52 protein-coding genes and 1 riboswitch (1 of these 53 running past the window's edge) are annotated in these 57,671 nt (G+C 54.1%); of the genes, 26 read left to right on the forward strand and 26 right to left on the reverse strand.

What is annotated here, in order from left to right; genetic code table 11:
- Positions 1 to 168: 168 nt before the first annotated feature.
- Entirely contained in the window at positions 169 to 1,020 is an 852-nt protein-coding gene (gene murI, locus BN2591_RS18055) for a glutamate racemase (RefSeq protein WP_086873277.1), read from the reverse strand.
- Positions 965 to 2,815, reverse strand: coding sequence for a TonB-dependent vitamin B12 receptor BtuB (btuB, locus tag BN2591_RS18060; RefSeq protein WP_086873278.1), 1,851 nt, complete (start codon positions 2,813 to 2,815; stop codon positions 965 to 967). The genes murI and btuB overlap by 56 nt, the downstream gene beginning before the upstream one ends.
- A 66-nt stretch (positions 2,816 to 2,881) precedes the next feature.
- Positions 2,882 to 3,053: riboswitch (cobalamin riboswitch) on the reverse strand.
- A gap of 117 nt (positions 3,054 to 3,170) precedes the next feature.
- Here btuB and trmA point away from each other — a divergent pair.
- On the forward strand, positions 3,171 to 4,277 hold the full coding sequence (gene trmA / locus BN2591_RS18065) for a tRNA (uridine(54)-C5)-methyltransferase TrmA (protein ID WP_086873279.1): 1,107 nt from the start codon (positions 3,171 to 3,173) through the stop codon (positions 4,275 to 4,277).
- A gap of 276 nt (positions 4,278 to 4,553) precedes the next feature.
- Here trmA and BN2591_RS18070 read toward each other — a convergent pair whose 3' ends face one another.
- The 3 genes from BN2591_RS18070 to fabR form a co-directional block, all read right to left on the reverse strand.
- Entirely contained in the window at positions 4,554 to 5,003 is a 450-nt protein-coding gene (locus BN2591_RS18070) for a cupin domain-containing protein (RefSeq protein WP_086873280.1), read from the reverse strand.
- 233 nt (positions 5,004 to 5,236) lie between these two features.
- Complete coding sequence (locus tag BN2591_RS18075) at positions 5,237 to 5,596, reverse strand: YijD family membrane protein (protein WP_086873281.1); 360 nt, start codon at positions 5,594 to 5,596, stop codon at positions 5,237 to 5,239.
- A 3-nt stretch (positions 5,597 to 5,599) separates the two neighbouring features.
- A complete protein-coding gene (gene fabR / locus BN2591_RS18080) occupies positions 5,600 to 6,244 on the reverse strand; it encodes an HTH-type transcriptional repressor FabR (RefSeq protein WP_017459617.1) in 645 nt (214 codons plus the stop codon).
- 196 nt (positions 6,245 to 6,440) lie between these two features.
- Between fabR and sthA the strand changes: the two genes are divergently transcribed.
- Positions 6,441 to 7,841, forward strand: a complete 1,401-nt coding sequence (sthA, locus tag BN2591_RS18085; protein ID WP_086873282.1) for a Si-specific NAD(P)(+) transhydrogenase — start codon at positions 6,441 to 6,443, stop codon at positions 7,839 to 7,841.
- Here sthA and oxyR read toward each other — a convergent pair.
- The 4 genes from oxyR to argC form a co-directional block, all read right to left on the reverse strand.
- Entirely contained in the window at positions 7,824 to 8,741 is a 918-nt protein-coding gene (gene oxyR / locus BN2591_RS18090) for a DNA-binding transcriptional regulator OxyR (RefSeq protein ID WP_017459619.1), read from the reverse strand. The two genes, sthA and oxyR, sit on opposite strands and share 18 nt — an antisense overlap.
- 260 nt (positions 8,742 to 9,001) lie before the next feature.
- Positions 9,002 to 10,375, reverse strand: coding sequence for an argininosuccinate lyase (argH, locus tag BN2591_RS18095; RefSeq protein ID WP_045512284.1), 1,374 nt, complete (start codon positions 10,373 to 10,375; stop codon positions 9,002 to 9,004).
- Positions 10,376 to 10,449: 74 nt separating this feature from the next.
- Positions 10,450 to 11,226: an acetylglutamate kinase gene (argB, locus tag BN2591_RS18100; RefSeq protein ID WP_086873283.1), complete on the reverse strand. Its 777-nt coding sequence runs from the start codon at positions 11,224 to 11,226 to the stop codon at positions 10,450 to 10,452.
- Positions 11,227 to 11,239: 13 nt separating this feature from the next.
- Complete coding sequence (gene argC, locus BN2591_RS18105; protein WP_086873284.1) at positions 11,240 to 12,244, reverse strand: N-acetyl-gamma-glutamyl-phosphate reductase; 1,005 nt, start codon at positions 12,242 to 12,244, stop codon at positions 11,240 to 11,242.
- A 169-nt stretch (positions 12,245 to 12,413) separates the two neighbouring features.
- On the opposite strand from argC, the gene argE reads away from it, so the two are divergent.
- The 7 genes from argE (at position 12,414) to BN2591_RS24355 (ending at position 22,230) form a co-directional block, all read left to right on the forward strand.
- Positions 12,414 to 13,565 carry an acetylornithine deacetylase gene (gene argE, locus BN2591_RS18110; RefSeq protein WP_086873285.1) on the forward strand — a complete coding sequence of 384 codons (1,152 nt, stop codon included), beginning with the start codon at positions 12,414 to 12,416 and terminating at the stop codon, positions 13,563 to 13,565.
- A gap of 262 nt (positions 13,566 to 13,827) precedes the next feature.
- Positions 13,828 to 16,479 carry a phosphoenolpyruvate carboxylase gene (gene ppc / locus BN2591_RS18115; protein WP_086873286.1) on the forward strand — a complete coding sequence of 884 codons (2,652 nt, stop codon included), beginning with the start codon at positions 13,828 to 13,830 and terminating at the stop codon, positions 16,477 to 16,479.
- 92 nt (positions 16,480 to 16,571) lie between these two features.
- Entirely contained in the window at positions 16,572 to 17,432 is an 861-nt protein-coding gene (locus tag BN2591_RS18120) for an AraC family transcriptional regulator (RefSeq protein WP_086873287.1), read from the forward strand.
- Between the two features lie 212 nt (positions 17,433 to 17,644).
- Complete coding sequence (fsa, locus tag BN2591_RS18125) at positions 17,645 to 18,307, forward strand: fructose-6-phosphate aldolase (protein WP_086873288.1); 663 nt, start codon at positions 17,645 to 17,647, stop codon at positions 18,305 to 18,307.
- A gap of 11 nt (positions 18,308 to 18,318) precedes the next feature.
- Positions 18,319 to 19,422: a bifunctional L-1,2-propanediol dehydrogenase/glycerol dehydrogenase gene (gldA, locus tag BN2591_RS18130; RefSeq protein WP_086873289.1), complete on the forward strand. Its 1,104-nt coding sequence runs from the start codon at positions 18,319 to 18,321 to the stop codon at positions 19,420 to 19,422.
- Positions 19,423 to 19,804: 382 nt separating this feature from the next.
- Complete coding sequence (locus tag BN2591_RS18135) at positions 19,805 to 21,886, forward strand: glycoside hydrolase family 73 protein (protein WP_086873290.1); 2,082 nt, start codon at positions 19,805 to 19,807, stop codon at positions 21,884 to 21,886.
- On the forward strand, positions 21,883 to 22,230 hold the full coding sequence (locus tag BN2591_RS24355) for a hypothetical protein (protein WP_143468265.1): 348 nt from the start codon (positions 21,883 to 21,885) through the stop codon (positions 22,228 to 22,230). Before BN2591_RS18135 ends, BN2591_RS24355 begins: the two co-directional genes overlap by 4 nt.
- 581 nt (positions 22,231 to 22,811) lie before the next feature.
- Here the strand turns inward: BN2591_RS24355 and metF are convergent.
- The 3 genes from metF to metB all read right to left on the reverse strand — a co-directional run bounded on the left by metF (position 22,812) and on the right by metB (position 27,506).
- The gene (metF, locus tag BN2591_RS18140; RefSeq protein ID WP_017459628.1) at positions 22,812 to 23,702 is read right to left on the reverse strand and encodes a methylenetetrahydrofolate reductase; all 891 of its coding nucleotides are present in this window, start codon (positions 23,700 to 23,702) and stop codon (positions 22,812 to 22,814) included.
- A 208-nt stretch (positions 23,703 to 23,910) separates the two neighbouring features.
- Positions 23,911 to 26,343 carry a bifunctional aspartate kinase/homoserine dehydrogenase II gene (locus BN2591_RS18145; RefSeq protein WP_086873291.1) on the reverse strand — a complete coding sequence of 811 codons (2,433 nt, stop codon included), beginning with the start codon at positions 26,341 to 26,343 and terminating at the stop codon, positions 23,911 to 23,913.
- A 2-nt stretch (positions 26,344 to 26,345) separates the two neighbouring features.
- A complete protein-coding gene (gene metB, locus BN2591_RS18150; RefSeq protein WP_086873292.1) occupies positions 26,346 to 27,506 on the reverse strand; it encodes a cystathionine gamma-synthase in 1,161 nt (386 codons plus the stop codon).
- A gap of 262 nt (positions 27,507 to 27,768) precedes the next feature.
- Between metB and metJ the strand changes: the two genes are divergently transcribed.
- Complete coding sequence (gene metJ / locus BN2591_RS18155; RefSeq protein ID WP_007369220.1) at positions 27,769 to 28,086, forward strand: met regulon transcriptional regulator MetJ; 318 nt, start codon at positions 27,769 to 27,771, stop codon at positions 28,084 to 28,086.
- 303 nt (positions 28,087 to 28,389) lie between these two features.
- Here metJ and rpmE read toward each other — a convergent pair whose 3' ends face one another.
- Entirely contained in the window at positions 28,390 to 28,602 is a 213-nt protein-coding gene (rpmE, locus tag BN2591_RS18160; RefSeq protein WP_007369223.1) for a 50S ribosomal protein L31, read from the reverse strand.
- Between the two features lie 207 nt (positions 28,603 to 28,809).
- On the opposite strand from rpmE, the gene priA reads away from it, so the two are divergent.
- The 7 genes from priA to rraA all read left to right on the forward strand — a co-directional run bounded on the left by priA (position 28,810) and on the right by rraA (position 36,801).
- Positions 28,810 to 31,002 (forward strand): primosomal protein N', encoded by a 2,193-nt coding sequence (gene priA, locus BN2591_RS18165; protein ID WP_086873293.1) that lies wholly within the window; start codon positions 28,810 to 28,812, stop codon positions 31,000 to 31,002.
- 124 nt (positions 31,003 to 31,126) lie between these two features.
- Positions 31,127 to 32,152 carry a DNA-binding transcriptional regulator CytR gene (gene cytR, locus BN2591_RS18170; RefSeq protein ID WP_086873294.1) on the forward strand — a complete coding sequence of 342 codons (1,026 nt, stop codon included), beginning with the start codon at positions 31,127 to 31,129 and terminating at the stop codon, positions 32,150 to 32,152.
- 94 nt (positions 32,153 to 32,246) lie between these two features.
- Positions 32,247 to 33,263, forward strand: a complete 1,017-nt coding sequence (gene ftsN, locus BN2591_RS18175) for a cell division protein FtsN (RefSeq protein ID WP_086873295.1) — start codon at positions 32,247 to 32,249, stop codon at positions 33,261 to 33,263.
- A 92-nt stretch (positions 33,264 to 33,355) separates the two neighbouring features.
- Entirely contained in the window at positions 33,356 to 33,886 is a 531-nt protein-coding gene (hslV, locus tag BN2591_RS18180) for an ATP-dependent protease subunit HslV (protein WP_020455959.1), read from the forward strand.
- A 9-nt stretch (positions 33,887 to 33,895) separates the two neighbouring features.
- Positions 33,896 to 35,227: an HslU--HslV peptidase ATPase subunit gene (hslU, locus tag BN2591_RS18185; protein ID WP_086873296.1), complete on the forward strand. Its 1,332-nt coding sequence runs from the start codon at positions 33,896 to 33,898 to the stop codon at positions 35,225 to 35,227.
- A gap of 66 nt (positions 35,228 to 35,293) precedes the next feature.
- Entirely contained in the window at positions 35,294 to 36,223 is a 930-nt protein-coding gene (gene menA / locus BN2591_RS18190; RefSeq protein WP_086873297.1) for a 1,4-dihydroxy-2-naphthoate polyprenyltransferase, read from the forward strand.
- A 92-nt stretch (positions 36,224 to 36,315) separates the two neighbouring features.
- Entirely contained in the window at positions 36,316 to 36,801 is a 486-nt protein-coding gene (gene rraA, locus BN2591_RS18195) for a ribonuclease E activity regulator RraA (protein ID WP_020455956.1), read from the forward strand.
- A 153-nt stretch (positions 36,802 to 36,954) separates the two neighbouring features.
- Here rraA and zapB read toward each other — a convergent pair whose 3' ends face one another.
- Positions 36,955 to 37,200, reverse strand: coding sequence for a septal ring assembly protein ZapB (gene zapB, locus BN2591_RS18200; protein ID WP_086873298.1), 246 nt, complete (start codon positions 37,198 to 37,200; stop codon positions 36,955 to 36,957).
- A gap of 493 nt (positions 37,201 to 37,693) precedes the next feature.
- On the opposite strand from zapB, the gene BN2591_RS18205 reads away from it, so the two are divergent.
- The 4 genes from BN2591_RS18205 (at position 37,694) to fpr (ending at position 42,032) form a co-directional block, all read left to right on the forward strand.
- Positions 37,694 to 38,542 (forward strand): MIP/aquaporin family protein, encoded by an 849-nt coding sequence (locus tag BN2591_RS18205; RefSeq protein WP_017459641.1) that lies wholly within the window; start codon positions 37,694 to 37,696, stop codon positions 38,540 to 38,542.
- Positions 38,543 to 38,563: 21 nt separating this feature from the next.
- The gene (glpK, locus tag BN2591_RS18210) at positions 38,564 to 40,072 is read left to right on the forward strand and encodes a glycerol kinase GlpK (RefSeq protein ID WP_086873299.1); all 1,509 of its coding nucleotides are present in this window, start codon (positions 38,564 to 38,566) and stop codon (positions 40,070 to 40,072) included.
- A 106-nt stretch (positions 40,073 to 40,178) separates the two neighbouring features.
- A complete protein-coding gene (gene glpX / locus BN2591_RS18215; protein ID WP_017459643.1) occupies positions 40,179 to 41,189 on the forward strand; it encodes a class II fructose-bisphosphatase in 1,011 nt (336 codons plus the stop codon).
- Between the two features lie 96 nt (positions 41,190 to 41,285).
- Positions 41,286 to 42,032 (forward strand): ferredoxin--NADP(+) reductase, encoded by a 747-nt coding sequence (gene fpr / locus BN2591_RS18220; protein WP_086873300.1) that lies wholly within the window; start codon positions 41,286 to 41,288, stop codon positions 42,030 to 42,032.
- Here fpr and BN2591_RS18225 read toward each other — a convergent pair whose 3' ends face one another.
- Positions 42,033 to 42,452, reverse strand: a complete 420-nt coding sequence (locus BN2591_RS18225) for a DUF805 domain-containing protein (RefSeq protein ID WP_086873301.1) — start codon at positions 42,450 to 42,452, stop codon at positions 42,033 to 42,035.
- Between the two features lie 113 nt (positions 42,453 to 42,565).
- Between BN2591_RS18225 and BN2591_RS18230 the strand changes: the two genes are divergently transcribed.
- Positions 42,566 to 43,165, forward strand: coding sequence for a YiiQ family protein (locus BN2591_RS18230; RefSeq protein ID WP_086873302.1), 600 nt, complete (start codon positions 42,566 to 42,568; stop codon positions 43,163 to 43,165).
- Between the two features lie 107 nt (positions 43,166 to 43,272).
- On the forward strand, positions 43,273 to 44,040 hold the full coding sequence (tpiA, locus tag BN2591_RS18235) for a triose-phosphate isomerase (RefSeq protein ID WP_017459647.1): 768 nt from the start codon (positions 43,273 to 43,275) through the stop codon (positions 44,038 to 44,040).
- A gap of 39 nt (positions 44,041 to 44,079) precedes the next feature.
- Here tpiA and BN2591_RS18240 read toward each other — a convergent pair whose 3' ends face one another.
- The 6 genes from BN2591_RS18240 to cpxP all read right to left on the reverse strand — a co-directional run bounded on the left by BN2591_RS18240 (position 44,080) and on the right by cpxP (position 50,187).
- On the reverse strand, positions 44,080 to 45,384 hold the full coding sequence (locus BN2591_RS18240) for an SLC13 family permease (protein WP_086873303.1): 1,305 nt from the start codon (positions 45,382 to 45,384) through the stop codon (positions 44,080 to 44,082).
- Between the two features lie 73 nt (positions 45,385 to 45,457).
- On the reverse strand, positions 45,458 to 46,216 hold the full coding sequence (locus tag BN2591_RS18245) for a CDP-diacylglycerol diphosphatase (protein ID WP_086873304.1): 759 nt from the start codon (positions 46,214 to 46,216) through the stop codon (positions 45,458 to 45,460).
- A gap of 122 nt (positions 46,217 to 46,338) precedes the next feature.
- On the reverse strand, positions 46,339 to 47,328 hold the full coding sequence (locus BN2591_RS18250) for a sulfate ABC transporter substrate-binding protein (RefSeq protein WP_017459650.1): 990 nt from the start codon (positions 47,326 to 47,328) through the stop codon (positions 46,339 to 46,341).
- A 147-nt stretch (positions 47,329 to 47,475) separates the two neighbouring features.
- Positions 47,476 to 48,438 (reverse strand): 6-phosphofructokinase, encoded by a 963-nt coding sequence (gene pfkA, locus BN2591_RS18255; RefSeq protein WP_017459651.1) that lies wholly within the window; start codon positions 48,436 to 48,438, stop codon positions 47,476 to 47,478.
- Positions 48,439 to 48,648: 210 nt separating this feature from the next.
- Complete coding sequence (gene fieF / locus BN2591_RS18260) at positions 48,649 to 49,533, reverse strand: CDF family cation-efflux transporter FieF (protein ID WP_086873305.1); 885 nt, start codon at positions 49,531 to 49,533, stop codon at positions 48,649 to 48,651.
- Positions 49,534 to 49,683: 150 nt separating this feature from the next.
- Positions 49,684 to 50,187 (reverse strand): cell-envelope stress modulator CpxP, encoded by a 504-nt coding sequence (cpxP, locus tag BN2591_RS18265; protein ID WP_020455929.1) that lies wholly within the window; start codon positions 50,185 to 50,187, stop codon positions 49,684 to 49,686.
- A gap of 151 nt (positions 50,188 to 50,338) precedes the next feature.
- Here cpxP and cpxR point away from each other — a divergent pair, with 151 nt between their 5' ends.
- The gene (gene cpxR, locus BN2591_RS18270) at positions 50,339 to 51,037 is read left to right on the forward strand and encodes an envelope stress response regulator transcription factor CpxR (RefSeq protein ID WP_086873306.1); all 699 of its coding nucleotides are present in this window, start codon (positions 50,339 to 50,341) and stop codon (positions 51,035 to 51,037) included.
- Positions 51,034 to 52,407 (forward strand): envelope stress sensor histidine kinase CpxA, encoded by a 1,374-nt coding sequence (gene cpxA, locus BN2591_RS18275; RefSeq protein WP_045512355.1) that lies wholly within the window; start codon positions 51,034 to 51,036, stop codon positions 52,405 to 52,407. The genes cpxR and cpxA overlap by 4 nt, the downstream gene beginning before the upstream one ends.
- A gap of 34 nt (positions 52,408 to 52,441) precedes the next feature.
- On the opposite strand, the gene yiiM is transcribed toward cpxA, so the two are convergent.
- Entirely contained in the window at positions 52,442 to 53,116 is a 675-nt protein-coding gene (gene yiiM / locus BN2591_RS18280) for a 6-hydroxyaminopurine reductase (protein WP_086873307.1), read from the reverse strand.
- A 161-nt stretch (positions 53,117 to 53,277) separates the two neighbouring features.
- Between yiiM and BN2591_RS18285 the strand changes: the two genes are divergently transcribed.
- Complete coding sequence (locus BN2591_RS18285) at positions 53,278 to 54,171, forward strand: dihydrodipicolinate synthase family protein (RefSeq protein WP_086873308.1); 894 nt, start codon at positions 53,278 to 53,280, stop codon at positions 54,169 to 54,171.
- Positions 54,172 to 54,207: 36 nt separating this feature from the next.
- On the opposite strand, the gene kdgT is transcribed toward BN2591_RS18285, so the two are convergent.
- From kdgT to rhaS, 4 genes are all read right to left on the reverse strand, one after another.
- Positions 54,208 to 55,191, reverse strand: a complete 984-nt coding sequence (gene kdgT / locus BN2591_RS18290) for a 2-keto-3-deoxygluconate transporter (RefSeq protein WP_086873309.1) — start codon at positions 55,189 to 55,191, stop codon at positions 54,208 to 54,210.
- A 256-nt stretch (positions 55,192 to 55,447) separates the two neighbouring features.
- Positions 55,448 to 56,068 (reverse strand): superoxide dismutase [Mn], encoded by a 621-nt coding sequence (gene sodA, locus BN2591_RS18295; RefSeq protein WP_086873310.1) that lies wholly within the window; start codon positions 56,066 to 56,068, stop codon positions 55,448 to 55,450.
- A gap of 360 nt (positions 56,069 to 56,428) precedes the next feature.
- The gene (rhaR, locus tag BN2591_RS18300) at positions 56,429 to 57,277 is read right to left on the reverse strand and encodes an HTH-type transcriptional activator RhaR (protein WP_086873311.1); all 849 of its coding nucleotides are present in this window, start codon (positions 57,275 to 57,277) and stop codon (positions 56,429 to 56,431) included.
- A 73-nt stretch (positions 57,278 to 57,350) separates the two neighbouring features.
- Positions 57,351 to 57,671, reverse strand: the end of a protein-coding gene (gene rhaS / locus BN2591_RS18305; protein WP_086873312.1) for an HTH-type transcriptional activator RhaS. 516 nt of this gene lie beyond the right edge of the window; 321 of the gene's 837 nt are visible here — the last part of the coding sequence; its start codon lies off the right edge, out of view — the gene reads right to left on this strand; its stop codon occupies positions 57,351 to 57,353.

Below are 57,671 nucleotides of genomic sequence, written 5' to 3' on the forward strand. Positions count from 1 at the left end.
TTTCCCGCCGTGAAGTCAACTGTTTATTTTCAGATTTCTTCACCTGACAGGCCGGTGTATTTGCCGTTGTGCCGTGTCAGTGGTGGCGCATTATAGGGCGTTAATTCCCGCTGACAACCCCTAATTTCAAAAAACTTTTCAACCGTCTCTTTTTTGCGCAAAACTGCGCTAAAGCGCCAGTTTTTCGAGCTTTTTGAATCCATAGCGTTGCAAAACGGGCAATAATTGTGCGGTCTCTGGCGTTAAGGCCATGCAATAGGCAATATTCTCATCGGAAGATTTCGCATCCGGCGCTTCGTGTTCAAGCAGCCAGGCAGTACGTCGCGCAATTGCCGCACCTGAATCAATCAAACGCGTCCCTTCCGGTAACACTTGCAGCAATTCATCTTGCAGTAAAGGAAAGTGCGTACATCCCAGCACCACCGTATCCGGTGGCTCTTTCATGCGTAGCCATGGGCGAAGGATATGTCGCAGCTCATCCAGCGAGACCGTTTCACCATGCAGTTTCGCTTCCGCCAGCACCACTAATTCCGCCGAACCCAGCATCTCAATCCGGCACTCATTCGCGAAACGCGAAATCAGTTCGTGTGTATAAGGGCGCTTCACCGTCCCCCGCGTTGCCAGCAGCCCTACCACGCCGTTCGCCGTTAGGCGCGCTGCGGGTTTGATGGCAGGCACAACACCGACGACAGGGAAGGAAAACTTCTCCCGCAGCGCAGGTAACGATACGGTGCTCGCCGTGTTACAGGCGATAACAGCCAGTGCGAGGGGGTATTGGGCCTGAACGGCAGTGACGATTTCGACAACGCGCTCAACGATAAACGCTTCGCTCTTCTCGCCATAGGGGAAAGCGACATTGTCAAATGTGTAGATGTAATGCAGATCCGGCAGGAGATGCCGGATCTCATCATAAACGGATAACCCACCGACGCCGGAGTCAAACACCAGCACGGTAGGACGTGCGTCAGAAGGTGTAGCTGCCAGACAAGGTGTATTCCCGTCCTGCAGTTTGGTAGCCATATGCTGTCTCGTACTCTTTATCGAACAGGTTGGCGATTTTACCACGAACTGTCAGATGAGAGGTCACAGGATATGAGGCAGAAAAATCAACCGTACTATAACTTGGCAAAATACGTTGCTCAGGATTATAGGTCGAAGTGCGGTTGTCATAGCGCTTACCGAAGTACTCCCAAGCCAGATCCATATCGACATTCAATACGGACCAGTCAAGCTGATACTTCGCCTGGCGCTTCGCACGACGCGGCAGCACTTCATGGGTTTCATCATCACGCGGGTCAATATATTGCAGCGTCACGCGATGCGAGAAAATGCCGGTATCGACGCTACCCGTCCATTCAACGCCTTTAATGGTGGCCGAGTTGATGTTGTAGTAAGCCGTATCGCTGTAGGTGATCAGGTTTTCGATCTCATAACGATACGTGGAAAGACGCCAGTCCAGCGGGCCGGTTAAGCCTTCAACGCCCGCCTCCCACTGTCTGGACTCTTCCGGTTTCAGATTCGGGTTGGAAGCAATATCAAAGCGCTTCGCACCAAACTGTTGGCCTAAAGAAGGTGCCAGGAAACCAGTGCCGTAAGAAACGGTCAGACGATAATTCTCAACGAACTCCCAGCCTGCGGCGGTCTGCCAGGTGCCATGCCAGCCGAATTCGTCATCTTTATCTTCACGACCAGAAGCTTCCAGCGTCACGTCGCCGAACTGTTGCATTCCGTTCAGGTACAGACCCGTGTTCTCACGCTCATAAGCATCGCGCGTCGTTTTATTAGAAGAAACCAGACGCTCCTGTTTCCAGTCTACGCCTGCGCCAACAGAGCCTTTACCTACATCAACGTTATTACCCCACTGGATATAGCGCTGTTCCATATCATCCAGCGTGGTGCCGTCGTTATAACGACCATAAATGCTGCTGTAGTTGTAGTCTTTGCTTTTCTGGTAGCTTGCCAGCAACTGGGACGAGTAAATCCCCTGGGTGAAATTCAGCCCGGTATCCCAACCCTGAACAAACAGCTGACGCTCATCAGCGCTATAGGCTGGCAAATACGGCGCGCTGCCAAGGTCGTAATCCACGTTGTTGCTAAAGTTATAGCCACGAAAAAAGCCATCGAAGTTGTCGTTAAACTTGTGCTGCAGGCTGCCCCAGAACGTTTTGTTGCGATAGCCGTCGCGATCTTCATCATGATCCCAGCTTGAACCGGGCTGCGCGTTAAAACCGCGCGTGCTGGTATAAGAACCCGCCGCCGTCGCCACCGTGTCGCCAAATCGCTGGCGCAGCGTACCGTCATACGTCTGATAGCCCTTCGAACCAACCCCGGCATTGATTTGTGATTTCTCATTGCCGGTCATGGTAATGACGTTAACCACGCCGCCAATTGCCCCTGAGCCATACACAGCAGAGCGCGGCCCGCGAATATACTCAACGCGTTGCACTAAAGAGAGCGGGATTTGATTCAGTTCGGGATCGTTGGAAATCCCGGAGCGCGCGACCGGTACGCCATCAATCAACAGCAGCAGGTGTTTCGCTTCCGTGCCCCGCACATAAACCGAGGCGGTTTGGCCTAATCCGCCGTTTTGCGCAATATCAACACCAGGCAGGCGACGCAACACATCAACCAGTGAGCGAGACTGCCAGCGATCGATGTCCTCACGCGTCACCACTTCCGTTGGTGCAAGCACCGTCTTAGCCGGTTGTTGAAAACGATTTGCTGTCACCACCAAATTGTCTGAGCTGCTATCTTGCGCCCAGCCGGAAAAAGCTGTGACGGAGAGCGCCGTCAGCAGCGAAGCTTTTTTAATCATTGTGAAAGCATCCACATAAGAGTAAGGATGCCGCAGGTTCCATCAATAGCACGCGATGATGTCAACCAGATGCGACGTATACCGGCAGGTCTTCGGGCTTGGAGGTACATCAAGAAAGCGACTTCCCACCCAACAGGCAGTGTCTGCTCTCTCACCTTGATCCTTACCGCTGCGCGTCAGCCCCAGATTCTCACTGGATTCCCTTTTAACTCACAGGACCGGAACAGGGATGCTACATTCTGTAACATATGGATGTCCAGACTGCTAACTGACTATTTAGCTCGCATCCGGGGCTGGACATCGTCTGAGCAATGCCTACAATCCCCGCGTTATTCTTAATCACTCAGGAAGCATGATGACCCCCGAACACCTGCCGACAGATCAGTACGAAGCCCAACTGGCCGAAAAAGTCGTGCGTCTGCAATCGATGATGACGCCTTTTTCCGCGCCGCTTCCGGAGGTGTTCCGCTCACCGGTCAGCCATTACCGTATGCGCGCCGAATTCCGCATCTGGCATGACGGCGATGATCTCTACCACATCATTTTCGATCAGCAGACCAAATCACGTATTCGGGTGAATAGCTTCCCGGCGGCAAGCGAGCTGATTAACCAATTAATGACGGTCATGATCGAGGCGGTACGCGGAAATAAAACCCTGCGTCATAAGCTGTTCCAGATTGACTACCTGAGCACCATCAGCAACCAGGCGATTGTCACCCTGCTCTACCACAAAAAGCTGGATGATGAATGGCAAACAGAAGCCGCGCGTCTGCGTGACGCGCTGCGCGCGCAGAATCTGAATGTGCAGCTGATTGGCCGTGCGACGAAAACCAAAATCGAGCTGGATCAGGATTTTGTCGACGAGCGTCTGCCGGTCGGCGGCAGAGAGATGATCTACCGCCAGGTGGAGAACAGCTTTACGCAGCCTAACGCGGCGATGAACATTCAGATGCTGGAGTGGGCGCTGGATGTTACGCGTCATTCTACGGGTGATCTGCTGGAGTTGTACTGCGGAAACGGCAACTTCTCGCTGGCGCTGGCGCGCAATTTCGATCGTGTACTGGCCACCGAAATCGCCAAACCGTCCGTGGCGGCAGCGCAATACAATATCGCGGCTAACCACATCGATAACGTGCAGATTATCCGCATGTCCGCCGAAGAGTTTACCCAGGCGATGAATGGCGTACGCGCCTTTAACCGTTTACAAGGAATCGATCTGACGAGCTACCAGTGCGAAACGATTTTCGTCGATCCCCCGCGTAGCGGGCTGGACGCGGAAACCGAGAAAATGGTGCAGGCCTATTCGCGTATTCTGTATATCTCCTGCAATCCGGAAACACTGTGTAAGAACCTGGAAACATTGAGCCAGACGCACAACGTTTCACGTCTGGCGCTGTTCGATCAATTCCCGTATACGCACCACATGGAGTGCGGTGTACTGCTTACGCGTAAAGACAAATAGCGCTATTCAGCGCTGTATAAAATACGCCAATTCCATTTAACGGCTGGCCTGTCAAACAGGCCAGCCGAATAATAGTGGTGAGAGGAAAATAACTGCTGCACGTAACTATTTATTTATCAGAATAATGACGATTGCGGAACGTGATCGCGCTAACGTTATTTTATAATAATTTGTGAATGTTCTGACACGGTATTTATATTACCAGAGATATTTAATCCTGTTATTAAGCAATCAGCCCTGCACGAAACAGGGCTGAGAAGTAATGTCTTTTACGGGTTATTTATCGGCAATAAAGTGATCATCATCGCCTACCGGAATATAAACACGAACCCACTCTTTACCGTCGACAATATCCCAGCTGTGACCTTCTCCCGCCGTGTCTGCCGCAAGCAAAATGGTGCCGGGTTCGATGATGAAGGTTGAGCCATCGCTGACCCTGAACTTCAACTTACCTTTCATCGTCACCACGTATTGCTTCTTCGGTGCCGGATGCACACCTTTTTGCCACTCTTCGAAGGTATTGCTGAAGTAGAGATTTTGCGAAGAGAGCTTCGCCAGCGAGGGAACAGAACCTTTAATAAACGCAGAGTGGTTATCCTGCGTATTAATGAGCTTTATCGCCGGAATACGATGTTCGCTCACGTTCATTTTTGTTGTATCCGCAGATCCGGTGATCGAAATAACTAAACCTGCAGTGGCTAATAGAAGTTGTGTTATTTTTTTCATGAGGATGTCCAGAGTTAATTTTTACCTGCAACCTGAAAGCATCAGGCAACCGAATAAAATGCCGCTCCAGTACAACAAAGAAAGGGAATTACATCGTAGATTTTTTTAATTAATAAATTATTAATTCATTAAGGCTGGAAACTATTTCGGAGGATAAAAAAGAAAGAGATAATTGTCGGCGCTCACTTATTCACGAATATAAACCCCTCTCCCGCAGGGAGAGGGGTTAACGCTTATTCAGAGGCTTCGTGTTTGCGACCGCGCAGACGAAAACCAATCCAGAAAACCAGCACCACCGACAATACGGCAGGCAGGAAGTTAGAACCGATATCCGGGTACTCGGCGCGTACCACCGTACTGTAAATCAGCACTCCGAGGATAAAACACGCGGCGGCAAGGCCTGGCAGCCCCACCGGCATAGTGCGATTTTGATAGCGTTGATGCAGACAGTACACCGTCAGCACCAGCGAAATAATCGGGAATATGGAAAACGGTACAATAGAGCTGAACACGGCGGAGAACGTACCGTTAATCGATAAGCCAGCGATGAGCGCCAGCAGCAACGTACCTTTATCTTGACCAGACTGTTTCATTACTCATCCTTCACTCGTCGGTTGATGCGCCAGTTTTTCCTGTTCACGGCGATACCAGTAATACGCGCCTTTTGAAATCATGCGCAATTGTAGTACCAGTCGCTCTTCTAATTGCCTGCGTTGTTCCGCCCCCACATCCAGCGCCTCAGCACCGGCGTTGAAGACAATCGTCACCATCGCTTCGGCTTGCGCTTCGGTGAACGCGCGCGGCATATGGTTTTCGAGTTCAAGGTAGTCGGCAAGTTCCGCAATAAAATGTTGGATCTCACGCGCTACCGCCGCACGAAAGGCGGCGGACGTTCCGGAGCGTTCCCGCAACAGGAGCTGAAAAGCATTGGGGTTATTGCCGATAAATTCCATAAATGTGGAAACCGACGTGCGGATCACGCTACCGCCTTTCGCAATACGTTGACGCGCCTGGCGCATCAACTGGCGCAGCATTAACCCGCTTTCGTCCACCATGGTCAGACCGAGTTCATCCACATCACGGAAATGACGATAAAAAGACGTTGGCGCAATGCCTGCCTCACGGGCGACTTCCCGCAGGCTCAGGCTGGCGAAGCTGCGCTCCGCGCTGAGTTGGCTAAATGCGGCTTCGATCAGCGAACGCCGGGTTCTCTCTTTTTGTTGCGCTCTTACACCCATCACGATGTTTGAATCCTTCCAGGGGCCCGCTGGCACTATACCAGAGAATAAAACCGATCCGATTGTACTGGATTGTGACTGATTGTTTACGCGCAGTTTCTTCTTTTTCGTGGCAAAAGAGCACAACGATAATTGGGTTACCGCCGCTTTGATGTTAGTATTATGTTGCTTTTATGTATAAGAACAGGTAAGCCTTACCATGCCACATTCCTACGATTATGATGCAATAGTAATAGGCTCCGGCCCCGGCGGCGAAGGCGCAGCCATGGGCCTGGTTAAACAAGGAGCACGGGTCGCGGTTATTGAGCGTTACCATAATGTCGGCGGTGGCTGTACGCATTGGGGCACCATCCCCTCAAAAGCGTTGCGTCACGCCGTTAGCCGTATTATCGAATTCAACCAAAACCCGCTCTACAGTGACCACACCCGCCTTCTCCGCTCCTCTTTCGCCGATATCCTGAACCATGCTGAAAGCGTGATTAATCAGCAAACGCGCATGCGTCAGGGCTTTTATGAGCGTAACCGCTGTGAAATTTTAGAAGGCAACGCCCATTTTATTGATGACCACACACTGGCGCTGGAGTGTCACGACGGCACTGTCGAAACCATCACTGCCGAAAAGTTTGTTATCGCCTGCGGCTCACGACCCTACCGTCCTGCCGATGTCGATTTCGCCCATCCGCGCGTTTACGACAGCGACTCGATCCTCGATATGCACCACGAACCCCGCCATGTGATCATCTATGGCGCGGGGGTGATCGGTTGCGAATACGCGTCGATCTTCCGCGGTATGAACGTCAAAGTGGATCTGATCAACACGCGCGATCGCCTGCTGGCGTTCCTTGATCAGGAGATGTCGGACTCACTCTCTTATCACTTCTGGAATAGCGGCGTCGTTATCCGCCATAACGAAGAGTATGAGCGCATTGAGCCGCTGGATGACGGGGTGATTATGCACCTGAAATCCGGCAAAAAACTGAAAGCCGACTGCCTGCTCTACGCCAACGGCCGTACCGGGAACACCGACAGCCTGCAACTGGCGAATATTGGCCTTGAAGCGGACGGACGCGGTCAGTTGAAGGTTAACAGCATGTACCAGACCGCGCTGCCGCACGTCTATGCGGTAGGTGATGTGATTGGTTACCCAAGCCTGGCATCAGCGGCTTACGATCAGGGGCGCATTGCCGCGCAGGCGATGATCAAAGGTGAAGCCACGGCGCATCTGATTGAAGATATTCCGACCGGGATTTATACCATTCCGGAGATCAGTTCCGTGGGCAAAACCGAACAGCAGCTCACGGCCATGAAAGTGCCGTATGAAGTGGGTCGCGCGCAGTTTAAACACCTGGCGCGGGCGCAGATTGTCGGCATGAATGTCGGTACGCTGAAGATCCTGTTTCACCGCGAAACGAAAGAGATTTTGGGGATTCACTGCTTTGGCGAGCGCGCGGCCGAAATTATTCATATCGGCCAGGCGATTATGGAGCAGAAAGGTGGCGGTAACACCATCGAGTACTTTGTTAACACCACCTTTAACTACCCGACCATGGCGGAAGCCTACCGGGTAGCGGCGCTAAACGGCTTAAACCGCCTGTTTTAACGCCGTGTCGAAATGGCCATCCATCGCACCACGGATGGCCTCTGCCAGCTGCTCATAGCGGCTGCGCAGCGGCGAACCCGGGCGATACACCAGCCCAACCGTGCGTTTCGGTTCAGGTTTGATGCACGGCAGATACACCACGCCATCGCGTTTACGCTCGCGCGGAACGGAAAGCGCAGGCAGCAAGGTGATACCGCTCCCGGCGGCGACCATATTGCGCAGCGTTTCCAGGCTGGTTGCGCGGAAATGCGTATCTTCATCCGCACCCGCTTCAAAGCAGAAGCCCATCGCCTGGTCGCGCAGGCAGTGCCCGTCTTCCAGCATCAGCAGCTTTTCGCCCGCCAGGTCAGCCATCGGCACACATTCGCGGTTCGCCCACGGGTGATCTTCATAAATCGCCAGCATCATCGGCTCATCGTACAGCGGCACCTCAATAAAGGCTTCGCTCTCTTTCACCAGCGCGAGGATCGCGCAGTCGAGCTTGCCGCTGTCCAGCTGCGCCAGCAGTTGATGCGTCTGCGCTTCATGCAGATACATTTCCAGTTTCGGGAAAGTCTGGTGCAGCAGCGGAATGATGTGCGGCAACAGGTAAGGTCCAACGGTTGGGATCAGGCCAATATGCAGCGGGCCGGACATCGTTTCCCCCTGCTGGCTTGCCATTTCCTTCAGCACTTTGACCTCGCGCAGCACAGTGCGCGCCTGATCTACCAGCAACAAACCCGCCTGGGTGAACAGCACTTTGCGGCTGGTACGCTCCAGCAGCATTACGCCAAGTTCATCTTCCAGTTTACGGATCTGCCCGCTCAGCGTGGGCTGGCTGACGTGGCAAGAGTCGGCTGCACGGCGAAAATGGCGGTGTTCGGCTAACGCCACCAGGTACTCAAGATCACGAATATTCATTATTCATCCTCCGTCGCCACGATAGTTCATGGCGATAGATAGCATAGCAACGAACGATTATCCCTATCAAGCATTCTGTTCAATAATTAGCACCAGAAACGAAGCGGTACCTCTGTTTGACCCGTGATGAGGCCACTACCCCTGTTTCTCTCTGAACAACTAAAGCCAACGTGAACGTTTTGCGGACCTGAGAGTCCGCTTTTTTTTGCATAAAAAAGCCCGGCGTAACGCCAGGCTCCTGTTTGCAAACCGCGCCGCACTTACACCAGCCGCGCCTTCGCATCCGCAATCGCCTGCGCAACCTGCACCGGTGACACGCCGCCTTTCGCCGCGCGTTTATCCAGGCAGGATTGCAGTGACAGAATGGGATAAACATCGTCGCCAATCACATCGCTGAATTTTTGCAAATCGGCAAGCGGCAGATCTTCCAGCGGCTTGCCCTGGCGAATCGCTTCTACCACCGCTTCACCAACAATGTGGTGCGCTTCGCGGAACGGCACGCCTTTCGCAACCAGATAATCCGCCAGTTCGGTGGCGTTAGCGTACCCCTGCTGCGCCGCTTCCTGGCAGCGCGGGCGTTTCACCTGAATACCGTCCAGCACCAGCGCCGCCATGTGCAGGCAGTCAAGCCAGGTGTCGAGCGCATCGAACAGCCCTTCTTTGTCTTCCTGCATATCTTTGTTGTACGCCAGCGGCAGGCCTTTTAGCGTCATCATCATGCCGGTTAACGCGCCCTGCACACGGCCGCACTTACCACGGATCAGCTCCAGCGCATCCGGGTTTTTCTTTTGCGGCATCAGCGAAGAACCAGAGGTTACGCGGTCAGAAAGCTCAACAAACGCCGCTTCGCCGGAGTTAAAGAAAATCAGATCTTCGGCAAAGCGCGACAGATGCACCATGCCAATTGACGCATCAGAAAGCAGCTCCAGCACGTGATCGCGGTCGGAGACGCTATCGAGGCTATTGCGGGTTGCCGAGGCAAAACCCAGCCAGCCCGCTAACTGCTCACGGTCGATTTCATACGCCGTTCCTGCCAGTGCGCCGCTGCCTAGCGGACTGACATCCAGGCGTTTCAGCGTATCCTGCAAACGGCTTTCATCACGCGCCAGCATCTCAACATAGGCCAGCGACCAGTGCGCGAACGTCACCGGTTGCGCACGTTGCAGGTGCGTATAACCCGGCATAACGGCGTCCTGGTTATTTTCCGCCGTCACCACCAGCGCGCTCTGCAACTGGCGATTCGCCAGCAGCAATTCACTGATGGTGTCTTTGCACCACAGCTTCAGATCGGTCGCGACCTGGTCATTACGACTGCGTCCGGTGTGCAGTTTTTTGCCCAGTTGGCCAACCTTATCAATGAGCTTACCTTCCACCCAACTGTGAATATCTTCTGCATCGCTTTGCAGGATCTGCTGCGGATTAGCACGCACCTCTTCCAGCAAATTATTCAGCGCTTCTTCCAGTTGCTGCTGCTCAGCCGCTGTCAACACGCCAACGGTTACCAGCGCTTTAGACCAGGCCACAGAGCCAACAATATCCTGCTCCGCCAGGCGATAGTCAAAGCGCAAAGAGTCATTGAACTGTTTGAACCGTTGATCCGCTGCCTGAGTAAAACGCCCGCCCCAAAGTGCCATAGTGTGGTTCCTTCTCTTTATCCGTTTTGCCGGACGGCGCTGCGCCTGCCCGGCCTACATAAATTGTTGTGTCGTTACGCCAGAATACGGGTGCCGATCGGCGTGCCGTTAAACAGCGCGGGTAACTGCTCGGCATGACGCCAGGAAGCGATATCCACCGGGCGACCCAGCGTGCGCGCCGCATCCAGCGCCGCATTCACTTTGACGATCATGCCATCGGTAATGATGCCCTGGGCAATCAATTGCTCCGCTTTCGCTGCTGTCATCTCGGCAATGCGCTGGCCTTTACCGTCCAGAATGCCGCTTACATCAGACAGCAGGATCAGATCCGCACCCAATGTTGCAGCCAGCGCGGTTGCCGCCTGGTCGGCGTTGACGTTCATCAACTCACCTTCATCGGTGACGCCAATGGAGCTGATCACCGGCAAGAAACCGCCATTGAGCAGCGCGTTAATCAGTTTCGGTGAACCCGGTTGCGCCAGGCCCACATGCCCCAGCTCTTCATCCAGTTGTGTCACTTTCACGCTGTCGCCATCGCCGAGGAACAGGCCGACAGAGGCGATATGGTGTTTCTTCGCCCACGCCAGCAGGGTTTTGTTGGCCGTACCGGCCAGCGCACCGGTGATGATGTCAATCTGATCCGCCGGGGTCACGCGCAGGCCATTTTTCTTTTTCACCGGCAGGTTGAGTTGTTTCATTAACTCATCCACCACGCAGCCGCCGCCGTGGACAATCACTAACGGGCGCTGATGAGATTCACGATAGTGCACCAGTGCCGTAAACAAACGCTCCAGCGCTTCCTCGCTATCCAGCAGTACGCCACCGAGCTTAATAATTAATGGATTCATCATCACGCCTGTTCAATTAAATAAGTGACTGAGTTTCAGCATAGCCAAAACGAATATTCGCGCACTGTACTGCCTGCGCCGCCGCGCCTTTTAGCAAGTTATCTTCCGTGGCGACGACAATCAGGTGCTCATCCTGTACCGCAAAACCGATATCGCAGAACGGCAGGCCAACCACGTTTTTCAACGCCGGCACGCCTTTCTCGTACAAACGCACCAGCGGTTTGCTGTCGTAGGCTTGTTTGAACACATCCGCCACCTGCGCATGGGTAACGCCCGGTTGCAAACGGCAGGTAATGGTTTCAAGAATCCCGCGCGGGAAGCTCGCCAGGTGCGGAGTGAAAATCACCTGCGCACCAAGGTGAGTAGCGATTTCCGGATGGTGGCGATGGTTGAAAACGCCGTAAGGTTGCAGGCTCACTTCACAGAAACTGTTCGAAAGCGCCGCTTTACGTCCCGCGCCGCTTACGCCGCTGGTGGCGTTGATCACCGGCCACTGGTTCAGATCCAGCAGCCCGGCATCGATCAGCGGTTTTAACGACAGCTGCGCCGCTGTCGGGTAGCAACCCGGTACGGCAATTAATTGCGCTTCTTTCAGTTTGTCATGGTTCCACTCCGCCAGGCCATAAACCGCCTGCGCCAGCAGATCGGCGTGCTGATGGGTGAAACCGTAGAATTTTTCATAAAACGCAGGATCGTTAACGCGGTAAGCCCCGGAGAGATCGAACACCACACAGCCCGCCGCCAGGCAGGTTGGCACCAGATCGTGGCTCACTTCATGGGCTGTGGCGAGAAAAACAACATCCACGCCGTCCAGGAAATCGCCAATATCGGACATCGGCTGTAACGGGAGATCAACCATACCTTTCAACTGCGGATGTAAATCAGAGATACATTTTCCTGCATCATTACTTTGCGCAGAAACCGTCAAAGCGGTTATGTTCATATGAGGATGGCGATTTACATAGGTCACTAGCTCTGCACCAGCATAACCGCTGGCACCCACAATTAATGTGTTCAACATTGGGGCGGTTTACCTTCTTACGTCATGTGTGCCAGGGAAAGACTCGGCATCAATCCCGCGTCGCTGAGCAAAGTCGCCGCATGGGTTCCTTTACGCTCAACATTAATGTATTTTTATTCACATTTAGTGCATGAATATTGATACTATCACGAACTCAGGTATGTCAACAATGAAAATGAATTTGCCACCATTTATCGAGATCTACCGCGCCCTGATAGCCACGCCGTCGATCAGCGCGACGGAAGAAGCGCTGGATCAGAGTAATGCGTCTTTAATCAATTTGCTGGCAGGATGGTTTGGCGACCTCGGTTTCACGGTTGAAGTGCAGCCGGTTCCCGGCACCCGCAATAAATTCAACATGCTCGCCAGTGCCGGAACCGGCGCGGGCGGTCTGTTGCTGACCGGCCACACCGACACAGTGCCGTTTGATGACGGGCGCTGGACGCGCGACCCGTTCACGCTGACCGAACATGACAACAAGCTCTACGGTCTGGGCACTGCCGACATGAAAGGCTTTTTCGCCTTTATTCTTGATGCGCTGCGTGACGTCGATGTGACAAAACTGAGCAAGCCGCTGTATGTGCTCGCCACCGCCGATGAAGAGACCAGCATGGCGGGTGCGCGCTATTTCTCCGAGAACACGCAGCTGCGCCCGGACTGCGCCATCATTGGCGAACCGACCTCGTTGCAGCCGGTGCGTGCGCATAAAGGCCATATCTCTAATGCGATTCGCATTCTTGGTCAGTCCGGCCACTCCAGCGATCCGGCGCGCGGCGTCAACGCCATCGAACTGATGCATGATGCCATCGGCCATATTCTGCAACTGCGCGACAGCCTGAAAGAACGTTATCACTATGACGCATTCACCGTGCCGTATCCGACGCTGAATCTTGGGCATATTCACGGTGGTGATGCGGCAAACCGTATCTGCGCCTGTTGCGAACTGCACATGGATATCCGTCCACTTCCAGGCATGACGCTTAACGATCTCAATGGGCTGTTAAACGATGCACTGGAACCAGTAAGTTCTCGTTGGCCGGGCCGTTTGACCATTTCTGAACTGCACCCGCCGATTCCGGGATACGAATGCCCGCCGGATCACCACCTGGTCGAAGTGGTAGAAAAACTGCTCGGCGTCGAAACGGAGGTCGTGAACTACTGCACCGAAGCGCCCTTTATTCAGACGCTTTGCCCGACGCTGGTGCTGGGGCCTGGGTCTATCAACCAGGCGCACCAGCCGGATGAATACCTGGAAACCCGCTTTATTAAACCAACGCGCGAACTCATCACCCAGGTTGTGCATCATTTCTGCTGGCACTGATTCTGTTTTTGCTCTTAATCCCCCTCATCCGAGGGGGTTTTTGTCTGTGAAAAAGAGTGACAAATGTCACTTTTTCATAAGCAATACTTATTGGACACGATGCGAATTAAATTTCGTAAATTGTCGGCATTTATTCGTTTGCTGAAGCGATTTCGCAACAATTGACGCGATGGGTTTTACGTGGCTTTATAAAAGACGGTGTCTTATATCTGCTCAACGACAGATATAACAAAATAAAATGAGATGGGGTGTCTGGGGTAACATGAACGAACAATATTCCGCTTTGCGTAGTAATGTCAGTATGCTCGGCAAACTGCTGGGAGATACCATCAAGGATGCACTCGGCGAGAACATTCTCGACCGGGTAGAAACAATCCGTAAGCTGTCCAAATCTTCTCGCGCCGGGAATGAAGCCAACCGTCAGGAACTGCTCACAACGTTGCAGAATCTGTCCAATGACGAGCTGCTGCCGGTAGCACGCGCGTTTAGCCAGTTCCTGAACCTTGCCAACACTGCTGAGCAATACCACAGCATTTCAGCGAAAGGCGAAGCGGCCAGCAACCCGGAAGTGATTGCCCAGACCATCAGAAAGCTGAAAGACCAACCCAATCTCAACGAAGCCACGATTATCAAAGCGATTGAATCACTGTCGCTGGAACTGGTGCTGACTGCGCACCCAACCGAAATCACTCGCCGTACGCTGATTCACAAAATGGTGGAAGTGAATAACTGCTTAAAGCAGTTAGATAACAGCGACATCGCCGATTATGAACGCCACCAGCTGATGCGCCGCCTGCGCCAGTTGATTGCTCAGTCCTGGCATACCGATGAAATCCGCAGAAACCGCCCAAGCCCGGTAGATGAAGCCAAATGGGGCTTTGCGGTGGTGGAAAACAGTCTGTGGGAAGGTGTGCCAAACTACCTGCGCGAGCTGAACGAACAACTCGAAGAGAACCTCAATTACAAACTGCCGGTGGATTTTGTTCCGGTGCGCTTTACCTCGTGGATGGGTGGCGACCGTGACGGTAACCCGAACGTGACCGCCGATATCACCCGCCATGTCCTGCTGCTCAGCCGCTGGAAAGCGACCGACCTGTTCCTGAAAGATATTCAGTTGCTGATTTCCGAACTGTCGATGGTGGAGTGTACCGACGAGCTGCGCGAACTGGCGGGCGCAGAAGGCGCGCGCGAACCGTATCGCTACCTGATGAAGAAGCTGCGCGGCGATCTGATGGCCACCCAGGCTTGGCTGGAAGCGCGTCTGAAAGGCCAGAAATTACCGAAACCTGCCGGGCTGCTGACGCAAAACGAGCAACTGTGGGAACCGCTCTACGCCTGTTATAAATCGTTGCAGGCCTGCGGCATGGGCATTATCGCCAATGGCGAGCTGCTTGATACATTACGCCGGGTGAAGAGTTTTGGCGTGCCGCTGGTGCGCATCGACATTCGCCAGGAGAGCACCCGTCATACGGAAGCGCTGGGCGAATTAACGCGCTATTTGGGCATTGGCGACTACGAAAGCTGGTCGGAAGCGGACAAACAGGCATTCCTGATCCGTGAACTGAACTCCAAACGTCCGCTGCTGCCGCGCCAGTGGGAACCAAGCGAAGAGACCCGCGAAGTGCTGGACACCTGCCGGGTGATCGCCGAAGCGCCGCGCGGATCCATCGCCGCGTATGTGATCTCCATGGCGAAGACACCTTCAGACGTGCTGGCAGTTCACCTGCTGCTGAAAGAAGCCGGTATCGGTTTCGCGCTGCCGGTCGCGCCGTTGTTTGAAACCCTTGATGACCTGAATAACGCCGACGACGTGATGACCCAGTTGCTGAATATCGACTGGTATCGCGGCTTTATCCAGGGCAAACAGATGGTGATGATTGGCTACTCCGACTCGGCGAAAGACGCGGGCGTAATGGCTGCTTCATGGGCGCAATATCAGGCGCAGGACGCGTTAATCAAAACCTGCGAAAAAGCCGGTATTGAACTGACACTGTTCCACGGTCGTGGCGGCTCTATTGGCCGTGGCGGCGCACCGGCTCACGCCGCGCTGCTTTCGCAACCGCCAGGCAGCCTGAAAGGCGGCTTACGCGTCACCGAACAGGGCGAGATGATCCGCTTCAAATACGGTCTGCCGGAAGTCACCATCAGCAGCTTGTCGCTTTATACCAGCGCCATCATGGAAGCGAACCTGCTGCCGCCGCCGGAGCCGAAAAGCGAATGGCGCCATATCATGGACGAGCTCTCAACCATCTCCTGCGATATGTACCGTGGCTATGTGCGTGAAAACAAAGATTTCGTACCGTACTTCCGTTCCGCCACGCCGGAGCAGGAACTGGGCAAACTGCCGCTGGGTTCGCGTCCGGCGAAACGTCGCCCGACCGGTGGCGTTGAATCGCTGCGCGCGATCCCGTGGATTTTCGCCTGGACGCAAAACCGCCTGATGCTGCCTGCCTGGCTGGGTGCGGGGGCGGCATTGCAGAAAGTGGTGGAAGATGGCAAACAGAGCGAGCTGGAAGCCATGTGCCGCGACTGGCCATTCTTCTCCACCCGCCTTGGCATGCTGGAGATGGTGTTCTCGAAAGCCGACCTGTGGCTGGCAGAATATTATGATCAGCGTCTGGTGAAACCCGAACTGTGGGCGTTGGGTAGCGAACTGCGCAAGCTGCTGGAAGCGGATATCAAAGTGGTACTGGCAATCGCCAACGACTCGCACTTAATGGCCGATTTGCCGTGGATCGCCGAATCTATCCAGTTGCGTAATATCTATACCGACCCACTGAACGTGTTGCAGGCTGAGCTGCTGCACCGCTCGCGCCTTGCGGAAGAAGAAGGTAAAGAGCCGGATCACCGCGTTGAGCAAGCGCTGATGGTCACGATCGCCGGGGTGGCGGCGGGTATGCGTAATACCGGCTAATTTAGCGGTTATCGCAAAAGGCCACACAGGTTGTGGCCTTTTTTGATCCTGCCAGTTAAGGTTATCCCTTCGCCAGCAACTAAAGGGACACCATGAGTCTCGATGTCAGCCATCTTATCTCGCGCCTGATAAACGGCCCGGCTCCGCTACGGCAGATATGCTTTGCGGGCGTGACCGGAACCGCGCCTGCGCAGGCCTGCCAGGTCGATTTTCCACGCCTGGAGATTGTGCTGGAAGGCACGGTGACCGATACGGGGATCAACGGCGAAACCGCGCGAATGTCGCAGCACGACGTGCTGTATGTTCCCGCCGGTAGCTGGAATCACCCACAATGGCAGCTCCCGGCCACTACCTTAAGCGTGTTGTTTGGCAAGCAACAGCTCAGTTTTAACGTCACGCAGTGGGATGGCGCCATGCTGCAAAACCTGGCGAAACAACATGTTGCGCGACGCGGCCCGCGCGTTGGCTCCTTCCTGCTACAAACCCTGCATGAAATGCAGATGCAACCGCACGAACAGCAAACCGCACGCCTGATCGTCACCAGCCTGCTCAGCCATTGTCATGACTTGCTCGGTAGCCAGATCCAAACCGCGTCGCGCAGCCAGGCGCTGTTCGAAGCCATTCGCGACTATATCGACGAAAATTATGCTTTGCCGCTCACGCGCGAATCGGTGGCGCAGGCGTTTTATATTTCTCCCAATTACCTGTCGCACCTGTTTCAGAAAACCAGTTCTGTCGGCTTCAACGAATATCTGACTCATACCCGGCTGGAGCACGCCAAAACGTTACTCAAAGGGTACGATTTAAAAGTCAAAGAAGTGGCGCACAGCTGCGGGTTTGTTGACAGCAACTACTTCTGCCGCCTGTTTCGTAAAAACACGGAACGCTCCCCCTCGGAATATCGCCAGCAGTACCACAGCCATCTCAGCGAAAAGTCCCCGCTGGACGAATAAACGCAAAACTGGATTTTTGTACGTTAAAAATACCCGGTTTGTTTTCGCGGCGCTCTACAACGCCTTTTTCATCTGCTATCACGTAATTTGTGAGACAGCTCGCACTTTGCCCTCTCGATCACATTTGTCCAGTGTTTGGCAGATTTGTTATATGGCGAGCATACAACCCCCGCTCTTATGCTGTGTGCAGAAACGCTATATGAGGAAGCATGATGGAACTGTATCTGGACACCGCAAACGTAGCGGAAGTGGAGCGCCTGGCGCGAATTTTCCCGCTGGCGGGCGTAACCACCAATCCGAGCATTATCGCCGCCGGTAAAGACTCCCTGTGGGACGTATTGCCACGCCTGCAACGCGCTATTGGCCCACAAGGAACGCTGTTTGCCCAGGTGATGAGCCGCGAAGCGGATGGCATGGTGGCGGAGGCCAAACGCCTCAATAACGCCGTGCCGGATATTGTGGTCAAAATTCCGGTCACTGCTGAAGGCCTGGCCGCCATCAAGCGACTGAAAAAAGAGGGAATTGCCACGCTGGGTACGGCAGTTTACAGCGCCGCGCAGGGGCTGCTTGCCGCGCTGGCGGGCGCAAAATATGTCGCGCCTTATGTTAACCGCGTCGATGCACAGGGCGGAGACGGGATCCGCATGGTGCAGGAGCTGCAAACCCTGCTGAAACTCCATGCGCCAGAGAGCAAAGTGCTGGCGGCCAGTTTTAAAACGCCGCGCCAGGCACTGGAGTGTTTGTTGGTCGGATGCGAAGCGATCACGCTCCCATTAGATGTAGCGCAACAAATGCTCAATACGCCCGCAGTAGAGTCAGCCATTGAGAAGTTTGAACAGGACTGGAAAACAGTTTTTGGTAACCTCAACCTGTAAGGAGGCAGTATATGGACCGCATCATCCAGTCACCGGGCAAATATATCCAGGGTGCAGATGTTATCACCCGCCTCGGTGACTATCTCAAACCGCTGGCCGATCGCTGGCTGGTGGTCGGTGACAAATTTGTGCTTAGTTTTGCGCAGGAAATGCTGCAAAAAAGTCTGGTGGATGCCGGGCTGGCCTGCGAAATCGCGCCGTTCGGCGGCGAATGTTCACAAAACGAAATTGACCGGCTGCGCGGTGTGGCAGAAAGCGCCCGCTGTGGCGCAGTGCTCGGCATCGGCGGCGGCAAAACGCTGGATACCGCTAAAGCGCTGGCGCATTTCATGCAGGTGCCGGTAGCAATCGCCCCGACCATAGCCTCTACCGATGCGCCCTGTAGCGCGCTGTCGGTTATCTACACCGACAGTGGCGAGTTTGACCGCTATTTGCTGCTGCCCAACAACCCGGATCGGGTGATTGTCGACACCAAAATTGTCGCCGGAGCCCCTGCGCGTTTGCTGGCAGCCGGGATTGGCGATGCACTCTCTACCTGGTTTGAAGCGCGTGCTTGTTCGCGCAGTGGCGCAAAAACCATGGCGGGTGGTCAGTGTACACAATCCGCCCTCGCGCTGGCGGAGCTCTGTTACAACACGCTGCTTGAAGAGGGTGAAAAAGCAATGTTCGCCGCCGAACAGCATGTGGTAACACCTGCGCTGGAGCGCGTGGTGGAAGCCAATACTTACCTGAGCGGCGTCGGTTTTGAGAGCGGGGGTCTGGCGGCAGCACACGCCATTCATAACGGCATCACGGCGATTCCGGAGGCACATCATTACTACCATGGCGAAAAAGTGGCGTTTGGCACCTTAACCCAGTTGGTGCTGGAAAACGCGCCGCTGGAAGAGTTCGAAACCGTCGCGGCGCTGTGCCATACCGTCGGCTTACCGATTACGCTGGCGCAACTGGGTATTAAAACCGATATTCCGGCGAAAATGCGCATCGTGGCGCAAGCCGCCTGTACACAAGGGGAAACCATTCATAATATGCCGGGCGGCGCGACGCCGGATCAGGTCTATGCCGCGCTACTGGTCGCCGATCAGTACGGGCAGCGTTTTCTTGAAGAGTGGGAATAACGCTCACCTACTCACCTAAGTAAAAAGCCGGATAGTTGTCCGGCTTTTCTGTACCGATTTACCGGGCTCCGTTTGGTAAACGGAAAATATAGCAATCCTTGGTTCGATACCATCATTAACCGATGAAACAGCGATTTTTCATAGGCTTGCATTTCCTTAGAGCTCATGTGCCTCATAGAGGGCAAAAGCTCCCTTTTCTGACAGTTCGGCTTCTTCATCAAGATACCATGCGACCTATCTGAGTTGGGGATAGCTGTTTATTTTTCATCGTAAAGAGTCTCTCCCTGCAGTGGGTAACACATTAAGCCATGCAGGAAATTTCCGTTAAGTCTGACTCGATATATGATAAGAACTTAACCACGTTAAGCATAAGGAATTGCCTGTGAAAATCTGTTTTCCGGCGCGTAAAGCGAACGGCGGTGATTACGCGGATCTACAAGAAATTATGGATGTTGTCGGACGAGAACCGCATGGCTCCTGGCTAGCCGATACCAATAACATGTGGCATGGCGGAATACACCTGACTGAGTTGACTGCTCCCGATGCGGTACTGCGCGAAGATAATGCGGACAAGGCGGTTCCACTCCAGTGTATGGCTGACGGTGAGGTGGTAGCCTGGCGTATCAATGACGACTACCTGACCAGAGATTATCTCGGTAGCCACTGTCAGTATTCAACGACTTTCCTGCTAGTGAAATCTCCATTTCAGGCTGATAGTACCAAACCGGAAAGCGGCCTTGATGTCTACAGCCTGTACATGGGATTGGCCCCGGTATCTGTTTTTCCTGTTCATAAGGTGATGCAGGCCCGTGAAACGGTGCTGATGCGTAAAGCGGGGCGCTATGCCGGGAGTGAATCTTCAGACGGGAGGACGGCCGTTCCTGAACGCTCCGGGCATGTGGTTGCCGGTGGTCGGGTGTTGATCCTGAAAGAAGCGCAGTTCAGTAATGACGGTGTCGTGCAGCCGTTCGGGCTGGCGAAAAAGCTGAATGACAAAGGAGAAGCTCACGGAGACTGCTTCTGGGTGACATTGCTACCTGAATATATGGCGGAAGTCAGTGAGCAGCGGCTGCATCTGCCAGCGTGGATGCAGGTAGCTGTTACTCATGGGATTTATAACAGCGTTGTCGTTCCGCCATCCCCTGTTCATATCAATGCCGGCGATGCGGTCGGTTTTCTGGCGGAGGATATTGCACCGATAGGGATGGCCAAAACATCAGCCAGCCATTTTGCGCACATCGAGGTTCTGAGCGTCGATACCCGAATGCCGGACATCCTGACCAATCCCGGCAACACTGACACTGGTACTCGTTTTATCCGACTTGGGCTGCATAAAAGGTTGTATTTACGCACCGGTGATAAATTTGAACCAATGAGTGCAATAACGGGACGTGACGGTGGAAAGCTTTTGGAGCGGGAAAAATGCCATCCAACAGTGAGCAACGGCAAAACGTGGTATCAGATACGACCGCATACATGGATGTGCGGAGATGATGTGGATGAAGTACGACAGTTTGATTTGGCTGAGAGGGGTTTTTCAGCTCTGATTGAGAATACGACCAGTGATATGAAAAATTCTCTGAAAGAGAGCTGGATACGGGATGCGTTAGTGAAATTCGCTGAGCGGATGAACCCGGAGAAAGGCATGCGACAAGGCGCTATGTCGCGTTATTACAAAGGGATGGTGAATAAGTTCGATGCTGATCATGATGGTATGTTGAGCGTACGGGAACTGTTTGAGGCAATGCATCATCCTGAAATGGGAATACGATGTCTGTCGTCACGTTTGGTGATTAAGCATGATTCTGAGTGGTATGGGGGCAGTACCCACCACAAATGGGACGTTTTCTTTCAGAACTATGACTTGCTGCGGACGGAATACGCAAAAAAATGGCTCGATGACAGTGAGTGGATGAGCCAGGTCTCCGCTTTCAGTTCAGGCGCGGCTGTGTGGCACATGCATCCTGTTGTGTTTCTTGATGCGATAAATATTAAATTAAACTCGAAGAAATTAGTTGGTACAGAGTTTGTTAGATTTGTATTTAATGAAGCGAAGAAAAATGAATTACTATCACATGTTCCGGCTGCTATAACCACAGCTCAAGCAATTCTGGAAACAGGTTATGGAAAATCTGTTCCTGTCGATATTTATAGTGGTGAGTATAGCAATAACTTGTTTGGAATTAAGGCTCACGGAGAACCAAGCTTTGTTTGGGTTAATACGCATGAGTTTGTGAACGGTGTTAAAACACCGATTGTTGATAAGTTTATGAAATATAATTCGTATGAGGAAAGTATTTCAGGCCGATCTGATTTCTTTGTCAAAAACAAAAGATATCATTTCTTGTTTGATTATACAGATCCTTGCGATTGGGCTAGAGGATTACAACATGCTGGGTATGCGACAGACCCTGACTATGCTGATAAATTGATAAAAATAATGAAGAGAGAAAAGTTACTATGAAATTTATCTTTGGATTGAGCCTCCTGCTTTCTTCTTTTCTATCCTGGGGAGGATGCGATGAAATTAATGCGATTGCTGAGCGACATCAAGATTTAACCCCGTCATCAGACTCAGGGTATGTGGTAGCAGATACTCATAGAGTTTATTTTTATAGCGCCCCTGATGAAACATGTAAAATGAAAGGTTTGTTTATTATTAACGGGGATCAAATTACTCAGTATGCAGAGTATAAAGGTTTTTCATCTGTTATTTTTTTAAAAAAAGATGGTGAACCAGTTAGTGGGTGGATTCACTCCAAAACAATAAAACCTACAGGAACAGGTATCGGACCTGAATCAAAGTAAGATCATATTGGATTGGCCTGGTCTTTTGCCCTGTAAGCGACAAAACCGCCTTACAGGGCGGTTTGAAAGAAAGCTAAAACTGCTTACAGGTAACGGTCTTGTACGAGATGGGCCACCCAAACTGTCCTTTCTGTATAGCCGCAAGTGGACTGCCTCCCGGTAGACGATTCTGCCTTATAGTTTTAGCGCAGGAGGAGTGTATGGACACACCAGGCTTTATGCCTGAATTTATGAAAGAAGCCCTTAACACCTTTGCCAGAGCCGTCTTAATGCACCGTCCTGGCAAAATAAAATCGTGGAGCGGAAAATCAGAGTTACCACGACGACTGGACTTACGCTGTTTACCACGGCGATCCCGTTGTGCAATACCGTAGCCATTAACCCGCTGAAAGGGAGAAATCTGCTTCTCATGAACAATAGCTGTCACACTTATCTCCGTCTGGCTGGGAACATACCAACCTGACAGGAGATTAAATCTGGCAAAATAATAAAATCTTGCTATAGGAAAGTAATGACCTTTACGCTTAGTCGGTACAAAAACTTAACGTAGAATGCCTTCCGTTTCCCAAATGGAGCCTTTTTTACACGGCCGGGCGAACGCCCAGGGTATGACAAATGGCGTAGCTCATTTCGGCGCGGTTCAGCGTATAGAAGTGGAAGTCTTTCACCCCTTCGCGGCTTAAAATTTTCACCATATCCATGGCGATATTCGCGCCCACCAGCTTGCGGGTTTCCGCGTCATCATCCAGGCCGTCGAACATCTGCGACATCCACGCCGGGATACGCACATTGGTCATATCGGCGAATTTTTTCGCCTGCTTAAAGTTGGAGACCGGCAGGATACCCGGCACGATCTCCACATCAATACCGGTTGCCGCGCAGCGATCGCGAAAACGCAGATAGCTTTCCACATCGAAGAAGAATTGCGTAATCGCGCGGCTCGCGCCCGCATCCACTTTTCGCTTCAGGTTCAGCAGATCGGCCTGCGCGCTTTTCGCTTCCGGGTGAACTTCCGGGTAAGCGGCGACGGAGATATCGAAATCCGCGACCTCTTTTAACAAGGTCACCAGATCGGCAGCGTACATATCCGGCTTACCGCCACCCGGCGGTAAATCGCCGCGCAATGCCACAATGTGGCGAATGCCGTTGTTCCAGTAATCCTGCGCGATAGTACGCAATTCGTCACGCGTGGCATCGATGCAGGTCAAATGCGGCACCGCTTCCAGCCCGGTGCGATCTTTGATGCCTTTAATGATGCTGTGTGTGCGATCGCGCTCGCCTGAGTTTGCACCATAGGTCACCGAAACGAATTTCGGCTTCAGGCTGCTTAAACGATCGATGGAGTGCCATAAGGTCTGTTCCATTTCACTGGTGCGCGGCGGGAAAAATTCAAAGGAAACATTAATCTGGCCGTGAACTTCCGCCAGGCTCTGATTCAGGGCTTCCCGCTGGTTGGCGTGAAAAAAGCTCATACCTTACCTCATCAATCGCATGTCATTGTCTGTTGTCTTGTGAACTTCTATACGTTTAGACGTCCAGATGTAAAAATGACGGAAAACGCTCGGGGCGTCAACAGGAAAATCACCATTCTGTGTGAGGAATGTTCAGCGAAGATGAAAAAAATTCAGGATGCCGCAGCAGTGTCCTCTCCCCGAACAGGGAGAGGATAAGAGAAAGGAACTACAGTAACTGTGCGAGGCGATTGATATCTGACTGAATAGCGCCAGCGGTCACATCGCGACCCGCGCCTGGCCCGCGGATCACCAGCGGATTGTCGCGATACCAGCGACTTTCAATGGCGAATACGTTATCCCCCGGCAAAACCGCCGCCAGCGGATGTTCCGGGCGAACAGCCTCAACGCCGACGCGCGCTTTACCGTTAGCATCAAAACGCGCCACATAACGCAGCACCAGCCCCATTTCACGGGCAGCTTCCAGCCGCTGCACCATTTGCTCGTTCAGTTCCTCGCCGTTTTCGAAAAAGTGATCGACCGATCCCTCTTCGCAGCCCGCCGGGACTAAAGACTCCACGCGCACCTGATCAGGCTCGATGTCGTAACCGGCTTCGCGGGCGAGGATCACCAGCTTGCGCATCACATCTTTACCGGAAAGATCGACGCGCGGGTCCGGCTCGGTCAACCCTTGCTGCCAGGCCTGATCCACTAAATCGGTAAACGGCACGGTGCCGTCGAATTGCAGGAACAGCCAGGAGAGCGTACCGGAGAAAATACCGCTAATCGCCAGAATCGCATCCCCGCTTTCACGCAGGTCGCGCACGGTATGATTCACCGGCAGACCGGCGCCAACAGTCGCGTTATAGAGCCAGCGGCGACCGGTTTTTTCGAACGCATCATGGATCTGACGATAGGTATCCGTCGTGCTGGCCCCGGCCAGTTTGTTAGCGCTGATCACATGGAAGCCGTGGCTGGCGAAATCCAGATACTGATCCGCCAGTTGCGAACTGGCGGTGACATCCAGTACCACCAGATCATCGTAAGGGTGGGCGCGCATCCACAAAAACAGCGACTCCTCATCCTGCTCCACCGCTTCATCATTAAAGAACGCCAGCGCACGGCTGGCATCCAGCCCATCGTAGCTCAGCAAGCTGCGGCGGCTATCCACCACGCCCGCCAGCACAAATTCAAAACCGGTACGCGCCGACAACGCGCTCTGCTCGCGCGAGAACAGCTCCAGCCAGCGGGAACCGATATTGCCTTTGCCAAACAGCACCAGACCAATGCGTTTCTCCGCGCGGAACAGTGACTGGTGCAGCCCCTGAATCAGGCTTTCCGTCGGGCCAACGCGCAGCACGGCGACCAGGCTAATGCCTTCGTCAGATTGCCAGATAAACTCCACCGGCTGGCCTTTAAGTTGCTGCCAGAAACGGTGGCTGTGCAGCGGGTTGCGGCACACGCCTGCCCCCACCATCGCCACTAACGCCAGACCCTGGCGCAGACGCAATTCACCCGGTAAACCGGCTTCATCAAGCAGTTTAAAGACGCTATCGACCACTTCTGAGGTGTAGCAAAGTTGCAGCAGGTTACGGTCAGCATGTGCGCCAACCGCCAGCGGGCGCACCTGCGCACGCTTAAGGATCAGGTCAATCTCTTTGTGCGCCAGTTTAAAGTCCTGCCCGGACGGCACCAGGAACTCAATCAGGCAGACGTCATCATGGCTGGTGACAATTCGCGCCCCGGTGCCGGAAGCCAGCACGCGTTCAATGCGTGTTGACCCCTGTTCCGGGTGGTAACTACAGCGCAATTGCAGATCGATATTGCTGCCGGAAACCGGCTGTAAGGTACGCGCATGCAGCACCGGTGCCGCCAGGCGCGCCAGCTCGCTGGCCTCATCAAGGCGCAGCAGCGGTAACAGGCAGGCATCTTTCACTTTACGCGGGTCCGCACTGTAAACACCAGCCACGTCACTCCAGATGGTGACGCGGGTGACGTCGCCCAGCGCGCCAATTTGCGTGGCCGAGTAGTCCGAACCGTTACGCCCCAGCAGCACGGTTTCGCCAGCGTCGTTGCGACTGATAAAGCCGGTCACGACGATACGTTTGCCCGGATACTGTGCCAGCAGTTGTTGCAGCAGAGGATAAGAGGCACCTTCATTCACCTGCGGCTGCGCCGCACGTTCAGCACGCAGGAAATCTCGGGCATCCAGCCAGGCGGCATCCAGCCCGTGTTGATTCAGCACGGCGGACATTAAACGCGCCGACCAGATTTCACCATGGCCAACCACTTCGGCGTAAACCGCGTCGGTAATGCCGCCATCCAGCAGCACCGCCAGGTGCTCAAGATCGTGAATAAACTCGCTGGTCAGACCGTCGGCGATCGCGGCAGGCAACAGCCCGCTGATTAAATCACTCTGGTAACGACGCAGCGATTGTTGTACCTGATGCGCAGAAAGCCTGTCAGTCTGGCTCAATTTCAGCCAGTTGATCAGCTGGTTGGTGGTGCTGCCTGCGGCCGAGACAACCATCATGTCGCCCGGTTGTGAATACTCCGCCATGATCCCTGCGACGCGCAGGTAACATTTCACATCCGCCAGACTACTCCCACCAAATTTGTGCAGCTGACGAGCCTTCGTCCCTGCCTGCGCAATCACACTCATGTTTACCCCTCAGCTGCGACCCGGAAGCCATTTTCCAGATCGGCAATTAGATCTTCACTGTTTTCAATACCGGTTGAGATACGCAGTAGCGTCTCAGAAATTCCCGCTGCGGCGCGCGCTTCCGGCGCCATGCCTGCGTGGGTCATTGTGGCGGCGTGGGAGATGAGACTTTCTACCCCGCCTAACGATTCCGCCAGCGTAAACAACGATAGACCACTCAGGAAACGGCGTAGCGTTTGTTCGTCGCCATCCAGCTCAAAACTTAACATCGCGCCAAAGCCTTTTTGTTGACGCGCAGCAATCTCGTGCCCCTGATTATCCGGCAGAGATGGGTGGTACAGTTTTTTCACCAACGGCTGTTTTTGCAGGAAATCGACGATCGCCTGAGCGTTACGCTGCGCCACTTCCATGCGCGGCGACAACGTACGCAGACCGCGCAACAGCAGATAGCTGTCGAAGGCGCTGCCGGTGACGCCAATGTTATTCGCCCACCATGCCAGTTCGGTGACAGTCGCCTCATCTTTCGCAATTACCACGCCCGCCACCACATCGGAATGGCCGTTAAGATATTTGGTGCAAGAGTGCAGCACCAAATCCGCACCCAGCGCCAGCGGGTTTTGCAACGCCGGGCTCAGGAACGTGTTATCCACCACGCTAATTGCGCCAGCTTCACGCGCAAGCTGGCAAATTTTCGCGATATCCACGACGCGCAACAATGGGTTGCTTGGGCTTTCGACCAGCACCAGCTTCGGTTGTTCCGCCAGCGCCGCTTTCAGTGCCTGCTCATCGCCTTGATCAACAAATTTCACCCGGTAGCAGCCGCGTTTCGCCAGACTATCGAACAGGCGATAGCTGCCGCCATAGCAGTCGTGCGGCGCCACCAGCAGATCGCCAGGTTTGAGAAAGACTGTCGTCACCAGGTGAATCGCCGACATGCCGGTATTGGTCAATACCGCGCCCGCGCCACCTTCCAGTTCCGCCAGCGCGCGCTGAACCACATCACGCGTTGGGTTGCCGCGACGCGAATAGTCATGCGCACGAGGTTCGTTAAAGCCGGTGAAATTATAAGTACTGGAGAGATGAATAGGCGGGACAACGCAACCGTACTGCTCGTCATCGTTCAATCCGCTACGCACTGCGATGGTGGCCTGTTTACGCGTCATGGTGAAGGCTTCCTGGCTTAATGGATGAAAAGTCTCACGACAGAGTAAACATTGCGACAATAGACGTCAATACATCTGGACATCTAAACTTCTTTGCGTATAGATTGAGCAAAAGTACAATAGCCGTTAAAATTATACGCTTTAGTACCGGTAGCTGAGCGATACACCGTGTCACCATGTTGACTCTACGGTAAACTACGCGGAATTACGGCCCGGCGGTGTCCGGGTTTAGACTAATGACTGAGAGGATTAAAGGTATCTCATGGCTGAATGGAGCGGCGAATATATCAGCCCATACGCTGAGCACGGCAAGAAGAGTGAGCAAGTAAAAAAAATTACGGTTTCCATTCCTCTTAAGGTGTTAAAAATCCTCACCGATGAACGTACCCGTCGTCAGGTGAACAACTTGCGTCACGCCACTAACAGCGAGCTGTTGTGTGAAGCGTTTTTGCATGCGTTTACCGGTCAACCCCTGCCGAACGATGAAGACCTGCGTAAAGAGCGCAGCGATGAAATCCCGGAAGAGGCGAAAGTGATTATGCGTGAACTGGGGATCGACCCGGATACGTGGGAATACTGATCGCAACAAAAAAGGGCGGGAAATATCTTCCGCCCTTTTTGTTTATCTCATCGGCTTACTCAAAAGCGCGTCACTTCCGGATGCACTTCAGCCAGAGAGAGCAGGTAAGACATCAATACGTTTTTCACAGCCGTCAGCAAATCACTCATTTTTTCGCTCGGGTTTACAGAAGTGGATGGCGAAAAGAATATGCTCGTTTTTTAATCAGAGCAATATTTTTGTGACATCAATCACAAATACTCACCCGTTCGGCAAAACGCAGAGACAAAAAAAGCGCCTTTCGGCGCTTTTTTCTTTGGCAACTTATTTGCTGCCCGGGATGCTGAAGCGTTTGTTGAAACGCTCAACACGACCACCAGTATCAACAACACGTTGTTTACCAGTAAAGAACGGGTGGCATTTGCCGCATACGTCCAGGTTCAGGTCGTGACCCACGGTGGAGTGGGTTTTGATCACGTTACCGCAAGAACAGGTTGCAGTAATCGCTACATAATTCGGGTGAATACCTTTTTTCATGGGAAACCTCAGTTTAAGGCCGCGTCGCTCTTCCAGCCCTAACGCCAGACACCACGCGAGTTAATATGTAAGTGTATCTTTGGCACGTTCAAAACGCATCAAAGGCGGCGAATCATACAGAAATTAACCAGCACATGCAAACTGATCCGCTCGCCCGTAGCAACAATGTGTATACTATCCCGCCAGTTTTCAAGTCAGGATGATGAGATGCCCGTCGCCCGCGTTGCGCTATCTGTACCGTTGCCCCGCACGTTCGATTACCTGTTGCCGGATGAGATGTCCGCGCGCGCGGGTTGTCGCGTGCGTGTGCCGTTTGGTAACCAGCACCGTGTCGGTATTGTGATGGCTGTGGGCGACGAAAGCGAGTTACCGCTGGCCGACCTCAAAAGCGTGGAAGAGGTGCTCGACAGCGAACCGGTTTTCCCCCCGGCGGTCTGGCGGCTGTTGCTGTGGGCGGCGGATTATTATCACCATCCGATCGGTGATGTGTTGTTCAACGCTCTGCCCGTTCTGCTACGTCAGACGAAACCGGCCAGCGCGGAATTTCAGGGCTACTGGTTTGCGACCGAGCAAGGCCAGGCGGTGGACATCAACCGCGTCAAATCAGCCAAACAACAACAGGCACTCTCGGCGCTGCGAAAAGGCAAAATCTGGCAGCATCAACTGGCAGCGCTGGATCTGAAAAGCGTTACCCTGCAAGCGCTACGCGCCAAAGGCCTGGCGGAGATGAACAGCGAAACGCCAGCCTTTAACGACTGGCGCACGACGTTTTCCGTTAGCGGCGACCGGCTGCGCCTGAACACAGAACAAGCCACCGCTGTTGGCGCGATACACAGCGCCGCCGATCGCTTTTCCGCCTGGCTGCTGGCTGGCGTGACGGGTTCCGGCAAAACAGAAGTCTATTTAAGCGTGCTGGAAAATGTGCTGGCGCAAGGAAAACAGGCGCTGGTGATGGTGCCGGAAATCGGTCTGACGCCGCAAACTATCGCCCGTTTTCGCGAGCGTTTTAATGCGCCAGTCGAAGTGCTGCACTCCGGGCTGAACGACAGTGAACGCCTGATAACATGGCAAAAAGCAAAGAGCGGTGAAGCGGCGATTGTGATCGGTACGCGCTCATCGCTGTTTACCCCCTTTAAGAACCTTGGCGTGATCGTCATCGACGAAGAGCACGACAGCTCCTATAAACAGCAGGAAGGCTGGCGTTATCACGCCCGCGATCTGGCGGTTTATCGCGCCCACAGCGAACAGATCCCAATTATTCTTGGCTCGGCAACGCCGGCGCTGGAAACGCTGCACAATGTGCGGTCGCGCAAATACCATCTGCTGCGCCTGACCCGCCGGGCAGGCCACGCGCGACCGGCGATGCAACATGTGCTGGATCTGAAAGGCCAGCCGTTACAGGCCGGTCTGGCTCCGGCGCTGATCAACCGTATGCGCCAGCATTTGCAGGCCGGGAACCAGGTTATTTTGTTTCTTAACCGCCGTGGTTTTTCGCCTGCATTGCTGTGTCATGACTGCGGCTGGATAGCGGAATGTCCGCGCTGCGATCACTATTACACCTTCCATCAGGCGCAACAGCATTTGCGCTGTCACCACTGTGACAGCCAGCGCCCGGTACCGCGCCAGTGCCCCTCCTGCGGCTCGACACATTTATTGCCCGTTGGCCTTGGCACTGAACAGCTGGAACATGCCCTGACGCCGATGTTTCCCGGTGTACCGCTATCACGTATTGACCGCGACACCACCAGCCGTAAAGGCGCGCTGGAGCAGCACCTTGCCGAAGTGCATCGCGGCGGCGCGCGCATTCTGATTGGTACGCAAATGCTGGCGAAAGGCCACCACTTCCCGGATGTGACGCTGGTTGCTCTGCTGGATGTCGACGGTGCGCTGTTCTCAGCGGATTTCCGCGCTGCCGAGCGTTTCGCCCAGCTTTATACCCAGGTTTCCGGTCGTGCCGGGCGCGCGGGAAAAGAGGGCGAAGTGGTACTGCAAACGCACCACCCGGAACATCCACTTCTGCAAACATTGCTGCATAAAGGCTATGACACCTTCGCGGAACAGGCGCTGGCGGAGCGGCAAACCATGCAATTGCCGCCGTGGACCAGCCATGTGCTGATCCGCGCTGAAGATCAGAACAATCAGCACGCACCGCTGTTTTTGCAACAGCTTAAAAATCTGTTGCAGGCCAGCCCACTGGCGGACAACCAACTCTGGGTTCTGGGCCCGGTTCCGGCGCTGGCGGCCAAACGCGCCGGGCGTTACCGCTGGCAGTTGCTGCTACAACACCCTTCCCGAATCCGCCTGCAGCATATCGTCACGGGCGCGCTGGCCCTGATTAACACCTTGCCGGATGCACGGCGGGTGAAATGGGTGCTGGATGTCGACCCGATTGAAAGTTAAGTCTGCGAGTCGGCGTATAAAATTCAACTTTCATCACACTTTTCATGAAAATTCTGTAACCGGTGCGCTTAACTATCTGATAAAAATGTGACAACGCCTGCGCCGTGCATGCGAGGAGAACAAGGTGAAACCCAAAAATCAGGTTGCGGTAGCGACCATGAAAGATGTTGCCATGAAAGCAAAGGTTTCGACGGCAACCGTGTCACGTGCATTAATGAACCCGGAAAAAGTGTCGCAGGCTACCCGCAACCGGGTGGAACAAGCGGCAATGGAAGTGGGTTATTTGCCTCAGTCGATGGGACGCAACGTCAAACGCAATGAATCACGCACATTACTGGTGATTGTGCCGGATATTTGCGATCCCTTTTTCAGCGAGATTATTCGCGGCATTGAAGTGACCGCCGCGGAACACGGCTATCTGGTGCTGATTGGCGACTGCGCTCATCAAAATCAGCAGGAAAAAACGTTTATCGACCTGATTATCACTAAGCAAATCGACGGCATGCTGCTGCTCGGTTCGCGTTTACCGTTTGATGCCAGCATCGAAGAGCAACGCAATTTACCGCCAATGGTGATGGCCAATGAATTCGCGCCGGAGCTGGAGTTGCCGACGGTGCATATCGATAACCTGACCGCCGCCTTTAATGCCGTTAACTATTTGCAGGAACAGGGGCACCAGCGGATCGGTTGTATCGCTGGCCCGGAAGAGATGCCGCTGTGCCATTATCGCTTGCAAGGCTATGTTCAGGCGCTGCGCCGCTCTGGCGTGACCGTTGATCCGCATTACATTACGCGCGGTGATTTCACTTTCGAGGCGGGCGCGCGGGCGTTGGATCAGTTATTGATGCTACCGATGCCACCAACTGCCGTGTTCTGCCACAGCGATGTGATGGCGCTCGGTGCCCTGTCGCAAGCGAAACGCCGGGGTTTGAAAGTCCCGGATGACTTATCCATCATCGGTTTTGATAACATTTCACTGGCTGAATTCTGCGACCCGCCGCTGACCACCGTTTCGCAACCGCGTTATGAGATTGGTCGCGAAGCGATGTTATTGCTGCTAGAGCAGTTGCAGGGGCATAACGTAAGCAGCGGTTCGCGCTTGCTGGAGTGTGAATTAATCCTGCGCGGCAGCACCCGGGCGCTGAAGTAAAGGCGCGGGCTTTCAGACGCCCTCTTCTGGTCAAAACCCCGTCGCTTAAGTAACATGGCGGGCTGATAAACGAAATAAATACAGCGAAACGATAGTGGCACAACGAGATTATGTACGCCGCAGCCAGTCGGCTCCTGCGCGGCGAAAGACGAGTAACTCAAGGAAAAAACAGCGCAGCAAGTCTGCGGTCTCTCCAGCGATGGTCGCTATTGCAGCCGCTGTGCTGGTCGCCTTTATCGGTGGTTTGTACTTTATTACGCACCACAAAAAAGAAGAATCCGAGTCACTGCAAAACCAGAAAATGACCGGCAACGGCCTGCCGCCGAAACCGGAAGAGCGCTGGCGCTACATTAAAGAGCTTGAAAGCCGCCAGCCTGGTGTACGTGCGCCAACCGAACCGACGGCCGGTGGCGAAGTGCAAAAACCGGAACAGTTAACTGATGAGCAGCGCCAATTGTTGGCGCAGATGCAGGCCGACATGCGCCAGCAGCCGACGCAGCTCAACGAAGTGCCGTGGAACGAACAAACGCCGGAGCAGCGCCAGCAAACACTGCAGCGGCAGCGTCAGGCGCAGCAACAAGTGCAGATGCAACAGCAGCAGCAGTGGACGCAGTCACAGCCGGTACAGGCACAGCAGCCGCGCACGCAACCACGCGTGACGGAGCAGCCGGTGCAGCAGCAGGCGCGTACCACGCAAACCACGCCGCCGCGCCAGACGCAAAGCACAACGCAGCAAAAACCGGCCACCTCGCAACCGTATCAGGATCTGCTGCAAACGCCGCCGCATACCGCTGCAACGCCGCCGAAAACGCAACAAGCTGCGCCGGTTACGCGTGAAGTGGAAACGCCTAAGGTGCAACCGCAAACGGCTGAGAAGAAAGACGATCGCCGCTGGCTTATCCAGTGCGGTTCGTTTAAAGGCCAGGATCAGGCAGAAACCGTGCGTGCGCAGCTGGCATTTGAAGGTTTCGACTCACGTATTACCAGCAACAATGGCTGGAATCGCGTGGTGATGGGCCCGGTAAAAGGCAAAGAGAGCGCCGATGCCACCATCAGCCGCCTGAAAATGGCCGGTCACGCAAACTGCATCCGTCTCGCCGCCGGGGGTTGAAACCCCCAAAACACCCCCCATTTATAATTGCATTCTGCCCCGTACACCGTGCGGGGCGCTGTATTGTGCATTTGTAACCAAGGGGTCTGCTCGTGACAACAATCGTAAGCGTACGCCGTAACGGCCATGTCGTTATCGCCGGTGATGGCCAGGCCACACTGGGCAACACCGTAATGAAAGGCAACGTGAAAAAAGTTCGCCGCCTGTATAACGACAAAGTCATTGCGGGCTTTGCCGGCGGCACGGCTGATGCCTTCACTCTGTTTGAATTATTCGAACGCAAACTGGAAATGCACCAGGGTCATCTGGTGAAAGCGGCTGTCGAGCTGGCAAAGGACTGGCGCACCGATCGCATGCTGCGCAAGCTGGAAGCACTGTTGGCGGTTGCCGACGAAACCGCGTCGCTGATCATCACCGGTAACGGCGATGTGATCCAGCCGGAAAATGACCTGATCGCCATTGGTTCCGGCGGGCCATACGCCCAGGCCGCTGCCCGCGCGTTGCTGGAAAACACCGAGCTTGGCGCACGCGAAATTGCTGAGAAGGCGTTGGGGATTGCAGGCGATATCTGCATCTACACCAACCACTTCCACACCATCGAAGAATTAGCCTATAAAGCGTAAGGATCTCCCATGTCTGAAATGACCCCACGCGAAATTGTCAGCGAACTGGACAAACACATTATCGGCCAGGACGCGGCGAAGCGTTCTGTGGCGATTGCCCTGCGTAACCGCTGGCGCCGCATGCAGCTTGATGAAGAGCTGCGCCATGAAGTCACGCCGAAAAACATTCTGATGATCGGCCCAACCGGCGTCGGTAAAACCGAAATCGCCCGCCGCCTGGCAAAACTGGCCAACGCGCCGTTTATCAAAGTTGAAGCGACTAAGTTCACCGAAGTCGGTTACGTTGGGAAAGAAGTGGATTCGATCATCCGCGATCTGACCGATGCGGCCGTGAAAATGGTGCGTAGTCAGTCGATCGAGAAAAACCGCTACCGCGCGGAAGAGATGGCGGAAGAGCGCATTCTCGATGTGCTGATCCCACCGGCGAAAAACAACTGGGGCCAGCCGGAACAGTCGGCTGAACCTTCCGCCGCGCGTCAGTCTTTCCGTAAAAAACTGCGCGAAGGCCAGCTCGATGACAAAGAGATTGAAATCGATCTCGCTGCCGCGCCGATGGGCGTAGAAATTATGGCGCCTCCGGGCATGGAAGAGATGACTAATCAGCTCCAGTCCATGTTCCAGAACCTGGGCGGCCAGAAGCAAAAGCCGCGTAAGCTGAAAATCAAAGACGCGATGAAGCTGCTGATTGAAGAAGAAGCGGCGAAGCTGGTGAACCCGGAAGAGCTGAAGCAGGATGCTATCGAAGCCGTTGAGCAGCACGGGATCGTGTTTATCGACGAGATCGACAAAATCTGTAAACGCGGCAATACCTCTGGCCCGGATGTTTCGCGCGAAGGTGTGCAACGCGATCTGCTGCCGCTGGTGGAAGGCTGTACTGTGTCGACCAAACACGGGATGGTGAAAACGGACCACATTCTGTTTATTGCGTCTGGTGCGTTCCAGATTGCCAGTCCGTCAGATCTGATCCCGGAGCTGCAAGGCCGTTTACCGATTCGTGTTGAGTTGAAAGCGTTAACCACGGAAGATTTCGAACGTATACTGACCGAGCCAAACGCGTCTGTCACCGTACAGTACAAAGCGCTGATGGCGACCGAAGGCGTAAACATTGATTTCACCGAAGACGGCATCAAACGTATTGCTCAGGCCGCATGGCAGGTGAACGAAACCACCGAAAACATCGGTGCGCGTCGTTTGCATACGGTGCTGGAACGTCTGATGGAAGATATCTCTTATGACGCCAGCGATCTGGGCGGTGAGACGATCATCATCGATGCAGACTATGTGAGTAAACATCTTGATGCTTTAGTGGCAGATGAAGATCTGAGCCGTTTTATCTTATAATCCCGGTCACAACGTTTTCATCACATTCGATGGGGGCTTATGCCCCCATTTTTGTTGGCTGACCTTATGAACGAAACGCAATCTCTTAGCCTCACCCAGGCCTGGCTGGAAAGCCTGCGACCGAAAACATTACCGCTGGCTTTCGCCGCGATTGTCGTTGGCACAGTGCTGGCCTGGTGGCAGGGTTATTTTGATCCGCTGGTGGCGGTGCTTGCGCTTATCACCGCAGGATTGCTGCAAATCCTCTCCAACCTTGCCAATGATTACGGCGATGCGGTCAAAGGCAGCGATAAACCGGATCGTATTGGTCCATTGCGCGGCATGCAAAAAGGGGTCATTTCCCTTGCGCAAATGAAGCGCGCGCTGATGATTGTCATCGCGCTAAGCTGCATCTCCGGGCTGTTGCTGGTGACCGCTGCGACACAAACAATGGCGGATTTCATCGGCTTCCTTGCGCTCGGTGGGTTGTCGATTATTGCCGCCATCACTTATACCGTCGGCAAACGTCCATATGGTTATCTTGGTCTTGGCGATATCTCAGTGCTGCTTTTCTTCGGCTGGATAAGCGTAATGGGCAGCTGGTATTTGCAGACGCATATGCTGATTCCGGCCGTTATTCTGCCCGCGACCGCCTGCGGTCTGCTGGCGACAGCCGTATTGAATATCAATAATCTGCGCGATATCGAAAGCGACCGCGAAAATGGCAAAAATACGCTGGTAGTCCGTTTAGGGCCGGTCAACGCACGCCGTTACCACGCAGGTCTGCTGGTTGGCGCGCTGATATGCCTTGCGCTGTTTAACCTGTTTTCGCTGCAAAGCCTGTGGGGCTGGCTGTTTGTGCTGGCTGCGCCGCTGCTTATCAAACAGGCGCGCTTTGTGCTACGCGAGCTCGACCCACGCGCTATGCCGCCGATGCTGGAGCGCACGGTAAAAGGCGCGCTGTTAACTAATCTCTTGTTTGTATTAGGAATAATCCTCAGTCAAACGCATTTTTAACTGATAAATGTCAACGAACAATTGATGATTTTGCCAACAGCGCGTGATGCGCGATATACTGACTGTTCTCGCAGCAACTGAACGCTAATCCTATGAAATACGATACTTCTGAGCTTTGTGATATTTACCAGGAAGAGATCAACGTCGTGGAACCGCTGTTCTCCAATTTTGGCGGACGGTCGTCGTTTGGCGGACAAATCATCACGGTGAAATGTTTCGAGGATAACGGGTTGCTGTACGATCTGCTCGAACAAAACGGCCGTGGTCGCGTCCTGCTGGTCGACGGTGGTGGTTCAATGCGTCGTGCGTTAATCGACGCGGATCTCGCCCGCACTGCGGTGCAAAACGAGTGGGAAGGGATTGTGGTCTATGGCTCAGTACGCCAGGTAGACGACCTTGAAGAGCTGGATATTGGGATTCAGGCGATTGCCGCCATTCCGGTTGGCGCAGCGGGTGAAGGCATCGGTGAAAGCGACGTACGCGTCAATTTCGGCGGCGTGACCTTCTTCTCCGGCGACCATCTCTATGCCGATAGCACTGGCATTATCCTTTCCGAAGATCCTCTCGATATCGAGTAAACAAAAGGGCACCGTCAGGTGCCCTTCTTCTTTTTGCCGGATGGCGCTTCGCTTATCCGATGTCGCAGCACTTTCCCTGCCAATTTCGCGCTATAGCTAAGCCCGTTAATCCGGCAGCGTAGTTACCTGGATGAGACAACCCGCAAAGCGTTATCAGACTTCTTCCATGCGCCCCAGCAGCGCCTGCAAGCGCTCCTGCCAGCCGTGCTGCTGCTCTCTCAGCTGGTGGTTTTCACGCTCCAGCTCTTCACGGCTCTGCTGAGCAGACTGTACGTCCTGCGCCAGGCTATTGTTTTTCTCTTTCAGCTCTTCGATTTCCATCTGCAGCAGCGTGATGGTATCAATCGCCTGCTGCACCTTCGCTTCCAGTTTTTCAAACACTTCTAATGACATTGTCATACCTCTCCTGAGTTGCAAGGCGCTGATGGATATACACTTGCCTCTTCGCGTTGCAGTTGCGTCGCCGCTTTCTTGCAACCCAAAGATTCGTGTCTTTAAAAATCCCCGTCCCGAAAATCGGCGACGCCTTATGATATTGAGCGGATCTCGCTTGTCCCCGATTGTATGAAGCCCACCAGCCCCTGTCCAGCGCGGAGCCGCGCTGTTTGCGCTTTGCAACACTTTTCGTCCTCATCCTGGTGCAACGCGTGCGCCTGCCACTAAATTGTTAAGGCCTGGGTTACAAAAATGATTCAGCTCACATTTCGCTATGGTGCAAAAACGCGCTTCAGCGCTCGAAAACGCTCATTTTATTGACGCAGTACACACATTTTAATTTCGATATTTCTCGTTTTTGCTCGTTAACGATAAATTAACACTATGTCTACACGACATCATGGGGGAGCGATCGCCCGTGCTAACAATAACCATTACTCTTTTGCAGGATCCGATTATGAGTCAGACATCAACCTTAAAAGGCCAGTGCATCGCCGAGTTTCTCGGCACCGGGTTGTTGATTTTCTTCGGTGTCGGATGTGTCGCGGCGTTGAAAGTGGCTGGCGCCACCTTCGGCCAATGGGAAATCAGTATTATCTGGGGCTTGGGCGTGGCGATGGCCATCTACCTGACCGCAGGGGTTTCCGGCGCACATCTGAACCCGGCTGTGACTATTGCATTATGGCTCTTCGCTAGTTTTGATGGGCGCAAAGTTGTTCCCTTCATCATTTCTCAGTTTGCCGGCGCGTTTTGCGCGGCTGCACTTGTTTACGGGCTTTACTACAATCTTTTCCTCGATTTCGAACACACGCACAATATGGTGCGCGGCAGTGTTGAAAGTCTTGATTTAGCTGGTATTTTCTCAACTTACCCGAACCCGCACATCAACTTTGTGCAGGCCTTCGCCGTTGAGATGGTGATCACCGCTGTACTGATGGGCGTCATCATGGCGTTAGGTGATGACGGTAACGGTATTCCGCGCGGCCCGCTGGCACCGTTGCTCATCGGTTTGTTGATTGCGGTTATCGGTGCATCAATGGGACCGCTGACGGGATTCGCCATGAACCCGGCGCGTGACCTTGGTCCGAAAACGTTCGCCTGGCTGGCTGGCTGGGGCAACGTCGCCTTTACCGGCGGCAAAGATATTCCCTACTTCCTCGTCCCGCTGTTCGGGCCGATCGTAGGCGCGGCGCTCGGCGCATTCGGTTATCGTAAACTGATTGGTCGCCATCTGCCGTCTGGAACCAGTGAGGCGGCGGAAGAAAAAGGCACCGCCTCCACGACTCAACAAAAAGCTTCGCTGTAATGTGACTACGGGAACATAACCATGACTGACAAAAAATATATCGTTGCGCTCGACCAGGGCACTACTAGCTCCCGCGCCGTCGTGATGGATCATGACGCCAACATCATCAGCGTTTCTCAGCGCGAGTTTGAACAAATTTATCCGAAGCCAGGCTGGGTTGAGCACGACCCAATGGAAATCTGGGCATCGCAGAGCTCTACGCTGGTAGAAGTATTAGCGAAAGCGGATATCAATTCCGACGAAATCGCCGCTATCGGCATCACTAACCAGCGTGAAACCGCGATCGTCTGGGAACGTGAAACCGGTAAGCCGATTTATAACGCAATTGTCTGGCAGTGCCGCCGTACCGCTGATATTTGCGAAAAACTGAAACGCGACGGCATGGAAGAGTATGTACGCAACGCCACGGGTCTGGTGGTTGACCCGTATTTCTCCGGCACCAAAGTGAAATGGATCCTCGATCACGTTGAAGGCTCGCGCGAACGTGCGAAACGCGGCGAATTGCTGTTCGGTACTGTTGATACCTGGCTTATCTGGAAAATGACCCAGGGTCGCGTACACGTGACGGATTACACCAACGCCTCGCGTACCATGCTGTTCAACATCCACGAGCTGGACTGGGATGACAAAATGCTGGAAGCGCTGGACATCCCGCGCGCCATGCTGCCGGAAGTGCGTAAGTCTTCTGAAGTTTACGGTCAGACCAACATTGGTGGTAAAGGCGGTACACGTATTCCTATCGCCGGTATCGCCGGTGACCAGCAGGCGGCGCTGTTTGGCCAGTTGTGCGTCAAAGAAGGGATGGCGAAAAACACCTACGGTACGGGCTGCTTTATGCTGATGAACACCGGCGAGAAAGCGGTGAAATCTGAGCATGGTCTGCTGACCACCATCGGTTGCGGCCCGAAAGGTGAAGTGAACTACGCGCTGGAAGGTGCCGTGTTTATGGCGGGCGCATCCATTCAGTGGCTGCGCGATGAGATGAAGCTTATCAGTGATGCCTTCGACTCTGAATACTTCGCCACCAAAGTGAAAGACACCAACGGTGTGTATGTCGTACCGGCCTTTACCGGCCTGGGCGCGCCGTACTGGGACCCGTATGCTCGTGGTGCCATCTTCGGTCTGACCCGTGGCGTCAACGCGAACCACATCATCCGCGCTACGCTTGAGTCTATCGCGTTCCAGACGCGCGACGTGCTGGAAGCGATGCAGGCAGATTCCGGCATTCGCTTACACGCACTGCGCGTGGATGGCGGTGCGGTTGCCAACAACTTCCTGATGCAGTTCCAGTCTGACATTCTCGGCACCCGCGTGGAACGTCCGGAAGTGCGTGAAGTTACGGCGCTGGGTGCGGCCTACCTTGCAGGTCTGGCGGTTGGTTTCTGGCAAAACCTGGATGAACTTCAGGAAAAAGCGGTTATCGAACGTGAGTTCCGTCCGGGTATCGAAACCACCGAGCGTAACTTCCGCTACGACGGCTGGAAAAAAGCGGTGAAACGCGCGCTGGCATGGGAAGATCACGACAAATAATTAGCCTCAACCTTGCCCTCTCTCCCCGGAGAGGGGGCGGCTCAACAAACCCTCCTCTTCTCGCTGTGATAAACTTCGCTCAATTTCTTTCACTATAGAGTTTGTTATGAGACGAGAACTTGCCATCGAATTCTCCCGCGTGACCGAAGCTGCAGCATTGGCTGGCTACAAATGGCTGGGGCGTGGCGATAAGAACACGGCGGATGGCGCAGCGGTTAACGCGATGCGCATCATGCTCAACAATGTCGACATTGACGGCACCATCGTGATCGGCGAAGGCGAAATAGACGAAGCGCCGATGCTGTTTATCGGTGAAAAAGTCGGTACCGGCAAAGGCGACGCGGTCGACATCGCCGTTGACCCGATCGAAGGGACACGCATGACGGCAATGGGCCAGGCCAACGCGCTGGCAGTGCTGGCGGTTGGCGATAAGGGCTGTTTCCTCAACGCGCCGGACATGTACATGGAGAAACTGATAGTCGGTCCTGGCGCAAAAGGCGCTATCGATCTCAATCTGCCGCTGGCTGATAACCTGCGTAATGTCGCCGCTGCGCTCGGCAAGCCGCTGAGTGAACTGACGGTCACCATTCTGGCTAAACCACGTCACGACGCCACCATTGCCGAAATGCAGGCGCTGGGCGTACGTGTTTTCGCCATTCCCGATGGCGACGTTGCTGCGTCGATCCTCACTTGCATGCCGGATAGCGAAGTGGACGTTCTCTACGGTATTGGCGGCGCGCCGGAAGGTGTGGTTTCCGCGGCGGTTATCCGCGCGCTCGATGGCGATATGCAGGGCCGTCTGCTGGCGCGCCATCAGGTAAAAGGCGACAACGAAGAGAATCGTCGTATTGGCGAATATGAGTTAAAACGCTGCCGTGGTATGGGAATTGAAGCGGGTAATGTATTGCGTCTGGATGAAATGGCGCGCAGCGACAATGTGATTTTCGCTGCCACCGGCATCACCAAAGGTGATCTGTTGGACGGTATCACCCGTAAAGGCAATATCGCCACCACCGAAACGCTGCTGATCCGCGGTAAATCGCGCACCATTCGCCGTATTCAGTCTATTCACTACCTGGATCGCAAAGACCCGGAAGTGCAGCGTCATATACTGTAAGGGTATTTGTTCAATTGAGCTTTCCGGCCTTCGCGGGCTGGAAATCTCACCCGACAGACACGAAGATAAGGCAACGCTACAGAACAGGAGAAAACCATGGCGGACTGGGTAACAGGAAAAGTCACAAAGGTGCAGTTCTGGACCGATGCGCTATTCAGCCTCACCGTTCATGCCCCCGTTCACCCCTTCACTGCCGGACAATTCGCCAAGCTCGGGCTGGAAATTGACGGCGAGCGCGTACAGCGCGCCTACTCATACGTAAACGCACCGAGCAATCCCGATCTGGAGTTCTATCTGGTTACCGTACCGGAAGGGAAACTCAGCCCACGCCTGGCCGCGCTTCAGCCGGGGGACGAAGTGTTGCTGGTGAGCGAAGCCGCCGGTTTCTTCGTACTGGAAGAAATACCGGACTGCGAGACCTTATGGATGCTGGCAACCGGCACCGCAATTGGGCCGTATTTGTCGATTTTGCAGGAAGGCAAAGATCTGGAGCGCTTCAAAAATCTGGTGCTGGTACATGCGGTGCGCTACGCGGCGGATTTAAGTTATTTGCCACTGATGCTGGAGCTGCAAAAACGCTACGAAGGGAAATTGCGGATTCAGACGGTGGTCAGCCGGGAAACCCTTTCCGGTTCGCTGACCGGGCGTGTCCCGGCGTTGATTGAAAGCGGTGCGCTGGAAGAGGCCGTTGGGCTTGCGTTAAATGCCGAAACCAGCCATGTGATGCTGTGCGGCAACCCGCAAATGGTGCGCGATACCACACAGTTACTGAAAGATACCCGGCAGATGGCTAAGCACCTTCGCCGCCGTCCGGGGCATATCACCGCCGAACATTACTGGTAATCAGCGGTACTTCACATCCTGCGTCTCTTTGCCGTATTTGTTCTCTCCCTGGGTGCCAATAAACGCGCCCAGGTCAATCAGCATCATGACGATAATCACCACCGGAATGAGACGCCCCACCGTCCACTCCAGCGTACCGCCGAGTATTTGCCAGTTACCCGAAAGCAGCATCCACGCCAGCACCATCAGCAAGCCCCACGCACCGTGACGCCCCCGGTCATGCAGGCGTTTTACCATCACGCAGGTTGTCGGCCAGATCAGACACACCAGGATAAATGCCGCCATTTGAAAATCGAGCATGCCACCGTTGGCGAGCGTGAACAGCACCGTCATACTCAACACCCACAGGATCACCCAGACCCAAAAATCACGACGCCCAATGCGCCCTTTAAAAGAGAACAACCACTGCTGTATGCCCATGTAAGGTTCCTTATTATCGTAGTGCTGCGTAGTTTACCCTGGCGGCGGGAGTTTTTGACAAGCCAGCCCGATATCGTTTTAATCGTGAGCAAACTCAACAGAGGGCGATGTGAATGAAAGCATGGCGTTATCCCATTTGGCTGCTCTTTTCCGCGCTGGTTTTCAGCATGCCGGTTCATGCAGAAGAGCCGCCGACCGCCACCACTGCGCCCTATTTATTGCCGGGCGCGCCGACATTTGACCAGTCGATTAGTCAGTTTCGCGAGAAATTCAACATTGATAACCCGACGCTGGCACTCAGTGAATTTCGCGCGGTGGATAGCCGGGGCGATCAGGCGAACCTGACGCGCGCAGCCACGAAAATCAATGATTACCTCTACGCCTCAACGGCGCTGGAGCGCGGTACGCTGAAAATCAAATCAATGCAGATTACCTGGCTGCCAGTGCAAGGCCCGGAGCAAAAAGCGGCGAAAGCAAAGGCTCAGGAGTATATGGCGGCGTTTATCCGTGCCTTTTCACCGACGCTAACCGCCGCGCAAAGTACGCAAAAGCTGCAAAAATTGCTGACTAACGGCAAAAACAAACCTTACTACGCCGAAACGGAAGGTGCGATTCGCTATGTGGTGGCAGACAACGGCGAAAAAGGGCTGACCTTCGCTGTTGAACCGATTAAGCTGACGCTATCTGATTCGCTGGAAGAGAACAATAAATGACAAAAAGCAAAGCCTTTCAGGGGATGAATCTCTATACTGTTTCACAGACCATGCTGCCCTGAGGGGCGGCCATATTCCTTAATTCGCCAAGCGCGTGGAGAGTAAAAATGCGACATCCTTTAGTGATGGGTAACTGGAAACTGAACGGCAGCCGCCACATGGTAAACGAACTGGTTGCAAACCTGCGTACCGAGTTGGCTGGCGTAACGGGTTGTGCTGTCTCAATCGCTCCGCCGGAAATGTATCTCGATCTGGCTAAACACGCCGCTGACGGCAGCCACATCGTACTGGGCGCGCAAAACGTTGACGTTAACCTGTCTGGCGCATTCACCGGCGAAACCTCTGCCGAAATGCTGAAAGATATTGGCGCGAAATACATCATCATCGGCCACTCTGAGCGCCGCACTTACCACAAAGAATCCGACGAGTTGATCGCTAAGAAATTCGCGGTGCTGAAAGCGCAGGGTCTGACGCCGGTTCTGTGTATCGGTGAAACCGAAGCAGAAAACGAAGCCGGTAAAACCGAAGAAGTGTGCGCACGTCAGATCGACGCCGTGCTGAAAACGCAGGGTGCTGCGGCATTCGAAGGCGCGGTAATTGCCTACGAACCGGTTTGGGCTATCGGTACCGGCAAATCCGCTACCCCGGCTCAGGCACAGGCTGTTCACAAATTTATCCGTGACCACATTGCTAAAGCCGACGCGAAAGTGGCTGAACAAGTGATCATTCAGTACGGCGGTTCCGTTAACGCTGGCAACGCAGCTGAGCTGTTCACCCAGCCGGATATCGACGGCGCACTGGTTGGCGGCGCATCCCTGAAAGCGGACGCTTTCGCGGTGATCGTTAAAGCGGCAGAAGCGGCAAAACAGGCGTAATGCTGTTTACCCTCTCCCTGCCAGGGAGAGGGTTTTCTCTTACAATTTCCCCAGCACGCTAAACCACGCGTAATCCAGCGGTAACAACACCAGATACGTCACCACCGCCAGTGCCAGACAGAGCAGCATCCCCGATCTCGCCGGGACTTTGCCGAGCGCCATCGCCACCACAATCGGCGACGCCTGATACGGCAACAGCGGCGTGGAGTACCCCAGCACCTGAATCATGATCACTGACAGCAACGGAAAACCGGTGGCGTCGGCGAAACTCTGCGCAAGCGTAGTAAACAGCGCCGGTACGCCGTTCGCGGTCATAATGAAATTGAGAGCCGTGGTAATACCGGTTAGCGCCAGGAAACTGGTAAACGGCCGCGCCGGATCGAGCGGCATCACGTGCAGCAGCGCGTCACCAACGGCACTACCGATCCCGGTTTGCGTCACAGTAATCGCCAGGCCGAGAATGCCCGCCACATAGATACAAGTGCGAATGTTCACGCCGCTGGCGAACTCATCGCCAGTGATAAAACCCACGCGCGGCAACAGCGTCACACAGGCAGCAGCAAGCCCCGTCCATGCAGGGCCGATGCCGTGCCAGCTTTCGGTAACCCACAGCGTCAGCACCACTGCCAGCATCCACGCCAGTCGTTTCTCTTCCCGGCTCATCGGTTCAGAAGGGGTTTGTTCACGGGCGGCGCGGGGCCGACCAGGAAAAAGCCAGCAAATCAGGCCAATCAAAATCAGCCCTTTTAAAATGCCAAGCACCGGCGTATGCAGCAGCAGATAAGGCACATAGTTAAGATGAATGCCGTAAGAGCCTTCTGCCGCGCCGCTCATCACCAGGTTTGGGACGTTGGCGGGCAAAATGGTTGCCGATAACTGAAAAGTGCCAAAACCGACCGCCAGCGCCAGTCCATACCAGGAGCGCGTCCCTTCGTTAATGCCTGCGCGCGCTGCCATTGCTGCGACGATTGGCATCAACAACGCAATGCGCCCCATGTTCGAAGGCATCACAAACGCCAGGGCGTAACTGAGCAGTACAACGCTTGCGACCATTTGCAGCCATGAGTCGGTCAGCTTTGCCGATAATGCTCTCGCCGCCCGATCCGCCAGCCCGGTTTTGCGTATTGCCACACCGAGCACAAACCCGCTGAATACCAGCCAGAAGGCCGATGAAGCGAAACCGCCAAAAATGACTTCCGGCGGCGCAATTTTCGCCACCATCGCCGCCGTAAAAAACAGCAACGCGGTGATAAATTCCGGCAATAACGAGGTGGCCCACAGCACGATGGTGATGCCGACAATGACAGAGGGAAGGAACAGAGGGTGAGCAAACCAGAGCGACATGCCTGTCTCCTGTAGATTTTTTCAGCAAGTCTACGGTGACAGGCAGGCGGAGTAAACGTGAATTATGGTGGGGTTATTTCAGGATATCGCATTGATGATCCTGAATTTCCTCTGCCGATGCGCGGTTAAGCGCTAACAGATTGCGCTCGGTGGCCAGCAACACAAACGAGCCATCGGCCTGCTGCGCCATTGCCAGCGCGAAGCGTCCCATATGCGCTTTTGCTTCCGGCACTTCTTCTGCCAGCATCACAAACGGGCTGCGTTGCACCAACTCTTCTTCCGTCACGCGGCGGGCTAAATATTGATGACCGAGCAGACCGCCCGGAAACGCCAGCCACTGGCTACTGATGCGTGCCGCATTGTCATTCAGTTCCGTGCGCACATCGGAACGCAGGCAGGAGATATGAATATGAAAATGGTTCTGCGTGCGCCCGAAGCGTGAATTAATGGTCAACGAGATCGCGCTGTCCGGCACCGGGCTGCCACGCAGTTTGCTCATCACATCGCGGGATTGCCACGCTTGCCAGAAGAAGTTGGGCGTTGTCGGTTGCAGCAGCAACGGGCTTTCCGTGCCGTTGATGCGGTACGTTGGCATCAGCAAAAACTGCAGCGGTCCATTACGATCTTTCATCAACACATAGCCGCTTTTCAGGTTCACCTGGGCGCAGGGGGTCGGCGAGTTATGCTCACGCATATTCGGTAAACATTGTTCGGTGACGATATGGCGCAGTGCATCCGGGTTACCGCTGTTTTTAAACCATAACCACGCTCCCGCCGCTGCCAGTAAGGCCAGCACCAACAGAACAATGACGATGCGACGCACTTTTTTCATTTTTTCCGCTTCCTTAGCTGAAAGAACCGGAATGATAGCGCAAATTGCAAGGCAAGTTGAAAATCCTGGATTTTACGCAGATGAAAAGCAAAACGCCCTCTTACAAGGGCGTCCGGGGGAGATTAACGTTTACTGATTTGGTCGAACGTACCGCCGTTAGAGAAGTGCTCTTTTTGCGCCTTCGTCCAGCCACCGAACACATCATCAATGGTGAAGAGTTTCAGTTTCGGGAACGCGCTGGCGTATTTCGCCGCTATCTGCGCGTCACGCGGACGATAGAAGTTCTTCGCGGCAATCTCCTGGCCTTCCGGCGAGTAGAGATATTTCAGATAGGCTTCCGCAACTTTCTCAGTCCCTTTCTTCTCTGCTACTTTGTCGACAACGGAGACGGTCGGTTCTGCGAGAATAGATTCGCTCGGGGTGACAATTTCAAACTTGTCTTTGCCCAGTTCATTCGTTGCCAGCAGCGCTTCGTTTTCCCACGCAATCAGTACATCGCCGATGCCGCGCTCAACAAAGGTATTGGTCGCACCGCGCGCGCCGGAATCCAGCACTTCGACATTTTTAAACAGCGCTTTGACGAACTCTTGCGCTTTTGCCTGATCGCCGCCGTTCTGATGCAGCGCATAGCCCCAGGCTGCCAGGTAGTTCCAGCGCGCGCCACCAGAGCTTTTCGGGTTCGGCGTGATCACAGAAACGCCCGGTTTAATCAGATCGTTCCAGTCATGAATCTGTTTCGGGTTGCCTTTACGCACCAGGAAAACGATGGTCGAGGTGTACGGAGCGGAGTTATCCGGCAGGCGTTTGATCCAGTTTTTATCGATACGACCACGCTCTGCAATCGCGTCAACATCGTAGGCCAGCGCCAGAGTGACCACATCGGCGTCGATACCGTTGATAACAGAGGTTGCCTGTTTGCCGGAACCGCCATGGGACTGACGGATCACAACGTTGTCGCCAGTCTCTTGTTTCCAGTGCGCGCTGAAGGCTTTGTTGTATTGCTCATACAGCTCACGCGTTGGATCGTAAGAGACGTTTAATAACTGGATATCCTTTGCCAGAACGCTGGTAGAAGCCAGCAGTAATGTAATCCCCAAGCCCCATTTATTCATCGCCCACTCTCTTAAGGTTATCGATTTTGATGTGGTCAGACTGCCAGAAAGAGATCCAATGATTAAAGAATAAAAAAAGATTGGCTATAACTTTGGGGAATAAATCAGGATAAAAAAACGCCCTCGTTATTGAGGGCGTTTTTGCTCTTAGTAGAGTTTTTTCGCGCAGTCGAGCCAGTCGCCTTTGAACGGGCGTTTCATGTTCTCAATGGCGTCGATGATGTCGTGGTGCACCATTTTTTCGTTCTGAATACCGACACAACGGCCGCCATAACCCTGCAGCAACAGTTCGATCGCGTAAGAACCCATACGGGAAGCCAGAATGCGATCGTAAGGCACCGGAGAACCGCCGCGCTGGATATGACCAAGAACGGTGGCGCGGGTTTCACGCTGGGTTTCGCTTTCGATGTATTTTGCCAGCTCGTCGATATCGCAGATGTGCTCGGTAATCGCCACGATGGCGTGTTTTTTACCTTTGGCGATACCCGCTTTGATTTCTGCTACCAGGTCTTCACGGTTGAATTCCACTTCCGGCAGTACGATAAACTCGCAACCGCCCGCAATCGCCGCCGCCAGCGTCAGGTCGCCGCAGTAGCGACCCATCACTTCAACGATGGAAATACGCTGGTGGGAAGAAGAGGTGTCACGCAGGCGGTCAATGGCTTCCACCACGGTTTGCAAGGCGGTGAAGTAACCGATGGTGTAGTCGGTACCTGCTACGTCGTTATCGATGGTGCCCGGCAGACCGATGCACGGGAAACCCATTTCAGTCAGTCGCTTAGCGCCCATGTAGGAACCGTCGCCACCGATCACCACCAGCGCGTCGATACCGCGTTTTTTCATGTTCTCAATAGCCACGGCGCGGATATGCTCTTCACGGAATTCCGGAAAGCGGGCGGAGCCGAGGAATGTACCGCCGCGGTTGATCATGTCGGACACGCTGTAGCGGTCAAGTTGGATCATGCGGTCTTCGTACAGGCCGAGGTAACCGTCATAGATACCTGCCACTTCCAGACCTTCTGTCAATGCTGCGCGGACGACGCCGCGGATCGCGGCATTCATGCCTGGCGCATCACCGCCACTTGTCAACACACCGATTTTTTTAATCATGACTACCTCTGAACTTAGGAATGCAAAATAAAATTCTGTGGCCCGAAGCGACTCCCCTGTGGGAGCGAACAACTATGCTGCTATGGTGCAAATAGTATATCAATCCCAGCTTGCTGAATTGATTCAGGTCAGACCAAATGGCGGTAATTTATACACAAAAAGTTGGTCTGGCTCACTCTTTTACAACGAAATACGAAAGCCTCTGCGTGCTTATCGTCCTTGAGGTACTACCGAACATGGGTCCTGATGGATTATCACATCAGAACCCGGGAAACGTTGCAGAATCGCCTGTTCTACCTGCTCAGCAATAAGATGCGCCTGAACGAGCGGCAGGTTATCTTCCATTTCCAAATGTATTTGAATAAAGCGGGTCGGCCCTGACTGCCGCGTGCGAAGATCGTGAGCGCCGCTGACGCCCGGCCAGGAGGTGACAATGGTGAAAATTTCCTGTCGCTCTTCGTCGGGTAAAGCTCGGTCCAGTAATGCCTGAACCGCGTCATACCCCATGTGTAACGCGCTATACAAAATATAGCTGCCAATACCCAGCGCAAACAATGCATCTGCACGATGCCATCCATACCAGGAGAGCCCCAGCGCGATGAGAATTGCGCCGTTCATCATAACATCAGACTGATAATGAAGCATATCCGCCCGCACCGCCTGGCTGTGGGTTTTCCGCACTACCCAGCGCTGAAAAGTGACAAGGATCACAGTGCTAAACAGCGCGATCAACGTGACCGTAATACCAATACCTGCATCACGAAGTGGTTCAGGCTTAGCAAGGTGCTGAATCCCCGTCAAAAACAGGAACAACGCTGAACCAGAAACAAACATACTTTGTGCCAGCGCAGCCAGCGATTCCGCCTTTCCGTGGCCGAATGTATGCTCTTCGTCAGCGGGTTGCAGCGAATAGCGTACCACTAACAAGTTGGTTAACGACGCGGCAATATCCACCAGCGAATCCACCAGCGCCGCCAAAATACTGACCGAACCGGTTAACCACCACGCGATGATTTTAATTACCAGCAGTGACGATGCCGTGACGGTCGCCGCAACCGCTGCCCGGGTAACCAAACGCCCATAGGATTGATTCATAAACGCTCCTGCCTGGATCCAGCAGGGATTATAACGAAAGGCAGACAACAGCAATGGGGAAATTAAACAGTGGAATTGCGGGCAAAAAAAACCCCTCCATCATGGAGGGGAAGACAGGGATGGTGTCTATGGCAAGGAAAACAGGGTTTGTTACTGGTAATGCCGGGTACTACTGCTACTCATAACCATCGACGGAGAACTTTGTTGCATCTGCGCCACTTCGCGCAGTTGCGTCATCCGTTGCTGGTGTTTCTGGTTTAAAACCGCTTGCTGCTCCGGCGTAAGCAGGTTGTACATCTGGTTGCGGACTTTCGCCATTTCAACCTGACGAGCTACTTGCTCCTGCGCCATTTTTTCTGCCTGAGCGCGCACAGCGTTTTCATCAAAATTTTCTGCGGTGACAAGGCGATGCATTGTCTCCATTTCGCTAACATTAACAGGAGGCTGATCGTGCCGCGCCTGCCTCATTAAATCCCGCATCTGCTGACGCTGATGTTCGGTTAAATTAATACCGTCGAACATATGGCTCTGAACACTGCGCTGCGCAAACCCATCTATCGGGTGCCAGTTATCGCCTGTTACGACGTCAGCAGCCTGGCTAACGGTGCTAAACGCCAGCGTTGAGGCCATGACGGCAGCGGTAACGATGCGCATCATTTACTCCAGTAACCTTTTCGTCTCACGATTCAACGATAATCAGTCTACGATTCAGGCTGCAAACATGCGTCAGGGGGTGTAAAACAACGTAAAGTCATGGATTAGCGAGTCTCGATGACGTAATTTCTGCCTCGGAGGTATTTAAACAATGAATAAAATCCTTTTAGTAGATGATGACCGAGAGCTTACTTCCCTGTTAAAGGAGCTTCTCGACATGGAAGGTTTCAATGTGCTCGTTGCCCATGACGGGGAGCAGGCGCTCGACCTCCTCGACGACAGCATCGACCTGCTTTTGCTTGATGTCATGATGCCGAAGAAAAACGGTATCGACACACTTAAAGAGCTACGCCAGACACACCAGACACCGGTCATTATGCTGACCGCCCGCGGCAGCGAACTCGATCGCGTACTCGGCCTTGAGCTGGGCGCGGATGACTATCTGCCAAAACCGTTTAACGATCGTGAATTAGTCGCGCGTATTCGCGCCATCCTTCGTCGCTCGCACTGGAGCGAACAGCAGCAAAGCAACGATAACGGCTCGCCTACGCTTGAAGTGGATGCGCTAAGTCTGAATCCGGGTCGTCAGGAAGCCAGTTTTGAAGGCCAGGCGCTGGAACTGACCGGCACCGAATTCACCCTGCTTTACTTGCTGGCTCAACATTTAGGCCAGGTGGTATCGCGTGAACATTTGAGCCAGGAAGTGCTGGGTAAACGTTTAACACCGTTCGATCGCGCTATCGATATGCACATTTCCAATCTGCGCCGCAAACTGCCGGAGCGTAAAGATGGGCATCCGTGGTTTAAAACCCTGCGCGGCCGCGGTTATCTGATGGTGTCCGCTTCATGATAGGAAGTTTGACCGCCCGCATCTTTGCCATTTTCTGGTTAACGCTGGCGCTGGTATTGATGCTGGTGTTGATGGTGCCAAAGCTGGACTCCCGTCAGATGACGGAGTTGCTGGACAGCGAGCAGCGCCAGGGTGTGATGATTGAACAACATGTTGAAGCGGAACTGTCGAACGACCCGCCGAACGACCTGATGTGGTGGCGCAGGCTTTTTCGCGCCATCGACAAATGGGCGCCGCCGGGTCAACGTCTGCTGCTGGTGACCAGCGAAGGGCGCGTCATTGGCGCCGAACGCAACGAGATGCAGATCATCCGTAACTTCATCGGCCAGGCGGACAACTCCGACCATCCGCAGAAAAAGAAATATGGCCGGGTCGAAATGGTAGGGCCCTTCTCCGTTCGTGACGGGGAAGATAACTACCAACTCTATCTGATTCGTCCCGCCAGCAGTTCGCAATCTGACTTTATCAACCTGTTGTTTGACCGCCCGTTATTGCTGTTGATTGTCACCATGCTTATCAGCTCGCCGCTGCTGTTGTGGCTGGCATGGAGCCTGGCGAAACCGGCGCGTAAGTTGAAAAATGCGGCGGATGAAGTGGCGCAAGGCAACTTGCGGCAGCATCCGGAACTGGAATCCGGGCCGCAAGAGTTTCTGGCCGCCGGAGCGAGTTTCAACCAGATGGTGACGGCGCTCGAACGTATGATGACCGCGCAGCAGCGCCTGCTTTCCGACATCTCACACGAACTGCGTACACCGCTCACACGCTTACAGCTCGGCACCGCCCTGCTGCGTCGCCGCAGCGGTGAAAGCAAAGAGCTCGAGCGCATTGAAACTGAGGCGCAGCGGCTGGACAGCATGATCAACGATCTGCTGGTGATGTCGCGCAATCAGCAGAAAAACGCGCTGGTCAGCGAAACGGTGAAAGCCAATCAGATGTGGAATGAGGTGCTGGATAACGCGGCGTTTGAAGCGGAACAGATGGGCAAATCCCTGACGGTCAACTTCCCTCCGGGCCCGTGGCCACTGTACGGTAACCCCAGCGCGCTGGAAAGTGCGGTCGAAAACATCGTGCGCAATGCGCTGCGCTACTCACACAGCAAAATCGAAGTCAGTTTCGCGGTGGATAAAGACGGCATCACCATTAACGTGGACGATGACGGCCCCGGCGTCAGCCCGGAAGACAGGGAACAGATTTTCCGCCCGTTCTACCGCACCGACGAAGCACGCGATCGCGAGTCCGGCGGTACGGGGCTTGGTCTGGCGATTGTCGAAACCGCTATCCAGCAGCATCGCGGCTGGGTAAAAGCAGACGACAGCCCGCTCGGCGGTTTACGCCTGACGATATGGCTGCCGTTATATAAACGCGCTTGATAACCCGTCCTCTCCGCTCACCGGAGGGGGCGTTTTATTTACCCAACAACCTGCGTGAATTATCTTCAATCTTGCCGCTCAAACGCCGCTTTTGCATCGTACGTGTCCAGCTCGCCGACAATCCCGCAGCGGACAGCAGGCGATGATACTGCTCATCGTCAAATGGCTGAAACCAGGCAATCGCCGCTGCGTCATAAACGCTAACATCACTTACACGTGAAACCAGCTCCAGCGGTGCTTCCGCCGACACATTGCCGCCCGCAATCACCCGATAAAGCCAGCCAGTGCGGCCGCTGGACTGCATCTGCGAAGACATATCGCTGATGCCAAAGTGGAAATTGAGTTTGAAACAGGGCGAGCGCGGCTGCGTCACCTGAATCAGCGCGTCGCCCCAGCGAAAGATATCGCCGATAAAGACATTTTTCTCTGTCAGGCCGCTGGTGGAAAGGTTTTCGCCAAACGCGGGCGCACAAAATAATGCCGCCTGCTGCGGAAACATCTGCGCCCAGTGCGTATAGTGTTCTCGCGGGTAATGGCACAACGCGCGATCCGTCCCACCGTGGTAACTCTTTTCCGCCTGCTCGTCCCCGACGATGCCGGTTTCGGTTAGCGTGAGTTCACCATCAACCTGCAATTTTGCGATGGCGCTCGGTCGGCTGCCCTGATAATCCCTTATTTTTCCTACAAACACGTCAACCGGATGTTGCATATTCCCTCCAACAGGCTTCGTTCATCACGGTATTACACCACAATTGTTCGCAGACCAAACCTGCAAAAATGAGACATTCATGCACATGCGCACCGCTGTGCCGTGCTATCACTTACCTTACGCTTTTGAAACATGATTTCATTAATCGAGGAGGCAGTGACGTGACGCAAACAATCCCCTTTTCCGGCGTCTGGTGTCCTTCCATCACGCCGATGGACAGTGAAGGCAACATCGATCTCAATGGATTAAAGCAGCATATTACCCGCCTGACGGCGGCGAAAATCGACGTGGTATTGCTGATGGGCAGTATCGGCGAGTTCGCCTCTTTCACACTCGATGAACGAATAATGTTGATTCGTGAAGCGCGCGCTATGTCACCCATTTCGATGGTGGCTAACGTCTCTTCCACCTGTTTTAACGACATCCTGTGGATGGCGGATGAAGCCTACCGCACTGGCTATGAAGCCGTGATGGTGCTGCCGCCTTATTACTATGGGCAAACCAGCAACCAGCTTTTAAGCTACTTCCGCGCGCTGGGCAAAGCGATCAGCGGCAAATGGTTTGCCTATAACTTCCCGGCGCGAACCGGCTGCGATTTAATCCCCGAGTTGGTGGCGACGCTGGCCGCTGAATTCCCCGATTTTGCTGGCATTAAAGACACCGTGGATTGCCAGTCGCACACCCGCAATATGATTCTGGCAACCAAGAACGTGCGCGATGATTTCGCCGTGCTGTGCGGTTACGACGAATATTTCATTCCCAACCTGCTGGCGGGCGGCGCAGGGGTGATTTCAGGCTTAAACAACGTGATGCCGGAACTGTTCGTTAAAGCGCGGGAAGCGTGGCGGCAAGGTGATTTATCAACGCTGCATCAGGTGCAGCAAGAGATCGGCAAATTGATGGTCATCTACAGCATCGGCGACGATTTTGTTACTACCATCAAAACCGTGGTATCGCGCAAATTTGGCTACTGCACGCCTGTCGCCCGTAACTTCGGCGGCGCCCTCAATGAAGATCAGTGCAACCTTATCGACACCGTTTTTGCTATCCGGTAATGCAAAAGCCGACCTGTAAAGGTCGGCCTCATTGCGTTATTTGACGGTGTTTCGTAGTAAAACTTCCGCTTCCGCCCCTTTCACTTTTCGTGACCAGACAGACGTCAAAATCGGCACCAGGATCGAAGTAACAATCACCGATGTCGCCACCAGCGCGGTGGCTGCCGGTGCCATCGCTTTGAAGTCCGGCACCATTTCAGCAATCAACACCGGCGTAGCCACTGCGGCACCCGCCGAACTGGAGGCCGCCAGCCCCGCGGTTCCGTCGCCGCCGCCAATCAGTTTATCGGCAATAATCAGCGGGATCCCGGTGATGACAATTACCGCGACGCCGAGCAAAATCCCCAGCAGCCCGGTTTGCGCAATCACGCTTAAATCAATGGTGTTGCCAAGCGCGAAAGCGAAGAACGGAATCAACGTCTGCACCGCCTTGCTGAAGAACTCGCGCAGTTCCGGGTCGAGATTACCCAGCGCGAACCCCACGAGGAAGGGCAGCACCGCGCCGACAAACACATGCGGTTCAAAAGAAGCAATACCGGCAGTACCGAGGATGATCATCGTCATCAATGGGCCGGACTCCAGCGACATCAGCACAAATGCCCCGGCCTCCTCCTTAGTGCCGTACTGCTGCATGATGGAGGCGTACAACCCGCCGTTGGTCATATCCATCGAGGCCACCAGTGCCAGCGTCGATAGCCCGGCGAAAAACCCCGCTTCCACGCCGTGTTCCGGAAGCAACCGCGACGCAACCGCCGCCACTATCCACGCCACCGCGATTTTCGTCACCACCAGCGTGCCGGATTTACGCAGCACCGTACCGGTCGCGCTCAGTTTGATTGAAGCTCCCATACAAAAAAACCACACTGCAAGGATCGGCACCGTCCCGGTAATCATGCCGTTAGTGAACGAACCGAAGTATTTCCCGGCACCAGGCGCAAAAGTGTGGCACAAGGCACCGATGAACAATGGAACCAGCATCATCCCGCCAGGGATTTTCTCTATTGCACGCTTGATTTGCATATCTTCACCTGTAAAAACCGTTCGATTTTTATGGCGCAGGCACTCCGGTTGAACGGAACAACAGCCGCGCGGATGAAGAGAGCGTAGACCGGGATTGATGCGAGAAAAGTGATCAAACAACCATAACAAAACATTATTTCATTATTTTAGGATCAGCGTTCCTTTTGGTTTCTGGCGGGCAAAAAGGAATAAAAAAGCCCCGCTGGCAACGCCTGGCGGGGCTTCGACTCACGCTATCGTACGTGACGAAAGCGGCTTATTTTTTCGCAGCGAAACGCGCAGCCGCTTCGTCCCAGTTCACTACGTCCCAGAACGCTTTGATGTAGTCCGGGCGGCGGTTCTGGAATTTCAGGTAGTAAGCGTGTTCCCACACATCCAGACCCAGGATCGGGAAGCCGGACACGCCAGAGATCGCTTCACCCATCAGCGGGGAGTCCTGGTTAGCGGTAGAAACCACAGCCAGTTTGTCACCTTTCAGTACCAGCCATGCCCAGCCGGAACCAAAGCGAGTTGCCGCTGCTTTTTCGAATTCAGCTTTGAAGTTGTCCACGGAACCGAAATCACGCTCGATAGCAGCTTTCAGGTCGCCCTGCAGGGTGGTGCCTGTCTTCAGGCCTTTCCAGAACAGGCTGTGGTTAGCGTGACCGCCTGCGTTGTTACGCAGTACGGTTTTTTTGTCCGCAGGCAGCTGGTCCAGTTTGGTGATCAGCTCTTCAACCGGCAGGCTGGCGAACTCCGGCAGGCTTTCCAGCGCGGCATTCGCGTTGTTCACGTAGGTCTGGTGATGTTTAGTGTGATGGATTTCCATCGTCTGCTTGTCGAAATGCGGTTCGAGGGCATCGTATGCATACGGCAGAGCGGGCAGTGTATAGCTCATATTCATCTCCATTAAGGGTAAGCGGCTATTGTGTTAACGCCGCGTAAGCAGTTGGTTCATTATAGTTAATTAAATGATATTGAAAATGTTTATCAATGCCGTAGTTTTAATAAGGTTATAACTTTTGGTTATGTTATTGAAATCGTGAAGCCGTCCGCCCGCATCACGCCATGGTTGCCGGTCTGCAACGCAACGCGGCAAATATTTGAAGTGTGATCCTTTGTGCGATTTTTACTTCCATCGACCAGGCAGCGCAGCAACCTGTGCGCGACTGGATGAGGTTTTTAAGGGTGGAAAAACATTGATGGCAACCCGCAAGACAGGGCTGCGTAGTGAGTCGAACCAGACAGGGCAAGCGAATCAGGCAGCAATCCGGCTGCGATGACGCCACTGACCCGGCGTCATCCCCACTTCCCGGCTAAACACCACCGAAAAGTAGTTGCTGTCTTCAAACCCGCACTGCATGGCGATTTCGCTGATCATCTGCTCGGAGTGCTGCAACAAAAATTGCGCATGGCAAATGCGTAACTGGCGCAAATAGTGGTTGATGGTCATCCCGGTTTGAGTGCGAAACTGCTGGCGCAGCGCCCGCTCGCTGCACTGTTCCTGTTCACAAAAACGCTCCAGCACAAAGCTGCGATTCAGGCTGCCGGAAAGGGCGGTGATCAGTTTATCCAACAGCGCTTCGCTGTGGGTCGCGGCGAGGTTATCGGTAGCGAAACGGTGGCGTTTTAGGGTCATCACCAGTTGGGCAAACAGGGTTTCCGCCATCAGATTCGCCAGCGGATCGTCCTTCGCGCTCTCATGTTCAAGTTGCGTAATCACCTGCCGCGCCTGCGCCATTCCGCTGCTGCCAATCCGCCAGTGCGGGTTGGACGGCGCGCCGTTAAGCCCCGGAATATGCGCGGCCCAGTCGAGATTCAGCGTCAGCCGGTCCGGACAGTAGATAATGTTCTGTAACACCAGGTCATTAACCGAGGCGTATGAGTGACAATCTTCGGCGCGAATATAAAACAGATCGCCGCGCGTAATGCGGTAAGGGCGGTCATTAAGCACATGCAACCCATTGCCGCGCCACACCATTACCAGTTCGCAGAACTCATGTGTATGTTCGGCAAAGACATTTTGCGGGTAGCGATCGGCCACCACAACCGCCTGTCCGGCGCGCGGGAAAAAGTCTGCTTTACGAAGAATTAACTCACCAGCCACAACGCCACCTCTGCCGTGAACAACCTGACATTATTAGCGGAAGCCCGAAAAAAAATCGGTGATAACCTTCTCGTTACTGGAGCAGCGTGTCGCGCCCCTGGCGGATATCACGCGGTGACCAGTCAAATTCGCGGCGAAACAGCGTCGAAAAGTGGTTACTGTCGCCGAACCCGCAGCGAAAAGCGATATCCGTCACGCTCTCGTCGCTGTGGCGCAGCATATGGCGTGCCTTAATCAACCGCAGGCGGTTTAAATAGCGCTGCGGCGTCATACCGGTGGACTGTTTAAGCTGGCGATGCAGCGTGCGCAATGACAAGGTGAACTGTTCCGCCAGCGACTCCCAGCAAATATCCTCGGCGAAGTGATCCTCCAGCCACAGCATCAGCTGGTTCAG

The organism is Kosakonia pseudosacchari, assembly GCF_900184035.1.
GTDB lineage: Bacteria > Pseudomonadota > Gammaproteobacteria > Enterobacterales > Enterobacteriaceae > Kosakonia > Kosakonia pseudosacchari.

Excerpts from the sequence above, each read along its gene's own strand:
- metB (WP_086873292.1), bottom strand. The coding sequence starts at position 27,506 with ATGACGCGTAAACAGGCCACCATCGCAGTGCGTAGCGGATTGAACGAT.
- cpxR (WP_086873306.1), top strand. The coding sequence starts at position 50,339 with ATGAATAAAATCCTTTTAGTAGATGATGACCGAGAGCTTACTTCCCTG.
- fieF (WP_086873305.1), bottom strand. The coding sequence starts at position 49,533 with ATGAATCAATCCTATGGGCGTTTGGTTACCCGGGCAGCGGTTGCGGCG.
- BN2591_RS18240 (WP_086873303.1), bottom strand. The coding sequence starts at position 45,384 with ATGTCGCTCTGGTTTGCTCACCCTCTGTTCCTTCCCTCTGTCATTGTC.
- cpxA (WP_045512355.1), top strand. The coding sequence starts at position 51,034 with ATGATAGGAAGTTTGACCGCCCGCATCTTTGCCATTTTCTGGTTAACG.
- yiiM (WP_086873307.1), bottom strand. The coding sequence starts at position 53,116 with ATGCAACATCCGGTTGACGTGTTTGTAGGAAAAATAAGGGATTATCAG.
- ppc (WP_086873286.1), top strand. The coding sequence starts at position 13,828 with ATGAACGAACAATATTCCGCTTTGCGTAGTAATGTCAGTATGCTCGGC.
- argH (WP_045512284.1), bottom strand. The coding sequence starts at position 10,375 with ATGGCACTTTGGGGCGGGCGTTTTACTCAGGCAGCGGATCAACGGTTC.
- BN2591_RS18230 (WP_086873302.1), top strand. The coding sequence starts at position 42,566 with ATGAAAGCATGGCGTTATCCCATTTGGCTGCTCTTTTCCGCGCTGGTT.
- oxyR (WP_017459619.1), bottom strand. The coding sequence starts at position 8,741 with ATGAATATTCGTGATCTTGAGTACCTGGTGGCGTTAGCCGAACACCGC.
- glpK (WP_086873299.1), top strand. The coding sequence starts at position 38,564 with ATGACTGACAAAAAATATATCGTTGCGCTCGACCAGGGCACTACTAGC.
- fpr (WP_086873300.1), top strand. The coding sequence starts at position 41,286 with ATGGCGGACTGGGTAACAGGAAAAGTCACAAAGGTGCAGTTCTGGACC.
- gldA (WP_086873289.1), top strand. The coding sequence starts at position 18,319 with ATGGACCGCATCATCCAGTCACCGGGCAAATATATCCAGGGTGCAGAT.
- trmA (WP_086873279.1), top strand. The coding sequence starts at position 3,171 with ATGACCCCCGAACACCTGCCGACAGATCAGTACGAAGCCCAACTGGCC.
- murI (WP_086873277.1), bottom strand. The coding sequence starts at position 1,020 with ATGGCTACCAAACTGCAGGACGGGAATACACCTTGTCTGGCAGCTACA.
- argB (WP_086873283.1), bottom strand. The coding sequence starts at position 11,226 with ATGATGAATCCATTAATTATTAAGCTCGGTGGCGTACTGCTGGATAGC.
- tpiA (WP_017459647.1), top strand. The coding sequence starts at position 43,273 with ATGCGACATCCTTTAGTGATGGGTAACTGGAAACTGAACGGCAGCCGC.
- BN2591_RS18145 (WP_086873291.1), bottom strand. The coding sequence starts at position 26,343 with ATGAGTGTGATTGCGCAGGCAGGGACGAAGGCTCGTCAGCTGCACAAA.
- rraA (WP_020455956.1), top strand. The coding sequence starts at position 36,316 with ATGAAATACGATACTTCTGAGCTTTGTGATATTTACCAGGAAGAGATC.
- BN2591_RS18120 (WP_086873287.1), top strand. The coding sequence starts at position 16,572 with ATGAGTCTCGATGTCAGCCATCTTATCTCGCGCCTGATAAACGGCCCG.
- metJ (WP_007369220.1), top strand. The coding sequence starts at position 27,769 with ATGGCTGAATGGAGCGGCGAATATATCAGCCCATACGCTGAGCACGGC.
- menA (WP_086873297.1), top strand. The coding sequence starts at position 35,294 with ATGAACGAAACGCAATCTCTTAGCCTCACCCAGGCCTGGCTGGAAAGC.
- btuB (WP_086873278.1), bottom strand. The coding sequence starts at position 2,815 with ATGATTAAAAAAGCTTCGCTGCTGACGGCGCTCTCCGTCACAGCTTTT.
- sthA (WP_086873282.1), top strand. The coding sequence starts at position 6,441 with ATGCCACATTCCTACGATTATGATGCAATAGTAATAGGCTCCGGCCCC.
- priA (WP_086873293.1), top strand. The coding sequence starts at position 28,810 with ATGCCCGTCGCCCGCGTTGCGCTATCTGTACCGTTGCCCCGCACGTTC.
- cpxP (WP_020455929.1), bottom strand. The coding sequence starts at position 50,187 with ATGCGCATCGTTACCGCTGCCGTCATGGCCTCAACGCTGGCGTTTAGC.
- BN2591_RS18075 (WP_086873281.1), bottom strand. The coding sequence starts at position 5,596 with ATGAAACAGTCTGGTCAAGATAAAGGTACGTTGCTGCTGGCGCTCATC.
- BN2591_RS24355 (WP_143468265.1), top strand. The coding sequence starts at position 21,883 with ATGAAATTTATCTTTGGATTGAGCCTCCTGCTTTCTTCTTTTCTATCC.
- argE (WP_086873285.1), top strand. The coding sequence starts at position 12,414 with ATGAAAATGAATTTGCCACCATTTATCGAGATCTACCGCGCCCTGATA.
- BN2591_RS18245 (WP_086873304.1), bottom strand. The coding sequence starts at position 46,216 with ATGAAAAAAGTGCGTCGCATCGTCATTGTTCTGTTGGTGCTGGCCTTA.
- hslU (WP_086873296.1), top strand. The coding sequence starts at position 33,896 with ATGTCTGAAATGACCCCACGCGAAATTGTCAGCGAACTGGACAAACAC.
- zapB (WP_086873298.1), bottom strand. The coding sequence starts at position 37,200 with ATGACAATGTCATTAGAAGTGTTTGAAAAACTGGAAGCGAAGGTGCAG.
- glpX (WP_017459643.1), top strand. The coding sequence starts at position 40,179 with ATGAGACGAGAACTTGCCATCGAATTCTCCCGCGTGACCGAAGCTGCA.
- BN2591_RS18205 (WP_017459641.1), top strand. The coding sequence starts at position 37,694 with ATGAGTCAGACATCAACCTTAAAAGGCCAGTGCATCGCCGAGTTTCTC.
- sodA (WP_086873310.1), bottom strand. The coding sequence starts at position 56,068 with ATGAGCTATACACTGCCCGCTCTGCCGTATGCATACGATGCCCTCGAA.
- BN2591_RS18070 (WP_086873280.1), bottom strand. The coding sequence starts at position 5,003 with ATGAAAAAAATAACACAACTTCTATTAGCCACTGCAGGTTTAGTTATT.
- argC (WP_086873284.1), bottom strand. The coding sequence starts at position 12,244 with ATGTTGAACACATTAATTGTGGGTGCCAGCGGTTATGCTGGTGCAGAG.
- BN2591_RS18250 (WP_017459650.1), bottom strand. The coding sequence starts at position 47,328 with ATGAATAAATGGGGCTTGGGGATTACATTACTGCTGGCTTCTACCAGC.
- kdgT (WP_086873309.1), bottom strand. The coding sequence starts at position 55,191 with ATGCAAATCAAGCGTGCAATAGAGAAAATCCCTGGCGGGATGATGCTG.
- rpmE (WP_007369223.1), bottom strand. The coding sequence starts at position 28,602 with ATGAAAAAAGGTATTCACCCGAATTATGTAGCGATTACTGCAACCTGT.
- pfkA (WP_017459651.1), bottom strand. The coding sequence starts at position 48,438 with ATGATTAAAAAAATCGGTGTGTTGACAAGTGGCGGTGATGCGCCAGGC.
- BN2591_RS18225 (WP_086873301.1), bottom strand. The coding sequence starts at position 42,452 with ATGGGCATACAGCAGTGGTTGTTCTCTTTTAAAGGGCGCATTGGGCGT.
- metF (WP_017459628.1), bottom strand. The coding sequence starts at position 23,702 with ATGAGCTTTTTTCACGCCAACCAGCGGGAAGCCCTGAATCAGAGCCTG.
- fsa (WP_086873288.1), top strand. The coding sequence starts at position 17,645 with ATGGAACTGTATCTGGACACCGCAAACGTAGCGGAAGTGGAGCGCCTG.